Origin of the sequence: Natronorubrum sulfidifaciens JCM 14089, assembly GCF_000337735.1 — an archaeon.
Lineage (GTDB): Archaea > Halobacteriota > Halobacteria > Halobacteriales > Natrialbaceae > Natronorubrum > Natronorubrum sulfidifaciens.
Window position 1 is genome coordinate 1 of the sequence record NZ_AOHX01000051.1, and the last position, 57,671, is coordinate 57,671.

The 57,671-nt window shown below is 54.2% G+C and carries 52 protein-coding genes and 6 pseudogenes; 36 read left to right on the forward strand and 22 right to left on the reverse strand.

The window, feature by feature from the left end:
• Positions 1-85: 85 nt before the first annotated feature.
• The 3 genes and pseudogenes from C495_RS16080 to C495_RS16090 form a co-directional block, all read right to left on the reverse strand.
• Positions 86-934 (reverse strand): annotated as a pseudogene (locus tag C495_RS16080) (DEAD/DEAH box helicase family protein); the annotation flags it as partial.
• Positions 935-1,080: 146 nt separating this feature from the next.
• Positions 1,081-1,449: a calcium-binding protein gene (locus tag C495_RS16085; RefSeq protein ID WP_008164825.1), complete on the reverse strand. Its 369-nt coding sequence runs from the start codon at positions 1,447-1,449 to the stop codon at positions 1,081-1,083.
• A 902-nt stretch (positions 1,450-2,351) separates the two neighbouring features.
• Complete coding sequence (locus C495_RS16090) at positions 2,352-3,608, reverse strand: orc1/cdc6 family replication initiation protein (RefSeq protein ID WP_008164826.1); 1,257 nt, start codon at positions 3,606-3,608, stop codon at positions 2,352-2,354.
• 860 nt (positions 3,609-4,468) lie between these two features.
• On the opposite strand from C495_RS16090, the gene C495_RS16095 reads away from it, so the two are divergent.
• Positions 4,469-4,807, forward strand: coding sequence for a DUF6788 family protein (locus C495_RS16095; RefSeq protein ID WP_049890399.1), 339 nt, complete (start codon positions 4,469-4,471; stop codon positions 4,805-4,807).
• Positions 4,808-4,823: 16 nt separating this feature from the next.
• On the opposite strand, the gene C495_RS16100 is transcribed toward C495_RS16095, so the two are convergent.
• The 3 genes from C495_RS16100 to C495_RS16110 form a co-directional block, all read right to left on the reverse strand.
• Positions 4,824-5,273 carry a hypothetical protein gene (locus C495_RS16100; protein ID WP_008164830.1) on the reverse strand — a complete coding sequence of 150 codons (450 nt, stop codon included), beginning with the start codon at positions 5,271-5,273 and terminating at the stop codon, positions 4,824-4,826.
• Positions 5,270-6,121, reverse strand: a complete 852-nt coding sequence (locus tag C495_RS16105; RefSeq protein ID WP_008164832.1) for a ParA family protein — start codon at positions 6,119-6,121, stop codon at positions 5,270-5,272. Before C495_RS16105 ends, C495_RS16100 begins: the two co-directional genes overlap by 4 nt.
• Before the next feature lie 353 nt (positions 6,122-6,474).
• Positions 6,475-6,834 carry a hypothetical protein gene (locus C495_RS16110; RefSeq protein WP_008164834.1) on the reverse strand — a complete coding sequence of 120 codons (360 nt, stop codon included), beginning with the start codon at positions 6,832-6,834 and terminating at the stop codon, positions 6,475-6,477.
• 222 nt (positions 6,835-7,056) lie between these two features.
• Between C495_RS16110 and C495_RS16115 the strand changes: the two genes are divergently transcribed.
• From C495_RS16115 to C495_RS17730, 3 genes are all read left to right on the forward strand, one after another.
• The gene (locus C495_RS16115; RefSeq protein WP_008164836.1) at positions 7,057-7,941 is read left to right on the forward strand and encodes an IS1096 element passenger TnpR family protein; all 885 of its coding nucleotides are present in this window, start codon (positions 7,057-7,059) and stop codon (positions 7,939-7,941) included.
• 285 nt (positions 7,942-8,226) lie between these two features.
• Entirely contained in the window at positions 8,227-9,369 is a 1,143-nt protein-coding gene (locus C495_RS16120; RefSeq protein ID WP_008164838.1) for a tyrosine-type recombinase/integrase, read from the forward strand.
• A 249-nt stretch (positions 9,370-9,618) separates the two neighbouring features.
• On the forward strand, positions 9,619-9,924 hold the full coding sequence (locus tag C495_RS17730) for a hypothetical protein (RefSeq protein ID WP_152418920.1): 306 nt from the start codon (positions 9,619-9,621) through the stop codon (positions 9,922-9,924).
• Positions 9,925-10,026: 102 nt separating this feature from the next.
• On the opposite strand, the gene C495_RS16125 is transcribed toward C495_RS17730, so the two are convergent.
• The 3 genes and pseudogenes from C495_RS16125 to C495_RS16135 form a co-directional block, all read right to left on the reverse strand.
• On the reverse strand, positions 10,027-10,419 hold the full coding sequence (locus C495_RS16125) for an HVO_A0114 family putative DNA-binding protein (RefSeq protein ID WP_008164840.1): 393 nt from the start codon (positions 10,417-10,419) through the stop codon (positions 10,027-10,029).
• Between the two features lie 21 nt (positions 10,420-10,440).
• Positions 10,441-10,733: pseudogene (locus C495_RS18390) on the reverse strand (toxin-antitoxin system TumE family protein); the annotation flags it as partial.
• A gap of 214 nt (positions 10,734-10,947) precedes the next feature.
• Entirely contained in the window at positions 10,948-12,222 is a 1,275-nt protein-coding gene (locus C495_RS16135) for a DUF418 domain-containing protein (protein ID WP_008164843.1), read from the reverse strand.
• Positions 12,223-12,641: 419 nt separating this feature from the next.
• Here C495_RS16135 and C495_RS16140 point away from each other — a divergent pair, with 419 nt between their 5' ends.
• The 3 genes from C495_RS16140 to C495_RS18695 all read left to right on the forward strand — a co-directional run bounded on the left by C495_RS16140 (position 12,642) and on the right by C495_RS18695 (position 17,681).
• Positions 12,642-14,369, forward strand: coding sequence for a M48 family metallopeptidase (locus tag C495_RS16140; protein ID WP_008164844.1), 1,728 nt, complete (start codon positions 12,642-12,644; stop codon positions 14,367-14,369).
• 89 nt (positions 14,370-14,458) lie between these two features.
• Positions 14,459-15,448: a hypothetical protein gene (locus C495_RS16145; RefSeq protein ID WP_049890396.1), complete on the forward strand. Its 990-nt coding sequence runs from the start codon at positions 14,459-14,461 to the stop codon at positions 15,446-15,448.
• A gap of 1,630 nt (positions 15,449-17,078) precedes the next feature.
• A complete protein-coding gene (locus tag C495_RS18695; RefSeq protein WP_449406477.1) occupies positions 17,079-17,681 on the forward strand; it encodes a polymer-forming cytoskeletal protein in 603 nt (200 codons plus the stop codon).
• A 324-nt stretch (positions 17,682-18,005) separates the two neighbouring features.
• On the opposite strand, the gene C495_RS16155 is transcribed toward C495_RS18695, so the two are convergent.
• On the reverse strand, positions 18,006-18,296 hold the full coding sequence (locus C495_RS16155; protein WP_008164847.1) for a PadR family transcriptional regulator: 291 nt from the start codon (positions 18,294-18,296) through the stop codon (positions 18,006-18,008).
• Positions 18,297-18,949: 653 nt separating this feature from the next.
• Here C495_RS16155 and C495_RS16160 point away from each other — a divergent pair.
• The 8 genes from C495_RS16160 (at position 18,950) to C495_RS16195 (ending at position 31,929) form a co-directional block, all read left to right on the forward strand.
• Positions 18,950-19,270, forward strand: coding sequence for a hypothetical protein (locus tag C495_RS16160; protein WP_008164848.1), 321 nt, complete (start codon positions 18,950-18,952; stop codon positions 19,268-19,270).
• Positions 19,271-19,323: 53 nt separating this feature from the next.
• The gene (locus C495_RS16165) at positions 19,324-20,997 is read left to right on the forward strand and encodes a hypothetical protein (RefSeq protein ID WP_049890400.1); all 1,674 of its coding nucleotides are present in this window, start codon (positions 19,324-19,326) and stop codon (positions 20,995-20,997) included.
• A complete protein-coding gene (locus C495_RS16170) occupies positions 20,994-21,833 on the forward strand; it encodes a hypothetical protein (RefSeq protein WP_008164850.1) in 840 nt (279 codons plus the stop codon). The genes C495_RS16165 and C495_RS16170 overlap by 4 nt, the downstream gene beginning before the upstream one ends.
• Complete coding sequence (locus C495_RS16175; protein WP_008164851.1) at positions 21,830-22,978, forward strand: hypothetical protein; 1,149 nt, start codon at positions 21,830-21,832, stop codon at positions 22,976-22,978. Before C495_RS16170 ends, C495_RS16175 begins: the two co-directional genes overlap by 4 nt.
• A complete protein-coding gene (locus C495_RS16180) occupies positions 22,979-24,079 on the forward strand; it encodes a hypothetical protein (protein WP_008164852.1) in 1,101 nt (366 codons plus the stop codon).
• The gene (locus tag C495_RS16185) at positions 24,076-26,250 is read left to right on the forward strand and encodes a VirB4 family type IV secretion system protein (RefSeq protein WP_008164853.1); all 2,175 of its coding nucleotides are present in this window, start codon (positions 24,076-24,078) and stop codon (positions 26,248-26,250) included. The genes C495_RS16180 and C495_RS16185 overlap by 4 nt, the downstream gene beginning before the upstream one ends.
• Positions 26,243-30,400, forward strand: a complete 4,158-nt coding sequence (locus tag C495_RS16190; RefSeq protein ID WP_008164854.1) for a primase-like DNA-binding domain-containing protein — start codon at positions 26,243-26,245, stop codon at positions 30,398-30,400. The genes C495_RS16185 and C495_RS16190 overlap by 8 nt, the downstream gene beginning before the upstream one ends.
• Before the next feature lie 272 nt (positions 30,401-30,672).
• Positions 30,673-31,929, forward strand: coding sequence for a phage NrS-1 polymerase family protein (locus C495_RS16195; protein WP_008164855.1), 1,257 nt, complete (start codon positions 30,673-30,675; stop codon positions 31,927-31,929).
• A 236-nt stretch (positions 31,930-32,165) separates the two neighbouring features.
• Here C495_RS16195 and C495_RS16200 read toward each other — a convergent pair whose 3' ends face one another.
• Both C495_RS16200 and C495_RS16205 read right to left on the reverse strand, forming a co-directional pair.
• Positions 32,166-32,468 carry a hypothetical protein gene (locus C495_RS16200; protein WP_152418922.1) on the reverse strand — a complete coding sequence of 101 codons (303 nt, stop codon included), beginning with the start codon at positions 32,466-32,468 and terminating at the stop codon, positions 32,166-32,168.
• 125 nt (positions 32,469-32,593) lie between these two features.
• Complete coding sequence (locus tag C495_RS16205) at positions 32,594-33,280, reverse strand: helix-turn-helix domain-containing protein (protein WP_008164857.1); 687 nt, start codon at positions 33,278-33,280, stop codon at positions 32,594-32,596.
• 223 nt (positions 33,281-33,503) lie between these two features.
• On the opposite strand from C495_RS16205, the gene C495_RS16210 reads away from it, so the two are divergent.
• From C495_RS16210 to C495_RS16225, 3 genes are all read left to right on the forward strand, one after another.
• Positions 33,504-33,704 (forward strand): hypothetical protein, encoded by a 201-nt coding sequence (locus tag C495_RS16210; RefSeq protein ID WP_008164859.1) that lies wholly within the window; start codon positions 33,504-33,506, stop codon positions 33,702-33,704.
• A 36-nt stretch (positions 33,705-33,740) separates the two neighbouring features.
• Entirely contained in the window at positions 33,741-33,938 is a 198-nt protein-coding gene (locus tag C495_RS16215) for a HalOD1 output domain-containing protein (RefSeq protein ID WP_338036885.1), read from the forward strand.
• A gap of 930 nt (positions 33,939-34,868) precedes the next feature.
• On the forward strand, positions 34,869-35,141 hold the full coding sequence (locus C495_RS16225; RefSeq protein ID WP_008164865.1) for a PadR family transcriptional regulator: 273 nt from the start codon (positions 34,869-34,871) through the stop codon (positions 35,139-35,141).
• 648 nt (positions 35,142-35,789) lie between these two features.
• On the opposite strand, the pseudogene C495_RS16235 reads toward C495_RS16225, so the two are convergent.
• Positions 35,790-36,959, reverse strand: a pseudogene (locus C495_RS16235) (ISH3 family transposase).
• Between the two features lie 163 nt (positions 36,960-37,122).
• Between C495_RS16235 and C495_RS16240 the strand changes: the two are divergent.
• Genes C495_RS16240 through C495_RS18165 form a run of 3 tightly spaced genes read left to right on the forward strand, consistent with a single transcriptional unit; the run spans position 37,123 to position 38,259 of the window.
• The gene (locus tag C495_RS16240; protein ID WP_008164870.1) at positions 37,123-37,503 is read left to right on the forward strand and encodes a hypothetical protein; all 381 of its coding nucleotides are present in this window, start codon (positions 37,123-37,125) and stop codon (positions 37,501-37,503) included.
• The gene (locus C495_RS18560) at positions 37,500-38,072 is read left to right on the forward strand and encodes a hypothetical protein (protein ID WP_008164872.1); all 573 of its coding nucleotides are present in this window, start codon (positions 37,500-37,502) and stop codon (positions 38,070-38,072) included. The genes C495_RS16240 and C495_RS18560 overlap by 4 nt, the downstream gene beginning before the upstream one ends.
• A gap of 16 nt (positions 38,073-38,088) precedes the next feature.
• Complete coding sequence (locus C495_RS18165) at positions 38,089-38,259, forward strand: hypothetical protein (RefSeq protein WP_008164874.1); 171 nt, start codon at positions 38,089-38,091, stop codon at positions 38,257-38,259.
• Positions 38,260-38,495: 236 nt separating this feature from the next.
• Here the strand turns inward: C495_RS18165 and C495_RS17890 are convergent, their stop codons facing one another.
• Complete coding sequence (locus tag C495_RS17890; RefSeq protein ID WP_161605574.1) at positions 38,496-38,645, reverse strand: hypothetical protein; 150 nt, start codon at positions 38,643-38,645, stop codon at positions 38,496-38,498.
• A gap of 273 nt (positions 38,646-38,918) precedes the next feature.
• Between C495_RS17890 and C495_RS16250 the strand changes: the two genes are divergently transcribed.
• Positions 38,919-39,767 (forward strand): hypothetical protein, encoded by an 849-nt coding sequence (locus tag C495_RS16250; RefSeq protein WP_008164876.1) that lies wholly within the window; start codon positions 38,919-38,921, stop codon positions 39,765-39,767.
• A gap of 126 nt (positions 39,768-39,893) precedes the next feature.
• On the opposite strand, the gene C495_RS16255 is transcribed toward C495_RS16250, so the two are convergent.
• Positions 39,894-40,976, reverse strand: coding sequence for an AI-2E family transporter (locus C495_RS16255; protein WP_008164878.1), 1,083 nt, complete (start codon positions 40,974-40,976; stop codon positions 39,894-39,896).
• A 278-nt stretch (positions 40,977-41,254) separates the two neighbouring features.
• Here C495_RS16255 and C495_RS16260 point away from each other — a divergent pair, with 278 nt between their 5' ends.
• The 3 genes and pseudogenes from C495_RS16260 (at position 41,255) to C495_RS18395 (ending at position 42,322) form a co-directional block, all read left to right on the forward strand.
• Complete coding sequence (locus C495_RS16260) at positions 41,255-41,614, forward strand: MarR family transcriptional regulator (RefSeq protein ID WP_008164879.1); 360 nt, start codon at positions 41,255-41,257, stop codon at positions 41,612-41,614.
• Positions 41,611-41,953: pseudogene (locus C495_RS16265) on the forward strand (PemK-like protein). The gene C495_RS16260 and the pseudogene C495_RS16265 overlap by 4 nt, the downstream one beginning before the upstream one ends.
• Before the next feature lie 7 nt (positions 41,954-41,960).
• Positions 41,961-42,322, forward strand: a pseudogene (locus C495_RS18395) (DUF7558 family protein).
• 158 nt (positions 42,323-42,480) lie between these two features.
• Here C495_RS18395 and C495_RS17740 read toward each other — a convergent pair.
• Positions 42,481-42,684, reverse strand: a complete 204-nt coding sequence (locus C495_RS17740; protein ID WP_152418923.1) for a hypothetical protein — start codon at positions 42,682-42,684, stop codon at positions 42,481-42,483.
• A 555-nt stretch (positions 42,685-43,239) separates the two neighbouring features.
• On the opposite strand from C495_RS17740, the gene C495_RS18700 reads away from it, so the two are divergent.
• The 7 genes and pseudogenes from C495_RS18700 to C495_RS18640 form a co-directional block, all read left to right on the forward strand.
• Positions 43,240-43,377, forward strand: coding sequence for a DUF7563 family protein (locus tag C495_RS18700; RefSeq protein ID WP_449406476.1), 138 nt, complete (start codon positions 43,240-43,242; stop codon positions 43,375-43,377).
• Positions 43,378-43,463: 86 nt separating this feature from the next.
• Positions 43,464-44,345, forward strand: a complete 882-nt coding sequence (locus C495_RS16270) for a biosurfactant protein 1 (protein ID WP_008164885.1) — start codon at positions 43,464-43,466, stop codon at positions 44,343-44,345.
• Positions 44,346-44,700: 355 nt separating this feature from the next.
• Positions 44,701-44,952: a hypothetical protein gene (locus C495_RS16275; protein WP_008164888.1), complete on the forward strand. Its 252-nt coding sequence runs from the start codon at positions 44,701-44,703 to the stop codon at positions 44,950-44,952.
• Positions 44,949-45,422 carry a hypothetical protein gene (locus C495_RS16280; RefSeq protein WP_008164890.1) on the forward strand — a complete coding sequence of 158 codons (474 nt, stop codon included), beginning with the start codon at positions 44,949-44,951 and terminating at the stop codon, positions 45,420-45,422. The genes C495_RS16275 and C495_RS16280 overlap by 4 nt, the downstream gene beginning before the upstream one ends.
• 85 nt (positions 45,423-45,507) lie before the next feature.
• Positions 45,508-46,008, forward strand: coding sequence for a hypothetical protein (locus tag C495_RS16285; protein WP_008164892.1), 501 nt, complete (start codon positions 45,508-45,510; stop codon positions 46,006-46,008).
• 6 nt (positions 46,009-46,014) lie between these two features.
• Positions 46,015-46,380, forward strand: coding sequence for a DUF7568 family protein (locus C495_RS16290; protein WP_008164893.1), 366 nt, complete (start codon positions 46,015-46,017; stop codon positions 46,378-46,380).
• A gap of 154 nt (positions 46,381-46,534) precedes the next feature.
• Positions 46,535-46,666, forward strand: a pseudogene (locus C495_RS18640) (transcriptional regulator); the annotation flags it as partial.
• A 7-nt stretch (positions 46,667-46,673) separates the two neighbouring features.
• Here C495_RS18640 and C495_RS16295 read toward each other — a convergent pair.
• The 4 genes from C495_RS16295 to C495_RS16310 form a co-directional block, all read right to left on the reverse strand.
• Positions 46,674-47,660, reverse strand: a complete 987-nt coding sequence (locus C495_RS16295) for a M23 family metallopeptidase (protein WP_008164895.1) — start codon at positions 47,658-47,660, stop codon at positions 46,674-46,676.
• Positions 47,661-47,697: 37 nt separating this feature from the next.
• Positions 47,698-49,662: a serine hydrolase domain-containing protein gene (locus tag C495_RS16300; protein ID WP_083902504.1), complete on the reverse strand. Its 1,965-nt coding sequence runs from the start codon at positions 49,660-49,662 to the stop codon at positions 47,698-47,700.
• Between the two features lie 34 nt (positions 49,663-49,696).
• Complete coding sequence (locus tag C495_RS16305) at positions 49,697-50,152, reverse strand: ArsR/SmtB family transcription factor (RefSeq protein WP_008164899.1); 456 nt, start codon at positions 50,150-50,152, stop codon at positions 49,697-49,699.
• Between the two features lie 229 nt (positions 50,153-50,381).
• The gene (locus C495_RS16310) at positions 50,382-51,554 is read right to left on the reverse strand and encodes an ISH3 family transposase (RefSeq protein WP_008164900.1); all 1,173 of its coding nucleotides are present in this window, start codon (positions 51,552-51,554) and stop codon (positions 50,382-50,384) included.
• 238 nt (positions 51,555-51,792) lie between these two features.
• On the opposite strand from C495_RS16310, the gene C495_RS16315 reads away from it, so the two are divergent.
• The 3 genes from C495_RS16315 (at position 51,793) to C495_RS16325 (ending at position 54,336) form a co-directional block, all read left to right on the forward strand.
• The gene (locus C495_RS16315; RefSeq protein WP_008164902.1) at positions 51,793-52,512 is read left to right on the forward strand and encodes a hypothetical protein; all 720 of its coding nucleotides are present in this window, start codon (positions 51,793-51,795) and stop codon (positions 52,510-52,512) included.
• A 97-nt stretch (positions 52,513-52,609) separates the two neighbouring features.
• Entirely contained in the window at positions 52,610-53,542 is a 933-nt protein-coding gene (locus C495_RS16320; RefSeq protein ID WP_008164904.1) for an ABC transporter ATP-binding protein, read from the forward strand.
• Positions 53,539-54,336 carry an ABC transporter permease subunit gene (locus tag C495_RS16325; protein WP_008164906.1) on the forward strand — a complete coding sequence of 266 codons (798 nt, stop codon included), beginning with the start codon at positions 53,539-53,541 and terminating at the stop codon, positions 54,334-54,336. The genes C495_RS16320 and C495_RS16325 overlap by 4 nt, the downstream gene beginning before the upstream one ends.
• 297 nt (positions 54,337-54,633) lie before the next feature.
• On the opposite strand, the gene C495_RS16330 is transcribed toward C495_RS16325, so the two are convergent.
• The gene (locus tag C495_RS16330; RefSeq protein WP_008164908.1) at positions 54,634-54,924 is read right to left on the reverse strand and encodes a hypothetical protein; all 291 of its coding nucleotides are present in this window, start codon (positions 54,922-54,924) and stop codon (positions 54,634-54,636) included.
• 959 nt (positions 54,925-55,883) lie between these two features.
• Between C495_RS16330 and C495_RS16335 the strand changes: the two genes are divergently transcribed.
• The gene (locus C495_RS16335) at positions 55,884-56,108 is read left to right on the forward strand and encodes a hypothetical protein (RefSeq protein ID WP_008164909.1); all 225 of its coding nucleotides are present in this window, start codon (positions 55,884-55,886) and stop codon (positions 56,106-56,108) included.
• A gap of 52 nt (positions 56,109-56,160) precedes the next feature.
• On the opposite strand, the gene C495_RS16340 is transcribed toward C495_RS16335, so the two are convergent.
• Positions 56,161-57,132 carry a hypothetical protein gene (locus C495_RS16340; protein WP_008164911.1) on the reverse strand — a complete coding sequence of 324 codons (972 nt, stop codon included), beginning with the start codon at positions 57,130-57,132 and terminating at the stop codon, positions 56,161-56,163.
• Positions 57,133-57,671: the final 539 nt, after the last annotated feature.

Below are 57,671 nucleotides of genomic sequence, written 5' to 3' on the forward strand. Positions count from 1 at the left end.
GGAACAGCAGCTATCTCGGTATGATAGCGGTCAGATCCGACGCAATTTCGGCGTGATCACCGTCTCAGTCAGTCGCTAAGCTAGAACGGATGGTCTGGTACTCTTTGTCGTATGTATCCCGTTCTTCTGCCGTGAGGTCGACAGACATGTGGATAGTTTCGTACTCGCTGAGGTACTCGCCAGCGAGTTCGTCGACAGCCTCTTCATAGGCAACCGGACCAATGAGATCCTCGAGGAGTTCATGCTTTCCGTCAGGCCGTTCGTAGGTAGCGGTCAGTCCCAGCCGATACGGTGCGATCGTCATTTCGGGGATCTGCCGGTAGGTCGGCGCTGGCAGGTGATGTTCCTCGTCGACGATGAGTAAGCCGAACTGGTCGCCGTATTCGTTGATGTAGCGGTAGGCACTATCGTAGGTAGTGACGGTGATCGCGGTGACCTCGTGGCTACCGCCGCCGAGAACGCCGATCGGATCTGTGAGTTGATCGCCAAAGGCGTTGGTGAGTGTGGCGTGCCACTGATTCATCAGGTCAATCGTCGGTGTCACGACAAGCGCACTCACGCCGGCGTCAGCGATTGCCTGCAGTCCAAGAAACGTCTTTCCGCTTCCGGTCGGAAGAACGACACTCCCCTGGCGGCCGTGGTCAATCCAGGCGTTGAGGGCGGCCTGCTGGTAGTCACGCGGCTCGATGTGGAGCGCTGGCGTGAGATCGAGGGCAGGATAGGCCCGCGCGGTGTCTTCAAGAGCGTAAGCGAACCCGTCCTGAAGCGTTGCCTGCTCGTTTCCGTCCGACCAGGCGCCCACCCATTCGAGGAGGGACCGATATCGATATGCTTGCGTTCGGTACTCGTCGACGCGGTCGTCCCACTCCGCATAGGGGATATCGTCGGGGGCATCACGGAGCAAGAGCGTCCCGTCGTCGAATTCGACTCGCATTCAGTGTACAGACAGAGATCCTCGAACGGATTCAATATGTGGGTTCCTCGGGTTCCGGTGAGGCGTTCGTCCGTCTTGTCCTTCTACAAACAAGGCGAGTGCCTTGGTGCTGGACTCCGAGAGGGTCACGATTGTGGATAGCCCAGTCAGGAGCCACGGTAGCGGTCGAGCCAGTACTGCCAGTCTGCAATCGCTTGTTCTGTGTCACGACCGGCTTCGAGAGGTTCCAGTTGCTCTAGCGGCACGCCAAGTTCTCTGTCCATCCACTCTATCATCACGAACATCTGGCTGAGAGTCGGATCTGTCGGGGACATTCCAATCACGCGTATCGTTTCGCCTTCTTTGAGGGGAGACTCCTCTCGCTCGGTGACACAACGCGCTTCAAACGGGAAGTCCATCGTATCGTCCAGATAGGCGTACCATCCCCACGCCTGCTCTTCTGGACTGTGGGTGTCGACGATGATACGCATCTTGATGCGCTCTTCCCGCTCTTCGTCCTTCTCGGTCCATGTCATATCCACCAGTACTCATCCTAGCCTCAAGATGCTCGGGTAGGGGTGGCAGAAACCACTTGTCAACCAATCCAAGAGACGCTCAATCCGCCCGTAGAACAGATCTGAGTCACTGGACAAGGTTAACCAACGTGCACGCTATTGCCGAGTCGAACTGCTCGAACGACAGGCTCAGCGAGAGATCCGTGAACTCGAGCGTGCGAAGGCAGTCGCCGGAACAACTGGTACAGATACAGATGGAGAGGTACTCGAACGATAATATCGAGCATTCAGATCTGTAGACTGTATGGCTCTGGTGAATCACTAGACGGCGGCGACTTACGATGAAGAATCACGTCACTCGAAGCGTCACGCTGGAACGATCGTGACCGCACCCTCGAGGAATCCGGCGGTGACGAACCTAGTGACCGATCTCAGGAAGGCTGTGAGACACTACAGCCCGACGCTGTATGGCGATTCACCAAAGCCGACTGTATAGGAAAAAGAGAAAGCTCAGAGAATGGACTCAAAGCAATGGAAGGCGGTTCGTCAGCATAGTTTACGTCTGATGCTGGACAAATCATCAATCGGCTAGATTAGTGCTCATCACACCACTGCAAAGGGCTGCAGACGACCACGGTCAAGTTTCAGAACTGGTGACAAGGTTGAAACCTCTTCGTCCATAGCTTCGGAAACGGTGGAGGGTGGGTAGTCTAGAAATTTCCCGAGCAGAAATGCTACCAGGGTTGTTGATAGTAGCACACTTAGGTGCAGCACAAAAATATGCGAGCAACTTTCGCGAACCACCCTAATTCGTAACCGATCTCTTTCCGCGATCCCCAGAGTTCTCGAGTGAGTCCGGACCCTCCGCCGTTTCCGAAGCTTTCAGTTACCATCGAACTGTTCCAATCACCGAAGCACCAGACTCAATAGTCAGAAATATCGGACTGAAGGAGATTATTGTCATCAGCCGTCGATCGAATGATGTTTGCCACCTCTTCAAACCGGTTCGTCGAGAGAAGAACCTCAAGAACTGCGTTTAACGGGACATCAAGTTCGTACTCGTGATAACGGCCAGCGGAGAGCCCTTCGTTCCGTTCATAGACGCTGATGAGCCCAAGCATATTCATATCTGAAAGGTGATCGCGAACACGCCGTTCGCTCACACTATCAGCATCAAGTCTGTCACAGATCTTCACGTATCGTTCGTAAAGATCTCGAGATCGAACAGGGACTTTGTTGAGCGCTTGGCGATAAGCGAGCGCACAGAGGACTGCATGGCCCTGTGTCGTGAGTTCCTGCATTCCTTCATACAGTTGGTTCTTCTCGAGTTCGTCTTGAGCATCCCGGACATGCTCCTCAGTCACAGTATCGACATCTTCGGCCTGAGCCAGTTCTCCAGCTTCACGAAGCAGACGGATCGCCTGTCTGGCCGATCCAGTGTCCTGAGCGGCAAAGGCCGCACAAAGTGGAACCACGTCTCCGTCGAGGATACCATCGTAGAACGCTTTTTCAGCGCGTGGTTCAAGAATCGGGCGCAGTTGGTTCGCGTCGTATGGCGGAAAGAGAATTTCTTTTTCAGCGAGTGTGTCTTTGACCTTCGGAGAGAGATTATCCCGAAACTGGAAGTCATTACTGATACCAATTATTACAGGGCGCACATCGCCGACATAACCGTTCGACCGCGCTCGAGGTAGTCCATAGAGAATGTCATCGGAGTTTCCAATGTTGTCGATCTCGTCGAGAACAATCACAACGGTACCGCCGAGTGCATCGAGCTCTTCGTAGAGGATATCAAATACGCGTTGCTGGGAATAACCGGTAGTACTGATGCGGTCTCTGTTCTGGCTTTTACGAATTTCGTTTACGAGCGCGACTGCGACCTGGTAAGACGAGGAAAGGTTCTCACAGCTGACCCAGACAGTTGAGAGATCAACGTCGTCGTACTCGGCAGCATCGTTCTCCAAGTGCGACAGCATGAATTTCGTCGCAACGGTTTTTCCCGTCCCCGTCTTCCCGTATAGGAAGATGTTCGATGTCGGGCGATTATCGATGATCGGTTGGAGAGCCCGTTGGTATTTCTCGAGTTCCTCGTCTCGTTCACGAATATCCTCAGGCTCATACGAGTCGTCAAGCGGTTGGGCATCCGCGAACACTTGACGATCCCGCTGGAACATCCCCATGAGAGACGATAATACAGCCTGACATGATAAAACCACCGCTTCCTTAGCTTCCGGAGCGTCCTAAGCTCAGTGGCTTATAACCTCACACCACACCACCACTTCCTAAGCTCTCGTTTTTATAATACACCCTCACTCCACTGTTTCCGGAGCTTTTGTTTGAACGGGTCTCCCCTCTTTTCGGCAAGAGTCTAATAAAGAAGAAAGATTTAAATAACCATAACTAAAACAGTAACCGCACTGCAGTAGCAATGTTATTATAGATATATTATATGTTATTTTCTAGTGGTTTACGCTGTGTGGTTCATGAGATCTTCCGGTAATATAGACCTGTTTTCTAGTACCACCCTCTTCTTTGTTTGAGATAGCTTCGGAAACAGTGGAGTGAGGGTTCTCAGAAAGCATCATTAGCAAAAGCTCCGGAAACGGTGGAGGGTTGTCGTCTCTCTTTCGCCGAACCATTCGTCATCTCTCATGTTGAACCAGTGCTCGATCACCGAATCCAGATAATTCAGACAATGAATACTGTAGACAAGTTCCAGGCTTCTCAATGAGTATTCCCCGGGTGAACTACCTGCCCTACTCACCGCCACCGCTGACGTTCGACTCTGGTCTTACTGATTCTTACGACAACTTGTTCGAAGCTTCGGAAGTGGTGGAGGGGTTGAGGTTCCTTTGTCTATAGCTTCGGAAACAACGGTGTGTGTATTGTAGACGGAACCACAGTCTCCGGTGCAATCTGATTCTCCAATAACCCCGTCCTGAGGCAATCTAAGTGGTGATTGCTTCGGAAATGGCGGAGGGATAAAATGCGATCTTACCAAACATTTATTCTGATATTGGCTCTACTGTTTGGTAAGAAAATGCCAACTCGTCCCTCTGCTCCCGATCCACTTCCGCAGTACCTCGCCGAGGGTGTCCCGAAGCAAGACGACGAGAGTTTGCAGGCTCTCCAAGATTGGATCAACGAACTGCTCGCATACCGACGGGACATCGCCACCGAGGACATTGACGCCGGAGAGGACGAGTCGATCGAAACGATCAAAGAATCGAGCGAAGGGACCGTAGTGATCAAGAAGGTAAGCTGTGGCAAGGACAACTGCAAATGCCGGCGTGGCGAGCTGCATGGTCCGTACAAATATGTTGTCAGACGTAAGGGTGATAACCTCAAATGGGATTATAAGGGTTCGGTGCCCGAATGAAAGTTCCGTATAGGTCTCACTCGGTTTCAAAGCCCCAGCGTTCGAGTTCCTCAGCAACGATTTCTGGCCGCCGCATCGCAGCGACATACGCAGCCTCTCGAACGTCCGTCTTTGAGACGCTGGTCCCTAGTTCATTTTCTACCGCGTCAACGAGTTCTCCCTCGACATCTTGGACGCTGCTGCGAAGATAGAACTGGACCATATCTCGGTCATGTTTGACGTTATTCCGCGTATAGACCCAAGGGACACCGTCATCATCACGGCCTGATTGAGGGAGTTCTGGCACGACTTCGTCGTTAGCAGCCTCGACTACTTCTTCGACGTCGATATCATCAGAGGGAGCTTCGTCCTCAGGTTCCTCTTCGAGGGCATCATCGACAACGTCGTCGACGTCTTCCTCAACATTTTGGTCAGCCGTGTCGTCGATACCGTCGCTGAACGGATCGCTGCCAGCACCTTTCTTCATCGTTCACCGACCACCGTGATTTCTTCAGCCAGTTGCTCTAACTTCTCGAGCGTCTCCATCTCGTGGTCGCGTTTCCGATCACGGTGGTGCTCAACGTAGTAGCGAGGAGTACACTGCTCTTTCCAGCAGCCTTGGAACAGCGACTCCCGGGTACGAATCGCGACCGGTGCTGGATAGCCGCGGTTACGGATTTCTTCGAGATATTCCTGTTGGTCACTTGTTCGACCGATGCCGTTCGGGACTCCCGCGAGGACTCCGATCTCGACCTGTTCATCACCATTCGAGATGGTGCCTTCAAGGCCGTCGACGAGCTCTTCTAGGCCGTAGATACTTTGCATCCCTTTCCCCGTCGGCTCGATCGGGATCACTAGCGATCGCGTCGCGTTCACTGCGTTGTAGAGGTGTGGTCCCGCAGTCGCTGGCGGGTCGATGATGATTGTGTCGTACTCGTTGGGGACGCCAGCTTCGAGGAGGACACGTCGAAGCTGGTCGGTTGGATCAAAGTCCTCGTCGAGATCGTTGGCCATCTGCTCAGCTCGAGTTAGGAGATCACCGAGCCGTTCCATCATATTGTGGCTCGGAACGACGTCGAATCCGAAATCAGTCTCGAGGATGAGTTCGCTGAAGTCGCCTTTCGGCCGGTCGATCAGATGGCGAGCCAAGTTGTCTGCGTCGCCATCGTCGCGTGGAGCAGCGACGCCGAGTAAGTGAGTCAGCGATCCGTACTGTGGATCAAGGTCGACTGTCAGGACGTTGCGACCGACGCGGGTGTGTTCGTCAGCGAGTGATGCAGCAAGTGTTGTCTTTCCAACACCGCCAGCCTCCGAATAGGTGGCATAAGTAAGCATGTATTATCGGATGAACTGATTGATTATAGTTTTTCGCTAGTTCTCTTAGGTAGGTTTATTAGTTGGCCTAACCGATTAGCCTATCTAAATACACCTGTTTACTTAGATGCCGGCATTGATCGCTTCTGCTGCCTCTTTGAGCACTCATATGTAGAACAGACCGCACCTGAAACTGACTAACACGCCCTCATAAAAATGAAGTTTTATAGATGGTCTAATAAGTTGGCCTAACCGATCATCCTATCTGAATGGTTTGGTTCTATGGCGACATAATTCTAAATGAGAAAAACCATCTGGATGGTCTAATGAAATGGCCTAACCAACCAGTCTAATCGAATATCTTCCTAAGAATACTATGACTGGAGTTGCGTGACAGTCGAGGCGATTTCGCTTTTGGTCGGTTCGCCGGTAAACTCGACAACTCTATCGCCTACACCAAAGGCGTATCTCTGGTAGGAGACGTCGACGTGAATCCAGCATTCGATGTCAGCGTCTGTCGAGTCATACTCGCCCTCACTTGCGTTCTCTCCTTGCTTCAGCACATCAAGCAGGTATTCTTCGATACGCGACGCGCTCGAGATTCGCAAGAGATGATCGGCAGCGATGTTGTCCAGCACCTCTGCTGGGGTTCCATATCCCTCGCCTACGAGATAGAACTCGCCATAGTACTCGTGTGACTCAATCTGAACACAGAGTGTATATGTTTCAGCCATATCTGTAGTTGACAGAGGCCATCCATTAGAATGCCTATTCATAAACCACTACCCAATAGTATCTGTACCGATGGCTCCGTGAGCAAGGTTTAGTCCGGATACTGTGCAACTACGTCATATGTCTTCCACTGCCAGTTGGCACACGATCCGTGACGAAATCGAAGACTTAGAACAGCGTATCGATGATCCCACCAGTTTCCACATAGGAACAGAGTTCCAAGGATGACTGCCTACCGCTTTCGCATCAAATTCGATCCGGATCCTACATCTCTGTGGCGGGATATCGTCGTCGGCGCAGACAGAACGATCACCGAGTTGCAGTCGGCAATCAACCCCGCAGTCGGACTTGATCAGGGCCATCTCTGGTTCGTTGGAGAGGATGAGGACTACTGGGACAGTGCTGTCAAATACCAGTGTCCGCAGGAATACGAGGAGTCACTCAATGGCGACCCACTGTTGCGTACCGAGCGGATCGAGAACGCTGGAGACGTGACGATCGGCGAGATGACCCGCCAACTCGGGCTCGAACAGTACGATCGCATATGCTATCTGTATGACTACGGTGATGAATGGCGGTTCTACGCTATTTTGAAAGATGTCCTCAGCGACGAGCCGAGTGACAAAGGGCCAGACATCGTGAAAGAGAAAGGCGATCCGATCAATGACCAGTACGATCCGCCGGAAACCGGTGAGAGTGGACCTCCCCTTCCTGAACCCCTCTATTCAGTGCTCCCTGAAACCGCTGTTCCTGTTGCGGATCTTCGTGAACTGGAAGAGCGCGATCGTGTCGTCCACGTTATGCCACTACTCAGTCTCGAAACTGGGTTTGGGGCAGTCTGCGAGCGGTTCGCAATTCAGTTTGAGAACACAGGGTACGTCATCGAAAACTTTCAGCCGGGATGGCAGATCGTCGAGAAAGTTGATGGAGTAGACAAGACTGAGGAAGAACTTCTAGCAGCCCTTGCGGATGCAGTGCGTGAGTGGCACTCTGAAATCGCGGAGATCTCTGGTGCAGTGACGGGACAGCATTTCGACGAGGAGACTGTCGAAGCGATGCATGTCGAACTGGAAGCAGAACTCGAACGCAAGGGGTATGGACATCTTTAAAAATCATTTTGTGTGAGAATTAGGTACGGAATCTGATTCTGCTCTAGAGCCCGTACGCGCGCGTGCGCGAGAAACACGGGCCATTCAGAATTTGAGATCTGAAACCGTGGTCGCCGCCGAGAAAAAAATCTATACAGCCGTATTCGGTTTATAGGGTATGGTTTTGTACGCTCGAGTACCCGAGACTACCGAAATCGCCCGCGAGAGGCGTTTCAGATTGCACTTGGTTAAATAAGAGTTTAACCAAGGGACTTTACTAGGGTCGACACTGTACCCCGCATACGAATGTCTGGATCAACGGAGCGACGGGCTACACGCGGGGGGACGACCGTCCACGAAGCCATCGAGAGCTACCTGCGGTACAAGATCAATGCCGACGGGTCGAAGACGACCATGCGCTCACCACTGTGTGAGTTCGCCGATCACTGTCGAGACGAACGCGGTCTCGAGCTTGTGGAAGACCTCTCCCCCCATGACGTCCGTAGTTACAGCGAGCACCTCTACGACCGCGTCGTGATCGACGAGGATCTGGCGGCTTCAACCGCCCACAACTACTTCGCGTACGTGAGGGCCTTTCTCTCCTGGTCTGTCCGAGAGCAACACCTCGAGTCAAACCCGGCGAACACGAACACCGCGATGGACCCGCTACCAGAAGACGACGGGAAACGCAAGCGTCAGTATTGGTCTCAAGAAGACCGCGAGACGTTACTTGAGTACGTGACCAAGCGCGTCGACATGGCTCTGGAGGGAACCATTCGAACCGACGTCGAAACAGCCTTCCGTGACCGGGCGATTGTCGTTATGCTCGACGGGACAGGGGCGCGTGGTGCGGAACTGTTCGCCGACTCGAAAGACGACAAACGCAACGGCCTTCGCTGGAGCGACGTCGACTTCGACGAGCGGTTGATCGAAGTCTACGGCAAATCGCGTGAGTACGAACAGGCCCCGTTCCCCGCAAGCGTCCATGACGTCCTCAAGCGATGGTACCGGGTACAAGAGCCACCGACCGAGGCGTGGCCTGTCTTCCCGACCGGCCACTACGGCTCGAAAAAGCGTGCACTCGAGGATGTACTTGTCGCAGATCGGGTTGATGCAACCCTCAAGGAAAGAGGTGACCAAGGCAAGACAGCTGTCCTTGATCGTCTGCATCGCGAGCACGAGGTGCCGCCGCCATCAATCTCGAAAGAGGGTGTTCGCCAACTTTTGAAACGACTCACCGACGAGGCTGGGATCGATCCCGATGGCGAGTACGATTATTTGACCTTGCACGGGGCACGGCGGGCACTCGGGCGTGATCTCTATACCAGCGGGATGTCCGAAAAGGCTCAGGAAGCGTTACGACACAACTCGATTGAGACCACCCACGAGGCCTACGCCGACGTCAAGATGAAGGACGTCTCCGATTCGATTGACGACGTTCGTGGGTGAGAACGGACTCGGGGTACTCCTTACTCTTCGATTCTGGAATGACTTCGTGGTGTTCGCTGGCAAACTACTTGAACAGTCAGTCAAAACAGCCATTACACTGCTGATATTCGTTGGCTTACCAGATGCGCGCGTAGACAACTCTATAACGGGATCAAACTTTCGACGACTTTACAACACGACAAAAACATTATGCTGCATAAATTGGATCAGGACATATAATACGGTAAAAACTATTTTGTAACTATACCAATGGCCGACTTAGATATACATGCATATGATGCTGCGAGATCAATAGGATTGGTTCTATCAGTTATTTTATCATCACTATTGGTTGATTCATTGAATCCTTTACCAGTCTACATCGCTATAATACTAATAGCTATTTTATTCCCAGTTAGAAGGGTAGACTCAAAGTACCTATACTGGATTATGGGGATTGGTGTATTTAGCACCGGACTATGTTTTTATTTATTCGATGATTCAATGTTATCCATCATAGTATTTAGTGCGGTTTCAACAGTGCTGTTTGTAATCCCGAAAACAATTAATAAATAATTGGTCTCGTCACAAACTCGTACAGAGTTCGCCTCTGGTAGCGCCAACTGACACTTCCATTGTGGTGGCTGCATCCGTCTTTAGCGAAAAGTGAGGAAGATATCACGCTGGTGCAACATCGGGAGAGTGCTGACCGATGGGAAGGTCGATATCGATCTCATCGTACCACACAACCGGACGCTTTGCGCGACCGTTTTGTTCGAGTTCGACGAGTCCGTAGTCGGCAAGTTCGGTCACGTTCTCAGTGACTTCTGGCGGATGACGGCCGACGATCCGCGCGAGTTCACGAATACTGTCTGGCTCATGGTCAGCAATTGCCTCGAGGAGTTCGAGATTCGTCGGCCGAAAGATTCGACCGAACGTCTCGAGGTCCTCCACCGAGAGCGTCGATGGCTTGGGGTCGACACTCTCGCCAGCATCGAGAGCAGCAAGCGTGTCTTCGAGATCGTTACGGTCGGACGACGAGTTGATACGGACGTGAAGTGTTTGGGTCATGGGTGTGGGATCGGTGTATTGCCAGTCAGTTCGTTTGGCGAACGGGAGTGCCGAACGCCAAGCACGATACAGCGTCTGCAGTCCCGGATAGTCGGTCTCGTAGACCTCCGAACAAGATGCAGTTCGTGAATTCCGTGGTGGTTATCGAATCGGATGATTGGATCATCAGCGCCGGCGGCGCTGTAGTGGAAGGCGTACTTGATGACGTCTGGAAACTTCTCGGACTCGGGCACCGAAAGCACGCGGACACGGGCGACAGTACCGTCGGCATAGGCTTCAATCTCGTCACGAACAACTGTGACATAATTACTCACCCCTGTTTGTTAGTATGAGACCTAACACGATGAGTGTTAGGGTTCACCCTAACATAGCATGAGGAATGTGCAACAATCACTTTTACTGTTCGAATCGACTCGTACGATTTTGCTGGAGAGAAGCGCGTCATAGAAACAGGAAGTCCCACCCTCAACGAAGCCGCACCAGCGGCTGAGTAGGGTGGGGTAGTTCACTCAGCGGTTCTGTTCCTGATTACGGTTCGCGGCGAATCGGCTGGCGCTGGCCGTAGGTAAGGGTCCGCCAGACCCATTCGACCGGGCCGTACCGGAAGCGGCCCAGCCACCACATCGACAGTGGGATCTGGATCGCCCAGATTAGCACGACCACCCCCAGTAACTCTAAGAGGCTCAATTGGCCGAACAAACCGAGTCCATGCCCGTAGAAGATCGACGTGGCAATAACGGTTTGGAGCAGATAGTTGGTGAACGCGGTTCGGCCAACAGCGGTGAATGCTTGGACGACGAGTCCGTCCTGAAGCCACCGACAGAGCAGCATAATCCCCGCGAGATAGCCAGTTGCAAGGAGCAACGAGCCCCAGTAATTGAACTGAAACGCGAGCGTAAGGACTGGGACAGTCTCCCAGGCAAACACCTCACGGAGCCAGACGCCGACGAGGACGAGCGCCAGTCCGACGCCACCCGCACCGACGAGGACGCGTTTGTAAAAACGTGTACTCCGCTGGTTGGAGAGAACACCCCACTTGTAGAGCGACATTCCGACGATCATCAGTCCGCCGAGCATCCAGAACAATTCGAAGAGGAATCCGAGCGTGTGATACTCAAAGAGGACGGGGGTGCGGTGGGCTACCTGGTCGAGCCACTCACCTTGATAGATCTCGATCTCTTGTTCGGGCGAGAACTCCGCACCGAACGCGGCGAGCAACTCGGCTTCTATCTCTGCCCGTCCTTCTGCTGGGAGGAAGAGGTAGCCCATGCCCATCAGGAGATAGAGAACCGACGGAATTGAGAACAGTACGATGCCGAGGATGAATTGGCGGACGGGACGCCACCGCCACACCCAAACCACGATGAAGCCACAGAGCGCGTAGAAGACGAGGATGTCGCCGTACCAGAGCAGATACGCGTGTCCGAGCCCGATAACGAGCAGCCAGAAGGTCCGAGAGAGGTGTAACTTCCGTCCCGGCTGGCCCTTCCGTGCTTTCGATTCCAGAAACAGCACCATCCCGCCACCGAACATGAACGTAAACAGGGTCACAAACTTTCGTTCGAAGAAGACGTGACTGATGAGCCACGCGACATAATTCCCGCCTGTGAAGTCGCCATAGAGGGTCGGATTGAACGTCGCCACGGTCGGCAGCGCGAATAGCCAGATATTGATGACCAAAATGCCGAGCAGAGCAAATCCACGGAGGGCGTCGAGAGCGACAATCCGGTCAGACGGGTCAGTTGGCTTGGCCCGTTCTACATTCGGTGCGGCCGGCGGTTTCTCCGCCGGTTCGTTTGACATAGTGCCAATATACTAAAGAAGTTGTATAATACATTTTGGTTAGTGAAGGGGGCTCACATCGGAACTGTTCGTTACAACGGTGATATGCCAATTAATTTTCGGGCGTTCTCTCTCGTAAACTCGTGGTGATCTACAGGCGGAGCAGGCCGAGTGCTTCGGGGTCGTTCGAGAGACTCCGTCTCTCGTGATGACGAGACGCGGAGCGTCTCGAACCACTTGACCTCGAGGCGGTTCACAAGAGCTGGTGCCTGACCTCCAGTGCACAACAGTAGCTGGGTCATGATCGGTGGTGCGACGCGTCACATTCTGTGATCAGTCAGGCATCTATTTCCCACTCGAGATAAATTCTCAAAACCATATGTGTCCCCCCAGTTCCCCGCTACTTCGTTCGATACACAATCACCCGAGGTGAACATGTCGTGACGTCAATACCCACTCGTGTCAATCTCCTCATCCGGACGGTTATCGCCGCTGGCAGCTGTCTTGCCCTCTCGAGCGCCGTCGTCGTTGCTGCCCTCCTATTGATCGGCGTCCCAATCTACGCCGGCCTTCAATACGGCGTCGAGGCCCTTTCATCACTGCCGGATCTCTCCAGTTCCGGCTCTAGTCTCATCGTCGAGTCGCTCGCCACCGCGCTCGTGGTTGCAGTCGCGATCATCTGCTTGGCGGCCATTGAACTGTCGTTGCGGACCGTCCGTACCGCTCGCGAGCGCTCCGTACCGGCGGGTGCACTCGCTCAGGGGACTGTCGAACTCGCCTCGTATGTGCTGTTGCTCTCGTCATTACTGATCGTGCTGGCTACCCTGCCATTCTTTCGTTCGGCACTTCCGGATCCGCTCTTCGGATTCTTGGTCCTGCTTGGCTTCTTCTACCTGCTGATGGCCGGGTACCTCTGGGCCGCCCACGAGTGGGTCCGTTCGAAAGACGAGGTGAACGACGAGCGCACGACCGGCGGCAATTGGCTCGTTATCGGCGTTTTTATCATCGGTTACCTCAGCGTGGCCTACTGGACCGGGTTCGCTCTGCTCGTCGTCGCTGCACTCATCTGGCTCGTCTTCGGATCCATCCTCGTTCCCAACCATGTAGACAAGATACGAGACGCTATTGAGCGTCGCGCCGCTGAGAGTGCCGAAGAGGAACCTGTCAATCCAGCGGCTGTCTACGGCCTCACCGACGAGATCAGATCGGTCCGTACCAGAGTCAAACAAGTAACAGGTCTGCGGCCGGCCATTCCGATGACCGTCGCTGGAATCGTCACGATCGGAGCCAGCTACTGGGCAGCGGCTCTCGTGTCAGTCGAAACTGTTGCCATTGTATTGGCTGCCGTGAGTGCCTTCGCGTTCGTCAGCGTCCACGTCGGCGCGACGATCCGCGCGGAGTTCACTGGCAACAGCGCTGTTCTCCGAGATCTCGAAGATCGATTTGACCTCGAGAAACTTACGGCCGACGAGTCGACAGGTCAGGTCGCTATTGGGTTGGAATCTGCCGCCGATCGAGAGGCCGGCGTAGACGGTTCTCTCGAGTCTACCGTCACCCGACTCGCCAGGCAGGCTGACCTGCCGACCCCTAAGATCCGAGTGCTTGAGCACAGCACGCCTGTCGCACTAACAGTGGGCTACCGCCCCGCTGTATCAACCCTCATCCTCTCTAGGGGGTTGATTAAGACGCTCGAGGACGACGAACTCGAGGCCGTCATCGCCCACGAACTCTCCCATCTCGTCAATCGGGATGCCGCGGTGCTCACCGCACTGTCAGCACCCGGTGCCGTCGCACGGCTCGCTCGCAGCCGGTATGGCTACAATCCGGTCATCGAACCGCTTGCGATGCTGGTTCGAATCATCAGCCGCTGGTACGTCGCTCTTGTCTCTCGGGGTAGGGAGTACGCTGCCGACGACGGTGCAGTCGCGATCACCGGTGATCCGGCTTCCCTCGCGAGCGCGCTCGAGTCGCTCGACACAGATCTTGACCGTCGCCCGTCGACGGATCTTCGCGAGTGGGACACGGCTACTGCGTTCGCTATTGTCCCACCGACATGGGAGGAACACCCCTTCTTCGATCGGACACGGCGATTCGTCGCGCGAACGATCTTTGGAACGCATCCACCGACCGAGAAGCGTGTCGACCGGCTTCGAACTCAGCTGTACTAATAATTTCCGAAGCCAGTACACGACCTGAAATTTTATGATAACTTCAGTAATCCCAAAACGTTGAAACGCCCGGTTTTCGTAGCAGTAGTATGGTCTCCGACAGAGACAACACTCTCCAGGCGAGTGATACTAACCGAACCGCCGAGAGCACAGTTTCTCGACGTCGTTTGCTTCAATCCGGGCTTGTCACCACTGTCTTGATTGCGGGATGCCTTGATGATGACCCATCAAGCGATCCAAGCGACGAAAGTGGCAGTGACGACGAATTAGGGGAGCAAACAACCGACGACGAGGCGGAAAACGATGGAGATACGGAAGAAGATGATTCAGACTCGGATGATAATCCGTTGTCCGTAGTGTACGCGTTCTTGGAAGCAGCCGTTGAAGAAGATGTCGACCAGATGAGTGAGCTCTCCCACTCACATAATCCACTAGATCCCGCTGCTTGGGTCGAGGATGGCTGGGAATTTCGTGGAGGCGGTGATGAGGAAGAAATTGAGGAAATCGAGGCCGAGGTCATCGACAGCGACGCCACGGTTACAGATCTGTTCGAACTTGAGGGCGCAGAGTTCTGGTTTGAGAAGGAAGAGCTCGCCGAAACTCTTGACGACGCCGATATGGCAATGGTTGAGATTACTGCCGAGGATCCAACAGAGGATGATATGGTGTGGATGCTCGCTACTGAAGATGGTGAATGGCGGTACCTGTTTGCAGCCTCAGTTGACGATACTCCGGACGATCCTGAAGAGGCTTTTGAGGAACCGATTGAGGACGAAGACGATGATGTAGTCGTCGAAATTGATTGGGAGTACGACAGCCCGACAAGCGACGTTCCACAGGCCGCTGTCGTGCTCACCGATGAACGAGGCATTGACGCCAACCGGATCGAGATTGAATCTACTATCGAAGGTGCAAGCAGTGGAGCGTTTGACCGTGACGATGACGAGTTTACTGCCACATGGGAGGATATTACCCTCTTTGTTCCCTACCACACTGATGGCGATCAAATCGTCGTCACCGCAATCGATGAAGAAGAAAACGAATCCACAGTTGTCCATCGAGAGCACTACGTACCGTAAGTCGGCAGCGGCGATCTGGTGACAGAGACCTCGTGGTTAGCAAGAATCCAGCTCTTGCAATCGGGTGAAGGAAGTAGTGAATTTCTGTTGTGTCTGACTGTTATGCTAGAAGTCCGTGAACAGTCGATTCCGAATACTCCCCCCTAGTTACACGTTGATGATTTGTGTTAGTCAAATACGGTACACAAGAGTTCGGAGACGTGTGTGTCAGTGTACGGCCAGTACTGTTAATTATCCTTACTCGAATTGTCTATTTGGCGGGGGAACTGTGGTTCTGTCTTGACCCATAGAACCCAACAAATGAGGACATTTGTGAACACCCCGCTACTGATCGAGATCAAACGTCAATAGCCAGCAGATCTCGATCGCCCGTCCGACAAACACTCCAGCGTTGGATTGGGGCTTCGACGTCGGTCCACCACCGACGTCTTCTAAGTAGATTTGAATCCATATGTATGCGAAAATGTCTCAGACAACTGTTTAGATCATTGATGGGTAAGTATATGCTAGCCATAAATCGAATCATAGTTGCCCCCCAATAGAGGAGATCCAGATCCAGAACAAGACCCTCAAACTCGGTATCCTGTTTGTTATCGTCGGGGCTGCACTCGTTATTGGCCCGTCATATAGCTTCGCGTCTCTCACTGCCGATCGTGGTGTCCAAGTCCAAACAGCATCCGGTGAAAACGCTTTGTTAGGCGTAACCTCAGCTGACAGCACGCTTGATGGGCCAGACGATGAAGCGGAGATTGTGACGTTAACAAATAATCTCGAGTCAGACATCACCAACCCAACTATCGATGTGAGCTTCTCGAGCGGTGCCGATGACCTCCAAGTAGAAGTCCCTGACCGGATTACGACTGACTCACCTTCCTCGGTTGTTGTGACATGTAACGGCCAAGGTGGAAGCCGAGGTGACGAAACGACAACTGTTAATGTAATCGTTCAAGAGGCAACTGCCGACGGTATCACCATCTCAGACATCTCCGCTGAGATCACACTTACCTACGAGTGTAATCCTAGTGGATCTGGTCCACCAAGCGGTCCACCAGATGGGACGCCAGGAGGACCGCCAGGCGATTCAGATGGAGAGACAGTTGTTGTTGGTGGCGGAGAGACCAAGGAAGACGATATCGACACTGATGGGGATGTCACCACGGACTGGCAATCCAGTGTTGAGGGTGACGTGACTGCTGGTGGTAGCGTCACGACTGGTGGTTCAAGCACGGTCGATGGAGAAATTGAAGCAGGAGGAGACGTCTCAACAGGCGATTCCAGCGCGGTCGGCGACGATATCGATGCCGACGGAGATATTTGGACTGGGTGGGCTTCAACAGTCGAAGGAGATGTTACTGCTGGTGGAGACGTAGTGGCGGGTGACTCGAGTACAATTGATGGCGAGATTGACGCCAGCGGTGATGTCTCGACCGGATTGGACTCGAGCGTCGATGGGGATGTTACCAGCGGTGGAGACGTAGTGACGGGNGTCTCGACCGGATTGGACTCGAGCGTCGATGGGGATGTTACCAGCGGTGGAGACGTAGTGACGGGTGACTCGAGTACAATTGATGGCGAGATTGACGTCAGCGGTGATGTTTCGACCGGATGGGACTCGAGTGTCGATGGAGATGTGACCAGCGGTGGTGACACCACAATTGGTGACTCGAGCACAGTCAACGGCGATGTTGATTCAGAGGGAGAGATTTCCGTCGGTGACTCGAGTACGGTTGATGGTGATCTCACGGCGACTGGAGATGTCACAGTCGCGGGTTCAAGTACAATCGCAGGCGAAATATCTACCGATGGTGACGTGTTTATCGGATATTCGAGCGAAGTTGAGGGAGATATCGACGCAGGGGGAGAGGTCGTCATCAGCAACTCGGCAACGGTTGACGGCGATATCACCACTGATGGTCCTGTCACTGTGGGCGATTCAGCGGTGGTTAAAGGCGAACTCGAGGCCAGAGATGAGGTCGTCATCAGTGGCTCAGTAATAATCGAGGGAAGTGTTACGACCACTGGAGACATAACGGTGAGATGGGGAGCCGAGATTTACGGTGATGTGGATGGTGACGGTGATGTCGTTGTTGAGGGTGCCTTGATTGAGGGTAATCTCACAGCCGGAGGTGCTGTCGAGTTAGAGTGGGGAACGACTATCACCGGTGACGTCTCTGCAGGTCGAGAGGCCACGATTCATTCCGGTGTAACAATCGAAGGAGAGGAACCATCGTGAATACTCAGTGACGATCGACCAAACGATCCGGGGCCTTGGTTGCTTGCGACCTCGGTCACGGGAGAACATCGTTCCAAACCGGGGGACTGAGGATGGGGCTATGCATGTACAAATCCCCAACCTGTCAGGTGTTGCCAAGATGACAGTACAAAAATCACAGTGTCCCATTTCCGTACAGCAAATCTCCAATTGAAGCACGCGAAATGGGGATAATTTGTCTTCGGTACGGCCTTGTTTAGGCCAGAGAGAACGACTCACTTCGGTAAAATAGCTCTTTCACATCGAATGCACGGGATTAGTTCGAAGCAACAGATCGTCGGTGAACTATGAGTCTGAAAGGGGATCGTCGACGTACTGTTGTTCCCACTCTCGGCGCGCTTCGAGTTCACGCTGTCCACGACGTGTGATGGAGTAATAATTTGTCCGCCGATCTTTGGTCCCCTTTTCAACAAGACCCTTGTCAACAAGTGTATCAAGATTTGGATAGAGTCGACCGTGGTGAATGTCTTTCTCGTAGTACTGCTCAAGTTCGGTTTTGATTGCAAGCCCGTGTGGCTGCTCTTGGCCAGCAATTGCATAGAGCAGATCTCGCTGAAAGCCAGTCAAATCGTACATTGCTGTCTTTTTTCTGTTCTATCACTATATAAGAACATCGTGATCAGATCGAAAGAGAGGGAGTTGGAAGATAATTATGACTTTATGATCTGTAGCTCTTTGTGGATCGTCTCAAGGTTAAGCCCCGTGGCACTCGGCCTGCTTTTTTGTAGAGATGATCAAACTCATTCTTGACACTCGCGTCTACGACATGCTTTTTTCGAGTTCGTGATCACGCTTCGCTTGTTTCCACGCTACAGGATCCAATTGGATCAGTCTGGGGAACTCGAGTAGATACTCTGTCTCAAAACATCTAAAAATATGAATTTCATTACTACTTTTAATTTTCTGATTGCTAGTAAAAGTAAGCAGCTAATTCACTAGTTTCACAATACATTTAAGAAATACAGAAGATATTTACTCGGTCTCAATAGATCAACTCTCGGTAATCAAATGCGAAATACACTGAATAGAGAGAAATTCTTTTCTCCGACACAGCCCAGCGAAAGTATTTCCAGAGATAGCACCGCCTTCGCTGGCCCATGTCACGATTCTGATCGACATTACTTCAGGCGTATCTGTCCATGACAACGGAGAATCAAAGCCCAGACGAGCAGAGTGACTCGAGTGCCCTCAGACAGCGAGTTCTGCGTAGTGGGGTTGCAGCCTTCGTTATGCTCTCGATCGTTGCCGTTGACCCTGTTCTTGCACAGGACAGTGTCGTCTGTGATGCAGAAGGATTGCCAGATATGATCTCTGGGTTCTTCCAAATCACGACCGCTCTCGGTATCATGGGATTGGTCGTCGTGTGGCAAGCTGATTCGCTCGTTGAGATGTTCACGATGAATATCGAGCAAAAAAAGAGCCTCAAACAGCACAAGCGAACAGCGTTGAAGTCTGCGGTTATTCTCGTCATCCTTGGGCCGCTGTATACGGTTGCTGGCGCTGCGATGGGGCTTCCACTCGCGGAGTGTGTCAACCTCGTGCCGTGGTAATCTCAGAACACTTGCAGCGATAATCACAGTCCGTGCATCAGAAGATCCCCGTCGTGGTAACCGTCGTCGCTCTTGCTGTCGCTACGCTCGCGTTCGCTGGTGTGGCTGTGAGTGCTGAAAATCCACCGCGACCAGGAACCGACGAGAGTGATTTGGACGTCAATGAGACGGCGACGCTGTGGTCGAAGGCTCCAAACGAATGCCTCAGCGAGGCCGAGTACGCAGAGCGCTATGACGAGTCGCGAACAGCCATGCAGGAACTCGGAGACTGCACGGATCTGACGTTCAAAGAGCCGCCAGACACGGCTGAACGTTGGACAGCATACGATTACGAATCACTCGAGGGCGGTGACACGGAGACATCGGTCTATCCCACGCATGCAGATCTCACAGACTCAGTACTCATCGCCGATGCCCATGCAACGACGTTCGCAATTCAGCCATCGACGCGAACACATCTCGACGCCAACGAAACGGTTCACTACATCGCCCCAGAAGGCACACTGCGAGGATTCATCGATTATCGAGTCCGTCTCGATAGTAACTCGTCAGTCCAAAGCCACGGTATCGACGAAGTTCGCCTCCTGCGCGATGATGACATCATCGAGACTGTTGGAGGTACGCAGACACCCACCTTCGAGTATGCGTTCGACCACGGTGGGTCGGCAACGCTCACACTCGAGGCAGATATCAGTGCTCGAGTCGAGCAAGACCTTGGAAACGAGACAGAAGTAGTCACTGATCAAGTAACCGTTTCTCAGGATCTCGACGTCGAAGTCTACGATCTGCAGGCCACGGTCTATCATGCATCGTATCCGAACGGCGACAGCGGAGTCGCGATCTACCAGGACCAACCGTGGCACGGCTACACGCTTTCAGACGATAGTGAAGCTAGGGTCCGTGGTGTGTGGCGATACTACACCGCTCGCGACACCGGCTGGGACGAACTCACTCACTCGACTCGAGCGAGCAGAGAGACGGTCACCTCTGATACCCTCCCAGTGTATGTGCATGCATACCCGTCCGAATTAGGTCCGCGGACAGAACCAATCCGAGATGGGCCGAATATCCTCGAGGTCTGGGGAACAGAGAGTTCCTCGCCTGAGCCAGCGATTCACGAGAACGTCGATATCGAGGTTGTTTCTGAGGCCTACACGCGATCGGACGGACTCGCCCTTCGCTACGAGGACATCGATCGGGATGCGGTCGCTGTTGATGGGATCGTTCGCGGTGTCTCCGCAGATATCGTCGAACCCGACGGTGGCTCAGAACGAGAGATCCGTGAGAGCGATCTCTCCGTTGAGATCATCGAATCGAATGCTACCGCTGTGACACTCCAGGTCGAACTTCGTGACGCAGAGTCGGGAACGCCGATCATGCTCGAGAGTCCGTTTGATCTCCCACGATTCTCACTTATCGGCCACGAGTCACGCCAAGGCTACATCACGATTGCTGATCAGCAGGTCCGAACGGACATCACCGGCACTGCTGAGGTGACCGTCACCCAGCCCGGAATCTACACCGCAGAGTATCACCCCGGATCGTGGCGGTCACACAGCCCAGCATACCTCGGTGATACTGCTACAGAGACGTGGCATCCGTTAGCGACGCCGACAGGCTGGTTCACGCTCTTAGTCGACGTCGTTCGTTATGCACTCCCGTTTGCAGTCGCGCTGTACGCTGCCAAGCGAATTGGCACCTTTCTACAAATGAGAGATACGTTATGACAAATAAACAGAAAACAATACACAGACGCACAGCTCTTGGAAGTATTCTTGCCGGGATCATCGCCGGGCTTGCTGGCTGCACCAGTTCGGGCGATGGCGGTGACGACAGGTCAGCTGACGGTGCTGGAGATGTTATCCAGAGCGTCGATGTTGATGGACTCGAGTTGGTGATCGAACTCGAGCGAGACACGATCGACCAATTCAACGTCGTTGACCCCTCTGGCGAGCTATTTGCCAAGAGAGCGATTGAATCAGGGGTGTCTCACACGACCATCGAGGTTGGGACGGATTATCCACCAGGTGAGTACGAACTCCTCGGTCTCAACGATGACGAACCAGTCGAGACAACAACGGTTACGCTCGAGCCCGACCTCGAGTTAACGGAGCTCCGGTTGGCCAGAGAATATCCCGAGGAGATGTACGAGGGTGCGAGTGACTCTCAGATCGATGCCGAAGCGATCCTTTCTGTGACGAATCAAGGAACAGGCCCGACTGCAGTTACCGCTCTTCGATTCGAAGGTGATGTCCCGTTTCCGACCCATGAAAGCTACGACGAGAATAATGAGAGTGGTATCTATGACCCAGAGAACGATTTTGGAGCGGACGCTGACTCGATAACAATCCCTGCTGATGAAACAGTTCTGGTCTACAGTAATTCACTGCCATTTCTACCAGTCAATGTCCAAACGAAGTGTAATTCAATTGGCAGAGACGGACGATTCACTGTCCATCTTTCTACAACCCACAATATAGCAAACATCACTCTCGAGTACCTGATACACTACCTCAGTGCAGATTCGGAGGACTGCGTAATCGAAATTGAGGAGACTGCATGAAACCGGCATGGTCTCTCTCAGATATCGGGATTAAATGGTTCGAAGACGCGATTGACAAACTTATCGAATGGTTTCAAGAGGGACTGACAGATGGCTACAATGCGGTCACAGCCCAAGTTTTTGGGACGCCAACACCGGAAACTGACGGCGGATTCGTCTTCGGTGTTCCATCAAACACCCCTTGGGCAGAGATCCATAGCAGCCTCGTTGCTGGTGAGATGATGCTCGTTGCATTGTTGCTACTCGTAATGTGTGTCCAAGGTCGTCACACCGTCCGAATCTTCAATATCGGTAGTGCATACGAGACTCGAAAGACGAAGCGGAGTGCTTGGACGGGTGCGTTCCTGATAGTGACTTGGTATTGGATTGCTGTTCTAGCTCTCTATCTTGTTGATGGCTTCACGATCGCACTAATTCCAGATATCTCAGCGGTCACTGGTGCAATGACTGGACTTCTATCGCTGACTGTTTCTAACCCAGCCCTTGCGCTCTTGCTCACCGGGGTCGGTGCTGTTGCGATGTGGATCTTGCAGGCGCTGTTCTTCCTTCGGGAGATTCTGTTGTACATCTTGATCTACGCGATGCCGGTTGGTATCGCTCTGACCTACGGAAACCTTCCCGTCGTATCGCACATCGCCCGCACGGTCTGCATGAAGTTCGTACCACTCGCAATCATGCCGCTCCCAGTAGCACTGCTGTTCAAGGGCTACGAACTGCTCTTCAGTGAAGGAACTGATTCAGCGCTCATTCCAGATAGTTCGTTCCTGAGCTACCTTATCGCGGTCACACTGCCACTGCTATCGATTCTCATCGTCTGGAAGCTGTTCAAGTATGCCAGTCCGATGACGACGAAGATCATCGGGGCAACGACCAAGGGTGCAGTAACAGCTGGCGCAGCCGTTGGGGCCGGTGTTGTTGCAGGCCCTGCTGCAGCAGCCACGACTGCGGCGTGGGGACCGAAAGCGGCTGCTGGCTATACGGCTGCGTCAAAGATGCGCCAAGGCGGTGGCTCATCCCAACAGTCTGGAAACTCGAGCGGCGGCAGCGGAGGACGAACTGACCACGACAACGTTGCGACAGACGCGTACGGCCAGGAAGGCGTCCCGGCGTACCGTCGCACCGAGAACGATCCGGGGTACTACTGAATGACACAAGATCACGATGCAGCTGGCCGTCGAATCATGGATGAACTGGGTGAAGAGAGTCGGATTCCGATCTTGAATATCGAGGAAGGGGACGTCTATGTGCTCCTTGGCTTCCCGATCGGTGGCCTCCTCTTTGGTGGCCTCACGGGACTCGATGACGCGATCTTACCGTTCGTCTTACTCGGTGTCGTCCTTGGTGGGTCGATCGTCTACGCGTCACCCAACCATCTCCCGGCGTCGACGTGGCTGGGGGACGTCTACCGCCACTACTGCAAGCGGCCTCAGTTCACCTACAGCACGGAGGCCACGACAGAGCCCACCGAAGCGAGTACCGAGGGCGGGCTCGTGAGCTACACGCCGTTCAAACCGGACGAGCGAACACAGGACCTCACAAACATCAGGCGAGCGTGGCCTGGTGCCGGTGCAATCGAGCGCTCAGATGGCGCGATGGAGGCCTACCTCGAGATCGACCCTGGGAACATGGACTTCGCAATGTCCGGTGACTGGGCACAGATCCAGCAACTCGGCGAGGAGTTCGCGAACAAGGAACTCGACTTCACACTCAAATTCCACGCAACGACTCGCTCGTTCCCGGTCGAGAAACTGATCGAGCGAATCGACGGACGGCTTACCGACAGTGACGTCAAGCAGAACCCGATTTTCAAAGAACTACTCGAGGAGTATCGCGAGCAACGTCCGCGAGACCTCGAGGGGACCCAACAAGTACGGTATTTCATCGGCGTCGAAGTTGATCCCTTCGAGGTCTACGACCGGTATCAGGACGAACAATCACCTGCGGAAAAACTCACCTCGTTTCCGGTGGTTGGCTTCCTGTTCAACCCGTTCGTGACCCGTCGCAACGACATGACCGACGCGGAGATCCGGGCGGCCATGTTCGAGAAACTCGAGAACCGCTGCCACGGTCTCCAGACGGAGTTCATCCAGAAGGCAGCAGGCTGGTCAGCTCATCGACTGACGACGGTCGAACTCTTTGTCCTCTCGATGGACTTCTGGAACGGCGAGGAACACGAGTACGATGACGGTTCGGATGCAATCCGTGATCATCCAACGGTTGACCACCAACGGAGGGTCGATCAATGATCGATATGCTCCCGCTTTCGATTGTTGAGCAGGCCCAGGGGTCACTTCCTGACCCAGCAACTCAGTCCGGACTCGCCGTCTACATTGGGGTGACAGCATTGGTCACGCTACTTGTGAAGATCGCATGGGACCGCTGGCGAGCCGAGGACGTCGAAGAAGTCGAACTCGCGGATCTCCTCGAGGAAACGACCGTGGAAGACGGTCTCGAGGAAGGTCAGGTCCTCGACGACATCGCCGAACACCACCAACACGTCGTCGCACCGGCGGCGATCGAGTGGGATACGCGTACTGCTCGAGTTGGTGATCAGTGGACGTCGACGCTCTACATCGCCGACTATCCGGACTATCCGAAAGACGGCTATCTGACCGAACTCTTCGAACTCACGGATGTCGAGTTCGATCTGACGGTTCACGTCACACCAAAGAGCCAGCAACAGGCTCGAGACGAACTTCAGCGAGTTGCCGACGATCTCCAGGCCGACGCCGATCTCGAGCGTACTGTCCGTGGCAGCTATCTTCAGGAACGAGCGAACGAGGCGCTTTCGACGTACAAAAGCGTCGAGAACGGAAGCCGTGTGTTCGATCAGGGCATGTTCATTACGGTGCGAGCAGAGTCGCGTGACCAGTTGCGTGACGCCGTCCGGACGGTCCGTAGCCGGCTTCGTGAACAGCCTGCTGGTCTCTCGCCAAAAACAGCGATCTGTAAGCAGGACCTCGCAATTCAGGCCGCTGCACCAGTCGGACCCAATCCGTTCGGCCGAGAGGCCACAGCACTCGGTGGTGCGGTCGGCGCACTTCTCGCCTCACCGCACAACGCCACGATCCTCGAGGACGGTGGCGTCGAGTTCGGCGTGCACTGGAAGAATCAGAGCCCGGTCGTCATCGATCCGTTCGCTCGAGAGAACGGCTATGCGATGTTCACGATCGGCGACCCAGGTTCTGGGAAATCGTTCGGCTCGAAGCAGAACTTCATCCGTTCGATCGAGCAAAGCGAGGATCGAATTGGGATCATCCTCGAGCCATTGAACAACTGGGCAGGCGTGGCCGAAGCTCTCGGTGGTGAGCGAATCACGATCGGTGGGGAGATGGGTCTGAACCCGCTCGAGATCAAGCCCACCCCCGAACGGGTGCAACGGGCGATGGGCAAGGACGCCAGCCCGTATCGCGAAAAGCTCGACAGCGTGATGAGCTTCCTCTCGAACTACTTCGCACTCCGGGGAATCACACTCGGTGACCGCCGCACGACGTTGGAGACTGCGATCGAGCGTGCCTATTCACGCAACGGGATCACCGACGATATCGCGACTCATCATAACGAGAGCCCGACGATGCGGGACGTCCTCGATATCCTCGAGGAGATGGTCGAAACGCCGACGGAGTACGTCGTGCGGACGGACGAGGAAGCGACGAAGATTGGCGAAGACGCGACGTGGCTCATCGATCAGCTTCGCCCGTTCGCAGAAGACGGCCGGTACGAAAACCTGGGTCGAGAGACAGAGTTCGACATCCGCGACGAGAAGGTAATCTATCTCGACCTCGCCCAGCAGGAAGGAAGTCTCGGTGGGAGCACGAGTCTCGTCATGCAGTTGCTGATCTCGCTGGTCTACGAGCGAGCGAAGGAGACGGACAAAGAGGTCGTCTTCGTCATTGACGAAGCTCGGTACATCATGCAGGACGCGGCGAGTCTCGAGTACCTCGAGATCGTCTTCCGTCACCACCGACATCACAACCTTTCGATCCGACTCGTGACCCAGACTGTCGACGAGTTCTTCCAGCATCCAGAGTCCGAGGCGATCATCGACCAGTGTGCGATCAAGCAGTTCCACCACCTCGACGGGATGGACCGCGAGTGGGCCAACGAGTTCGGCCTCAACTCGGCACAGATGCGGTTCGTCCAGGAAGCCGTTCCCGGCAACGACCGGACGGGCTATTCGGAGGCGCTCGTCGGCGTCGACGGTGAGTGGCGGGGAATCGAAGTTCGAGCAATGGACGACGAGACGGCTGTGATCGACTTCGATCCGAAAGCCCAGTCTCAGACTGAATTACCAGGTCGTTCAGCAGACACACCTACAGAGCTATCTATGAATACTGATCCAGCAACCTCACACCACGTATCAACTCCACCACAGACCGATGGCGGTAAGCACGGAGGTGAATCGGACCATGAGTAATACCGAGTATCTGAAGATCACACCGTCGTCCGAACCCATTCACCGAACGGACGTTCCAGCTACGTTGGAGAGCCTTCACAAACTCTCGAATCCAGCGTCGACGAGCTTTTGGAACCGGGCGGATCCACGGGTAGACACTGCACCACCGACGTTCGAGTTCCTCGTCGTCTCTACGGGACCTGACGAGCCAGTCGAATTCTACTATGGGGTTGACCAGGAGGCACACGTCAAGACACTCGAGAAACGCCTCACGTCGATCTTTCCGCACAGTTTCACTATCACGAAGACAGAACTCGATCTCGAGGAAGCGCTTGTACCCGAGAGAGACATCTCACAAGAGGGGCACTCCGACCTCGAGTTAGACGAACAGCAGCCTTCGAGCGAGGATGAACCCATCGACGACTCAAAGGGAGACCATGAGTATGTCGAGCCTTCTCCGCTCGGGGTCGAGTGGATGGGCAAGACCGGTCGCAAAGAAGACTGGATGACGACGATCACGCCGTTCGTGATCGACGAGCCGGACGAAGAATACGATGCAGAGCGCCCGCCACTATCGGCGATCGTTGATGCACTGCACGAGATGACGGTTCCGACCGCATATCAAGTCGTCTGGCAACGCAAGCCGGACTGGCGAGACGACGCCGAAATCCGCAAATCGAATCTTCGCAACGGGCGAGACACGTGGTCAGAAGAACTCATCGGTTCGTGGATCGAACCCGTCGACGCCGATCCCAAAGAGCGTGAACTGTCTCAGGAGACCCAAAATCGGATTCGCCGGATCGAGAGTAAACATCCCCGGAGGACGTTCACTGTGAATGTGCGGGCAGTCGCGATGGGTGATCCAGACGATACCGATCTTCACACAGAACTCGAGCAACTGAAGTCGTCGTTAGACCCACTCGAGGGACCGTTCTACGAACTTGTCGGTCGTCGTATTCGTGAGAAAGGTATCCTGTCGAGACGAAAAGCGAAGCGAGCACAACGGCACCTCGAGCGAGTACTCGACGCGGAGATCGTCACTGGTGGCAGAAAGACGAAGCCTGATTTCGTATTCAATGCTGACGAGCTTGCGAACCTGATCGTCGTTCCTGGTGGTGAAGATCTGACTGTCGAAGGCTCTCGTGGGGCACGTTCAGAACAACGCTCTCGGAATCCGCTTCCACGGCCACATCCCGATTTAATGGAAGAGTTCCGGGAGGGGATGGCGATTGGATATGCACTCGACGAAAACGGTGGAGTTGAGGACGAACCTGTTCGGATACCACCATCATTGCTACCGACACACTACGTTCGTGCTGCGACGACAGGTGGTGGGAAATCGAAGTCGTTGACCAACGACAAACTCTCGCTCTACGAAGACACGGATGGACCAATCGTCCTGATCGACGCGAAAGGTGATGGGCTCTGCCCAGACTATATGCGAGCCCATGCACACCGATTCGGGATGGATGACCTCGAGGAGAACGTTATTCACTTCCCGATTCCTGATGTGCTTCCCGGATTCGCGTTTTTCAATCTCGAGTCGACGCTTGAGAATGGTGTCAATCGAGTCGATGCAGTCCAGAGAAAAGCCGATCATTATGAAGAGATCCTAAAGATGGTGATGGGTGAGGAACGCTACGAACGAGCGGTTGTTGCACCCAATCTTATCAAGTACCTGATAAAGACGCTCTATGACGCCGAGTATGGCCGAGAAAACGGTCGATATCGTGAGAGTGAAAACTACTTTGCTCACGATCAACTCGAGCACGTCGTCGACCAGTTGTGGCAAGCTGGGCCACCTGATCCAGAGGGTTCTGCTCCTCGCTCAAGCAATGCACAGGTTCGCAGTCGAATCGAACGCCAGCTCCAACTCGATCAGAACAGTTTCTCGACGGTGATGGGCGGGGTAAGTAATCGTCTCGACTATATCTCGCAAGACGAGCACCTCCGTCGTCTGTTCAACAACACTGATCCGCAGTTCGACTTTCGAGAAATTCTCGATGAGCGGAAGGTGATCCTGTTCGATCTGAGCGGACTTCGAGATGACTCTGCGAAAGCGATGACCGGTGTAATCTTGACCCAACTTTACGACGCGCTGAAAGAGCGTGGTGATGAGTTGCAGGAGAAGCCGGACGATTACGTGGTCAACCTGATTATCGACGAAGCCTCGAGTCTGGCAATTTCAGATGTGATGAGTACGCTTCTGGAAAAAGGGCGTGGCTTCCGCTTGTCGGTCGGCCTTTCGCTACAGTTTCCGGAGCAACTGGACGTCAAGGGGGGACGTGAGGTCTATCTAAACGTCCTGAACGACGTTGGGAGCCCAATTATTGGGAAGATTGCTGTAGATAAGGAAATCGCGAGGGTGATGGCTCACGAAGAGATGGATCCGATCGAGTTCGCAAACCGGATTCGATCACTTCCACGTGGCGAGTGGATTGTTCGATTACCGAGTCCGACATTCGGTAAGACAGGTCCGGAACCATTCAGCCTTACCCCACTCCCAATTCCTGCAGGCCATTCAGAGAGTGATGATCCCCTCACAGTTCTCGAGGAGCAGGAATTTCAGCGAACACTTGATCGGATCCACGAGCGAGCGAACGCTGAGTACGGCACAGTTACGGATGCACCACCCAGCAGCCAGACTCCTGAGACTGTTCGATCGGAGTTCGAACTTCCAACGGATGAGTTGGACGTTGCACTCTCGAGGGCAGTTCGAACGGTTCAACTTCGCCACGGTGTTCAGGATGAGAATGGATGGGTTCCGGTTCAATCCGTAGATAAGACGGTGCGAACACAGTACGAGGCCGCTACCGAGTCTCCTCCATCAATTGCGGAACTCAGCGACATTCGAGAGCGCTCACGGCTGCTTCAGGTAACACTCCACGAGGAGACTTCCGAAGTCGTTGTCCGACTCACTGACGACGGGAAAGCAGTTACCGAACCAGATACTGGTGACGTACGCTCGGCTGGTGGTGAGACACACGATGCGTTGTTGTTCGCGGTTGAGGACTTGTTCTCCCAACAGGGATTTGACGTTACGATCTTTACCCAAGACGGAAGCGAGAAACCTGACGGACGAGCAATTCACCCAGACTGTGAGGATGTCTTTGATATCGAAGTTGAATCGGCGACAGTCGAAAAGCCCGTGAAGATTCTTCGAAACTTCCAGCGAGCTCGCAATGCTGGAAACATCCCGATTTTCGTCGTCGCTAACTCTGTTGACTCCAGCGACGATGGGACACAGACTGCTGCTCGCATCGAAAGTATTCTCTCCTCACCGGTCAATAAACTCGATTCTGGAGAGAGACGTCTGTATACAACCGATCTACATATCACGTTCGAGGGAGGGGCGAACGCTCGAGAGGGAGTTACAGCAGTTCGCCCCACGGTTAGTGACTCGAGACGTTCCGTTTGGACAGAGACTGACCGCGGGTATGTTCTGAGTGATGCCCAAGGAACCGAATTTGTAGCTGTCTCGTCGTTTGAGTCACTGTCACGCAGCGACGTTCCTGGCGTGTACAGCTACGACCGGGCCGCTGGTGAATACGTTGTCTACGAGCACAACAAACGACATGTGTATAACAGTAAGTCGGACTTCGAGCAGGACTGGGTTCAGATTAGGCGGCCGTTCATCCCTGAATCTGCGTTCACTGATGTAGCGGCTTCCAAGACGTATGAAATCGTAGTGATTGATGCAAATAGGAACTCTGCCCGTCGCTATCGTGATGGCGAGTCCCTGCCTCTCGAGACGCTGGTCAATCGGGCGGACCTAACTGATTCAGCGACAGATCTGCCTGTATCTGTCGACTCATCACCTGCTGTTCGCGATTGCGACGATAATGATGTGACAGCAGATGATAGTCGCTCCTCCGAGACAACGTGTGAGAATGAATCCTCCAGTGACACGACAGAAACCGACTTCAGCAGCTTCGTCGCGGAGTGCATCATCGAACATGAAGGGGCCGACATCCCAAAAGATGAACTCTACGAGGCGTACCAAGTGTGGGCTGCTACCTATAAACAAAAAGAGTACTCGAAATCCTGGTTCTCTCGGAAACTCAGTGAGCACGTTACGTATGGTGAAAGTCGTCCAACACGTGACGGCCAGCGCGTAAACTGTTACACCGGAATCACGCTTTCAAGCCAAGGCCGAGAGTTTGCCGACTGACATTATGATGGTCTATAGAAAATATCTGACACAACTTACCCGCAAACGAGCGTGTCAGTGTATACTATTTGATGTAAATATGCCCCGACAGCCTTGTCAGGGCAAAAATCGCAAGACGGCACCGGATGTCAGGGCAATGTCGGGGCAAAAACCGACTAGTATAGAGGGGGGTTACCCCGTCGGTCAGGGCATCTGTATGGGCAGTTGTGTCGGTATCTCGAGTTTATTAGACTCCTCCAGAATCGGAGAGCCATCACCAATGGTGTTCAAAGATGAGTAATAAGTTAGAGAGTGAAACCGATGTCGAAGCGATACCTGAAGCGCTCACTGAGCGAGCACAGTGGATCTGCTGGCGAGAAGAGAACCGAAACGGTGACCCGACGAAGATTCCAGTTGATCCGGAGACCGGCGACTTTGCATCGTCGACGGACGATCGTACGTGGAGTGACCTCGAGACCGCACTCGAGTATGCATCTACTGGTAAAGCAGATGGACTTGGATTCGTCTTTACGAGTACAGACCCGATCGTTGGGATCGACTTAGACAAGTGCCGAGATCCAGAGACTGGGAGACCAGATCCGGAAGCAAAGAGGATCGTCCAGCAACTCGAGTCCTATACGGAAGTCTCTCCATCTGGTACGGGCTATCACGTCATCATTCATGGCGACTTCCCCGGCGGGCGAAACCGGCGTGGCGGTGTCGAGATGTACGATCAGTCTCGCTTTTTCACTGTGACCGCAGACCACGTCGACGGGACGCCGACGTCGATCAATGAACGCCAGGACGCCCTCGAGGCAGTTCACGAGGAGTTCGTCGCTGAAGACGATACCAACGACGTCGACGCCACTGACAGTCGACGTGATGAGTTGGGTCAGAGTCAGACGCTTGATCTCGAGGACGAGGAACTGCTCGAGAAAGCTCGCTCGGCGGGCAACGGAGAGAAGTTCGACCGGCTATGGCGAGGCAACATCAGTGGATACGACAGCCAGTCGGAAGCCGATATGGCACTGTGCTGCCTGCTGGCGTTCTGGACTGGTGGAAATCGGATGCAGATGGATCGGCTGTTTCGACAATCAGGACTTATCCGAGGCAAATGGGACGACATCCACCACGCCGATGGATCGACATACGGAGAGAAGACCCTCGAGCGCGCGATCGCTGCGACGGGTGACTTCTACGAGCCGACGACGCCTACTGTAGAGACGTCAGTGGATACTGCTGCTGAGACTGATACTGACACGGCTTGGACTCTCGAGGGTGGTATCGCGGAACCGGGCTCTGTAGGGGGTGATCGAGTGTACCTCGAGGAGAAGAACGACCTTCTCGAGGCTCGTATCGACGAACTGGAGCAGCTCGTTGCAGATCAACGTGACCAGATCGAACAACTCACAGCAGAGCGCCAGCAGTTGCGATCGATCGTTGAACAGCAAGAGAGCGACCTCGAGGATACTACTGAGCCATCCTCCGAGAAAGATGAGGAGACATCATCACTCCGAACACGGATGCAGCGATTGTGGCGGCGAAGCTGATCTGCCAGGTAGTTACCCCACAAGTGAAATCGATAGTCGACTCGTGGGGTAACTCCAAAGGAGAACGTGGCTGTCATAGAATAGCTCACAGATTCTCTTTGCAACTCCCGGTGAACGGTAAGTACAGGTGATACAATTATCGGTCCAGCAATTTGCATCCCCGATTGCTGTCAAAAACGGCGGTTTTGAATATGGAGATTAGTGCAGCAGAAGGCACATGATCACCTTTGAGAGCGTCAGAACGTGTTGTTAGGGATCCGTTCTCTGTTGTCACTAAGTAATCGAACTACCGGTTCGATCTCTTCCCAATTTGACCCCTTCAAAATATTATCGTAGTCTCTCTCCCATACGATGTAGTCCATGTCGTCAAGTTTTGGAAGATGCGTGTGAACCAGTTCCACCTTGTATTCTTCTGTTTCTCGTGCATCGTTTTCTTCGAAGGCCTCTGGTCCGTCCACTGGATTGTGATCCAGTAGTTCCAAAAGAATCTGCCGCCGCGCTTGATCTCCGAGTGCTTCTGCAATTTGGTCAAATCCCATCCTCATTCTCACGCTCTGTATAAGAGTCCCCGAAGGTTTCCGTTCGCTGCATGGTGGACAAGGTTGGTATCAAGTAGCACCCAGCACAGAAGGTCTCTTCCGCGGTCGAGATGGGGTTGACGCAATCAGGATTCCTGGGCCGGCTCGAACTCCTCGTCGAGTTCCTCTTCCATTGCAATGAGCGTGTTTGTGGTGAGCGTCTCGATTGCACGCCGGAGTCGCTCTGTGACGGCCTGGTCGGAGATCCCAAGCTCATCCGCCAGATCCTGTGTAGACATTTGTCGTGGGATCGAGTAGTATCCACCCTGCACAGCGCGCACCAGTGTTTCACGCTGAGCTTGTGTCACTCCATACCATATCCCGGTCCCCGGGCGGACGGGATTGTAAATCCGTCCGACTTCAAGGGGAATGTGCGCGTTCGAACAGTATTCCTGAAACTCACTGAGTGTCTCATGAGTGGGAAACCGAATCTCGAACTCCCAGGTTCTGACCGTTCCGGTGGCACTCAGGAGCTGTCCCTGTAGATCGACAATCCCCTGTAAGAATACGTCCCGACCGACGTTCCATTCCAACGAATACAGGCGCTCGGCGTCGTGGCGCGTCACTTCGATAATGCGTTCGACCGACGGATGGTTCTCGACGTTTTCTTCAAACGATTCTCGAACCTCATCGCTCACCGAAAAGAACGGAACGGCCTTCTCACCTAGCGGCACCATATTTTCGAGTTCGACTGTTCCGCTGGCTTCCAGTTCGAGGATCCGGCCAAGTTCGAATGAGGCGGCTGGAATCCGGAGGTGAGCGATGACTGCCATTCTTTGCTAGATGGTGAGGTTCGAGACGTGTAAATATGGGCAGCATGGTGTATCATACCTCAAAAAATGGCATGGTGTGCCATGCAGAACGGCAGACCTATGCGAGTGGCGTCCCTTCGAGACGGTGGACCAAACGCCCTGCACGAAGTGTAACCTTGATGGTGTGGATGTGGTTGTGGCTTCCCACTCCTCACTTCGGGTCGAGGATCATGGCCCACTCTCCATGACACGTAACCAACTCGATGATGTTTTGATTACCAGTGACGACGAATTCGAGGCCATCCTTACCGAGGCGGTCGAGAAGGCCATCAAGGCTGACGTGGACGTGCGCGGTGCCTGGGAGTTTCGAACGCGAGGTTCGACCCATGACTGGGAGGTACAAATCACCGAACTGGCCAGATACGACGATCACGAAGAGGAATAACCGATGTGTACAGTCCCAGGGGAGTCCGTTGAATCTGTGAGCGTTGCAATTGTGATGGCTGTCGCAGAACGAGAAGGGATCACTCCCGAGGAGTTGCGACCGCTGCATGACGTTGTTGATCCAGACGCGCTTGACGCATTGTGTACCACTTCTGAAATTTCGGTTGCGTTTCCGTACGAAGGGTATGTCGTCACAGTCACCGCCGATGAGCCGATCCATCTCGAAAAGCACTGATGAATAATTATCTATTCTGACAGACCGTTCAGCGTTCAATACGCATACCTACTCATCGGTCAGTTCACCGAAGTATGGGTTGTAATTAATATCCTGGGAAGCGTTCTATGACACCGTCAGAGAACAGTTGCTCGAGTAATTTCGCTGCTCACCAGAACGGTTTCTCATCCCCGAAGGGGTGAGGGGAATCATAGACTCTCCTCACTGACTATGAGTTCAGAACCACCAATACCGAAACTGGGAGTCGGCTACAAGACGCCTCGAGAGATAACGACCACGTCACGGGAGACTAGCCAACACCTTTCTGTTCCAAACGACCGTAGCAGAGTCTCGATCGTCTCGTATGTGGAGTGGGTTCTCATCGAACTCACACATGAAAACCTCGCTGCCGAGTACCGGTCGTCACATCTCTGGGGCACCAGACGCACACAGTATACCGCAGAGAACCCTCGAGGAGAGGTCTTCTCAAAGCATCACTACGATGCTCGGCTTGGTTGGCAGACCGAGACACTCGTTCGGGAGGAACTCCGAACAGAGCTCGTGAACCGGTTATCGAGATCTCGTCCAGAGACATCGGATCCAGATCTCGATGCACTGTGTCGATGTGACCGTTTCGTGCTTAAACCGATCAGAAAACCTCGCTAACGGCAGAATACGAATTGACATCCAAGAGTAGAGAGAACTCGAGGCCCATCGGGAGTGGGAAGATCAGTATGTCGGTGAGCTACTCTCGAGTTCGGAGTGAGAAAGTCGCAACCGCTGAGCGTGCGCGCTAGGTCAGATCCCTCGAGTACTCTATCACAACCACAGTCTCAGGATGTCGTGACAGATAGAAGAGTCAGCTAGCGTATAAAGAAACGACTAGTTGGATCAGCTTACATCCACGTACGTGTGGTATAACAAATATCATCTCACCTGAATGGCTGGGCTATGGACGACCTCACAGGATTCCAACGAGATCTGCTGTACGTGATTGCGGGCGCTGACCAGCCATCTGGACAGGACGTCAAAGACGAGATCGAGCAGTACTACAGTTCAGAGATCAATCATGGTCGGCTGTACCCGAATCTCGATACGGTCGTCAACAAGGAACTCGTCGAGAAAGGGCAACTCGACAGACGCACGAACTATTACGCGATTACAGACGAGGGAGAGCAAGCGATTGAGGACCGCCGTGAGTGGAAATCCCAGTACATCGACTAAACCGAGATCAGAAGCGGTCTGGATCACTGCTTTGCTCCCCGAACCGGTAAATACAGGACAGGTACTGTTCGGTACTTTCGACTATAGGAGAGTGAAAAGAACAGACTGATCACAACTTCTCGGCGATTTCCTCAGCAGTAGTCACCAGTCGATAGAGTAGATAAATGACAACCAAACCACTGAGAATAATAAGTGCAGGAACAAGTTCAAGCTCTAACAGAGAGACTATAACAACCCCAACAAGCAACGAGAGGAAAAGTTCGGCCAACGTTCTGTGGGGATGATCGGTATGAGAGGGGGCCATATTTCGATTTCAGATTCTTGATTAAAATTCTTTGTGGAAATGGGTGGTCTAAGGTGCTGGTTGAGACGGCTCAGCGTTAGGTACGCAGCTGTAGTATGCGGATGAGTTGCTGAAACAACTGTGTTGGAGTAGATCTCAGTGAGTGGCTTGCAATTGCCGCCTTCGATAATCAGTACCTCACAAAGCATCACCAGTTAGCCTGACCTGAGTCACCTGTTCTGTCGTGATGAGTCGTCGATAGCGGTTGAACAACACTAATCGAAGACGGAGCTGTCGCTGTCGGCGGCGGTCAGCCGCCGACGCGACAGCGTAGCCACTCACAAGGCGGCGATCCCGTTCAGTGACTATCGGTGGAATCGGTCGTCAGGTGGCCGGTTTGCGGGGACGGCCCGACGCACCGCGAGGGCCGTCCACGCAGCCCGGCGAACCATGTTGACGAACTCCTTGTATGGCCACCACCAGAGGCGACGCCCGCCTCGGCGGGGCGTCGCCACGTATTCGTAGTGCAGATACCGCCAAACGTTCTGTAGCAGCAGACTCACTACGACGTACAGCAGTCTGACCGTCGCGTCTCGCGTCGTTGTTGTCGCTATCGCTTGCTCGGACAAGCGATAGCTCGACTCGATACCGAAGCGTTTCTAGTAGTGGTATCGAGCGTCGCGTGGAGTCTCAATGAACGGCGCGTCAGCGGCGTAGCCGTGACGCGCCACCCCGTGTTCGTCGTACCGTCCATTCAGGTACGTACAGTCAATGTAGACGGGAAACTCGACGGTCCAACTGTGACCGTCGAGTTTCCCTGTCAAGTCATGTTGGATGACGCGACTCCACCCTTCCGAGAGTTCCTGCTGAATCGCCTCACCCCACCGGATGACCGGGACGATGTAAGCGTAGTTGTGCGCCTGAAGCAGCGTGAGACACTTGCTGTCGTAGAATCCGCGATCAAGGTAGACGGCCTTGACCTCGGTGTCAAGGCCGTCAAGCACACCGAGGAACTCAGCGAGGACACTGCTGGCGGTGTCGCCGTCTTCGAGACGGCGCACCGACAGCGTGTAGCGTTTGTTCCGCACGCGTGCGTAGAGCGTGGCGTAGGCGTGGAACGAAGTGGTTCCTCGCTTTGCTTCCGAGTGGTAGAGGCCGTCTGTGTCGTCTTCGTCACCGTAGTAGGGTCGCAGGTGGAGGTCTGCACAGACCTCCACCTGCTCGGGGAGCAGTTCGACGACATCCTGCCGAAGGAGTGTGTTAGCGACTCGTTCGAGCCGTTTCGGCTCGAACTTCGTCCGCAGGTGATAGAGGATCGTGTTTGCAGATGGCGAGTTTTCACTGGAGTTGCATAGCGTTGAGATCGAGGTCCCGTCGGCGGTTGCGCCGACGAGGACCTCGTAGATGTCCTCTGGGTCGATTTCAGCGTTGTTGGCGAGGTTCAGAGAAACTTCCTCGTCGAGTCGGTTGACGAGGAAGTTAAGGAACTGGTCTTCGTGTATTTCACTGTCTGCTTGCTGCTGGTGTTTGGACACATCTTCAGCAAGCAGACGTTCTAACTAACCGGCTTTGTGAAGTACTGATAATAGAGAGAAAGCCCCTGACGCGCTCGAGTCCCGCGACTCGCCCCCATCGGTGCACAAGCTATGTGCATGAGGCGAAAACGTTATTGGCCTGTGTGCAAAACTTGCACATACAATGAGCGCAAGTGACAAACCTCGACGTGTCCATTTCCAGTCTCCGGAGTATCTCGTTGAGCGACTAGATGCTGTCGCTGGCCTCTTCGATAAGGACCGAACAGATCTACTCGTAGAAGCCATCCGCGAGTATCTGGAGGACACAGCGGAGAGTGAAACATTCCAGGACTTGGTTGCTGAACGGTACTACGACGACCAACTCGAGTTCGAGACGGTCAAACAGCTCGTCGGCGCAGAAACTGCACAGCGACTTCGCCTCCTCAAAGCAGATCTGGAGAGTGAGTCATTCGATCTTGCGCCTCCGGATGACGTCGACATCTATACTGGTGAGACCACAACGGTCGATTCTACGAACGCGTCTGATACGTCTGGCGAGCAATGAACGGCGAGTTACAGCTTCGAACAGTAGTTGCCGATACGAGCGCACTTGTGAGTCTCGCCGTACCTCGTGCCGATGAACGATACGACACAGAGACGTCACCGGATCCACTCCAGTACTTGCTTACATCGTGTGAGGTCTTCGTTCCACCAGAAGTCGTTTCAGAACTCCGTGATCTCGCTCAGTATCACGATATACATGGGGCGGCGGCGACGAACGTTCTCGCTGCTCGAGACTATTACGCTGTCGAGGATCCGTACGAACGATCGAACACACCAGAATCGCGTCCGACGTTTGGACTCGACGATGGCGAAACCGACGGTATTGTCCTTGCGAACGCGCTCGAAGTCGATGGCTTCCTGACCGACGAGTTTGGCGGGACGAACTTCGCACTCGTACACGCCGTACTCACCGGCCCACGGATCATCCCAACACCGAGACTCATCTGCGACTATGCCCGTAATGGCCACATGAGCCACGAAGAGGCGCGAACGCTTATCGAGTCGATTAGTCCGCATCGGAGCTGGGAAAACAGTCCCTATGTGACCCAACTTCTCACTCTGTTAGAATGAACTGCTCAACACGTCGATGACGTCCAATAGTGGTTTTCCGGAAAAAGTCGACGAAGAGGTTCGCCAGCTGTATGAGCGATATCTGTCCGCCAAGAGTGATGAAAAACGTCACGAGATTGCCCTCGAGATGGGGAAACTTGACGGGCGCCGGCACGCTGAGATCTACGAGGTTCTCGAGGACGAGTGACTCTCTCTGGACAATCCTTTACATAGAAATTAAAAGCCCCTGACGCGCTCGAGTCCCGCGCCTAGCGAGCCGTACGCGTCTCACTGGCCTTCGCTCGTTTCACTCGCGAAGGTCTCGCTGTCGTTCGAGAGAGCAAAGCCCTCTCGTGATGACGAAAGACGGAGTCTTTCGAACCACGCGCCTCACAGACTACGGTGCTTGCTCTGCGAGACACAAGTGTCTCGCCGATCCCTCGCTCACCTGTTCGCGAGGACGTCGTCGGGGTTCCCCGAGTACGTCAGCCCCTTTCGATCCCACCCACGTGGACTAATCAACTGGCCGTCGAAGACAGTTGTTCCCTCCTCAGAGACGGCACGTCCCGCTCGCCGCTTCTGCTCTTCGCTCACTCTCGCTCTTCGGTTGCCAGTATTAAGCGCGCTTTCGGTCTTCGCTGCCGCTCAGACACGTAAACGGCTTAAAACTGGCCGCTCGCTCCGGTTGAAGCGCCGCGCGTTACTGGTTGGATCTGTTATCAGCGCGTCTCGCTCGCGCCCTGACGGGCGCTTACGAAGGCGCGAGCGAGACGCGTGTGATGGATGAGTTGGACAGCGAGAGAGCCAGGGCTGGAGAGTCGTGGTGTCGGAAAGACGCCGAGTGAGCGCCTTTGGAGTTAAAGTCCAATGTCTAGTAAGAAGTCGGTTAGTAAGGTCGTTTCGGTCGATGAACAAGCATACGAGCAGGAAGCGGGTCGAGCGGAGCACGAGGACGTCATTGACGAGACTCCGGAGTTCCGGGCCACGGTGGAGATGGAGATTCAGGCGAAGGTCGATGCAAACCACCCAGACGGGATCGTCGACACGAGTGAGAATCGGATCTACGGCGTGACCTTGGCTCAGGAAGAGCGTATTCAGGCCAGAGAGGAGGAACTCGAGCGAATCAGTGCACAGGCAGCGTTCGGTCGACAGGAGGGACGAGCGGAGCGAACGAGAGCGGTGGTTGAACAGGCACGTCGTAGCCAGCGGACGGTCAAGGAAGTCGATCCTCGAGAGAAACTTGGACAAGAGAAGTTAGGCCAGGTCAATCGGCAGGCACAGCGGTTGGCCGAAGACGTCAACGGTGGGTACACGCGAGCGGTCATCGCGAAGCGGATCGCCAGTCGGGTGCTCGAGGGTGAAGCGATGTTCGAGGCAGTGATGGATACGAAAGAAGAGATGCAGCATGAGGCAGGGACGATTGTGCCGATTGGAAGACTCGAGTCAATTAGGAGAGGCGAGGTCAGCGTGGAAGGGCGCGTGATCGAACTGTGGGAGCCCTTGAGCACAAGCATGCAGCAGGTTGGACTAATTGAAGACGAGACTGGACGTACGAAATTCACGATCTGGACGAAGAGCAGACAGACGAAGGTGCGAGAAGGTGAGCTGGTGCGGTTCAGGGCGGCGGCGAAGAACTGGTACAATGGGCGATGTTCGATCGCGTTGACTCGATGGTCGGAAATCGTGTTCCCAGAGCGCAGTCAGTGGTGGGAGTAGCCGGGAAACCTCTCTTTTTTGCTGATTCCCGATCACCCACTACCCACCTCCCCACCCGCCTCCACGTTCCGGGCTGCTCACGGCCAAGGGCCGTTTTGCTGCCGGGCTTTCGCTGATCCCGGACGGTCATTTTGGTTCGCCGTGGAGCAGTCGGGGTAATTCCATTTGCACGAATAGTGTCGCAGCGACCATCAAAAGCGGTCCAAGAAAGATACCATACCAGCCGAAAGCGACTGGCCCGAGGATGTATGCGAAGAGGATGAGGCCTGTCGGAAACATTCGGCCTGAGAGTGATGGTCGGATGTAGGTTCGGATGACTCCATCGAAGAGGACACCCATAACAACGTAAAACACGACAGGAAACCACAATGCGACAAGATCGGTCTGAATAGCCAGTACCGCGAGATAGACAACGATCGCTGCGTACACAATGTTCCGACCAATAAGTGGGATAACTGAAGCAAGGCCGGTGATGATGGCTAGCAATAGCACTTGTGGGATCGCAAGCCCAGCTGGTGCAATCGCATTGAGGAGCGTGTAGAGAATCGCAGCGAGTACCATGATTGCGAGAATCGTCAGGGTGTAGCCGAAAAAGATAGAACTGAGTCCCTTGTCAATCGCTTGGGCGAACTCGTCAACACGGGTTCTCTCACCGATCATCTCGAGTCGAAACCACTCAGCAAGTCGCTGCTCATCACGAACGAGGAAGAACACAAAAATAAGAGTGATGAACATGTTGTATGCTGCTGCTACGAACGCGCTCAGTACGTCACCGCCCCACTCGATTACCGATCCGAAAGAAGGGTCGGTCGCAAGGTCCTCCACAAAGGGGTAAACCTCCTCCTCCGCTGTGGGCACCGTGTCCGGGATTCCGTCAGGAAACAACGTTTCGACGATCAGTTCGAAATCAGTTGCGTCGAGGGTTGCAAGTTGTACAATAGCGATGGAAGCGAGGATAATGAGGATACCGACAAACGGTAAAATAACAAGTCCAAGAGTGATGATTGCAGCCGTACTTTCTGAAAACCAGCGTTGGCGGAGCTGTCGTGCCACCGGCCGAGCCACATAATAGAGAAACACACCGAAGACGATCCAGCCGAGATACCCACGAAGTGTATACACCAGGATGATTGCAAGAACGAGCCCGAAAACCCACCAGCTAAGTTGTGAGCGAAGTCGTTTATCGCCAAAACCATCGTTTGAATCCATGGATACGGAACGAACACCCCTTGAGAACAAGCGTCTTGGGGGGACGAACTCATAGACTAGGGATTACAACACTGGGAAGAGCAGTATATCGAAGACACTCTACGATCTCGACGGAGACTGCTCCACAACACAGTTTCTTGGACACGTACCCTCGAGGACCACATCATCACGACGTCGACAGAGTGAATGACAGCATCAGACCGGCCTTCAGACATGAGTGGGTAACTCCTTAATAAACACCCAAAGCAGCTATTCACCCACGGCACCAACACTAATTTATGTCGAGCGGCACCATCGATATCGACGAGTTCGAGAACGTCGACGACGATGAATTCGAGGAACGAAACGACACCGAGCGGATCGTGCTATTCCTCGATGAGAACGACGACCGGGCGTGGAAGGCGGCGACGATTGCTGAACAACTCGAACTGGATACGGACGCCGTCAGTGCGATCCTCTCGCGACTGAAGGAACGAGGTCTTGTGCGGCACAAGCGCCCGTACTGGGCGATCACAGACAACGAGGACCGGCTCCGAGCCGCCTACCGGCTTCACCAGCACCACCAGACTGCAGACGAGCAGTACGGCGAGGAGGATCTCGAGGAGTTGAAAACTAACGAGATGGAGGAAGTGCAGTGACCACGTTCGATGAACTGGGAGTCGGCGACATCATTTGGGGGGACCGATCCGCTCTCGGACAAAGGTCGTCCGATGCTTGTTCTAGGAACACCTCGGTTCCCGAACAACGGCGTACAGCTGATCACCGTCCTGATCTCCACGAAGACCTACCACGAGGAGTCACTCACGCTCCGCGACGACGACTACGAAGGCGAGCCACTCGGGGGACGAAGTCACGGCCTTCCGTGGTCGCTCGCGACCCTCAACAGTGCGACAGAGGTGGAATTCCATATAACTGCTCTTGCTGACGAACGGACCGAGGACGTGGCCACACAGTTAATCAGCTACATTTCTTCTTGAACGAACCGTGCTGTCGTCAACGGCGACACCGGGAAGTAGGAGTGATATCGGAGCAGGTAACACGTATACGTGGTGGCAGAACAAGCGAGTCTCCCACCCGATCTGTGACAACTTCCAGACGCGGCTGGATCCGGACGAGCGTGACCATCATGCTTGCGACGGGTGTGGATTGGCCGTCGACACGATTGTGGCGCCGCCGGCGTTTCGCGCCGGCTTTCAGCGTGACCTTCGGTCCCGCCTGGCTCACGCGGTTCCGCGTTGAACTCGGCCATCTCGAGAGCTCTACAGTTGTGTGCGAGGTGTAGCCCCGGAGGCCCGGCGACGTACTGGACACACACCATCAAGGAGCACGTTGTAGCGGTTGAGTAGAGTACGAGATTGGCATGGCATTTCTTTTTTCTTCCAATCGAACTGAACTATCCGTTCACTACAGCTGCTTAGTGACCATCGGATGCATCTCCTGACGGCGGAACGAAGGAGTAGATGATAAGAACTACACTTCCCAGAGCGAGAAACAAACCAANTGCTTAGTGACCATCGGATGCATCTCCTGACGGCGGAACGAAGGAGTAGATGATAAGAACTACACTTCCCAGAGCGAGAAACAAACCAATTCCGTCATCTCCTCCAAAAACGAACAGAAAGGCTAAAACAGCAAGTGCTAAGGCTGCTATAGCAGAACGGATTGCACTGAGATATGATACCACCAGTCTCGAATGTTCGTCAGCCATGATACAAATCCCCATTTGAGATTAATAAGTACAGAGGCTTTCGTCCGTACGAAGCGATATGTGTGTATCCTGTANCGAATGTTCGTCAGCCATGATACAAATCCCCATTTGAGATTAATAAGTACAGAGGCTTTCGTCCGTACGAAGCGATATGTGTGTATCCTGTATTTGTCGCGAGTTTCACAGAGAGCCCCGAACAAAGGAACCGTGTTACTGTCTACTTCGAGATGAGTTTCTGTGCCCCACGAGTGGGTGAGGGGCAGTCGGAGCTGCTCATTGCCTCTCGTGAACACCATGACTCTCAGAGAAATTTATGAGACGGCGTTCGACGAAGACGTCCAGCCTGACTCGAGTGCCAGTTCGTGTCCGAAGTGCAACGGACGGGTTACCACTAACGTAGTCGAAACCATGTGTGAAGACTGTGGGTATCTCGTGGAAACGCAACACAACCAGATGCGGAGACGAGTCAATTACGCGTAGATCGCATGCTATTAGCCAAAATCATACAAGTATTGGAGCAAGACATTTACCGAAGGGATAACAAGAGTTTGGACAATGCCAGAATGTGATGGCTGTGGCTCTCATGTCACTGAGAGCTATTACCGGGTTTTCGCTGTTGATGGGAAGCTCTCAGCGTGTATCCATTGTTCCACCAACCGTGACGCTCGAGAAGCAGGACTCCGCGACCAGTAGCTTCTAAGTAATTCTATTGCTAGCTCTTCTCTATCGAACTGGAACCTGCATCGAGACGCAAGATAACACAATCCACTATCCAATCAATGACTGATCGATATTCTGATTTTGAGGAACTTCGTCCGACCGGCGAAGCGTCGGATGTTCCAGATGAGACACTCAGCGAGTGTGAGGGTGATCCTGATCGACAGCGGGTTGCGACGGCGACGACTGGATATCCAGACACTCCAGCGGAAACGGATACCGAGTGTCGATCCTGTGGCGCACCGATCCCAGCTGACCAGACGAGATGCCTGTTCTGTCTCACCAACCATCTCGAGAACTCCTCTTCTGAGACAGACGCACCAGCACCAGAGTGGACACTCCTCGGCGTCGTCCACATGCTGGTCGAGTCGTCGACGTTCTACGGCGCTGTCGCGAAAGGCGGGGCCGCTGCGACGCTCCTTGCCTCGAGTGTGGCGGAATCAACCGTCAACGACTGCACGATCATCTATGATCTCGAGGACGAACCTGCAGCCCAATTGACCGATCAGTGGCCTGTACTACCCGCTGCAGTACGGATCTCGTCCGCTGATGGTGAGCAGCTTTTCGCAGCGGCCCATGATCGAACAGGGTGGACTGACCAATCAGCGGTGGATGGCAACTACGAACCAACAACGTATCTCTACGACGAAGGTGGGACTGGTATTCGCGACGAGCAACGACTTGCGACGCTGCTCGCCAACGCCGGCGATGATGCGTGGCTAGTTCCTGCAATTGCTCTCCAGCAGGCACCTCAAGAACGTGAACCTGAGAACCAAGACAGTACCATTCCAACCAAAGAACGCCTCGAGTGTCTCCAGTGCGGACGTACAACCGATCATCGATTCGGCGATCATGAATCGGTTCCCGACGAAACCTGGACCGGCCACGCAATCTGGGAGTGCCAGGTCTGCGGGGCGCCACGCTACGGGCCGAACCCAGAGTAAATTGCCACGCGTCATGTCTTAACCAACAGACGGCAATGGAGCCGCGTGGATGTTGGTTAATCGAAGCGGTCGTCCGTGCGATCGTGTTCTGTTCGTCTGCGCCGCAATCGGCTGGGGCGCATCGAATGGATCCACGCAACACACCAGATCCAGACTGTATCATGCACTCACCCAACTCAATGATCTCGAAGTCGATCAGCTGAGTGACGCAGACAGAGAACGAATCGAGACAGCAACGGCGCTCTTGGAGGAAGTGAGTCTTCTCACTCGACCAAAGAGTGAATAGTTCACCCGCTCTCCGTCATCGCAGGCTTCTCCATAGACGCTTAAGTAATCCCGAACCGATTGTGTATACATGGCCACCGATCTCACCGAACGTGTCCAAGAGATCGCAGAAGCACGAGATGTCGCCGAGTCGGAGATCCTTGAACAGGCTCTGGAACGCGGTGTCGAAGATCTCTGGATCGATCTGGTTCTCTCGCGGTATGTCAACGATGAAATCGACCGGGAAACGGCAATTGACCTCGTTGGGCGAGATCGCGTCAAGCGTGCAGAACGCGAACTCAAGCTAGTTGAAGACGATGTTCAGTGGGGTCTGAGTGCGTGATCGTCGCGGTCGCTGATACAGGCCCACTCATTCATCTCGACGAAATCGGTGCAATTGACGTGCTGTCAGCAGTCGATGGATTGCTCATCCCTCAGACCGTGTACGAGGAACTCGAGGCAGGTACAGTTCCTCCTGCACTCAGCAATCTCGAGTACGAACTCGTTGAGGCTGATCCAACTGAACTCACAGTGGATCTGAACCTCGATCCTGGTGAAACCGCCGCCCTCGCGGTCGCATCCGACCGCTCAGCTGTTCTGTTGACTGATGATCTCGAAGCTCGAGATACTGCTAACGATCTCAGTATTGAAGTGCACGGTTCAATCGGTGTTATCGTTCTCGCGTATCATCGTGACCAACTTACGAGATCAAAGGCAGCCGAGCTAATGCGGGCACTGCAAACAGAAACAAGCCTATTTATTACAGATTCGGTGGTTGAAAAAGGAATTTCGCTGCTTGAAAGTTCATCTTGATTTTGTGCGCCGGTCATGGGTGCCGGCGCACTGGGTAAGACCAAGCGAACACTGACCAGAGCGTCGGCGCAGCGAGGTACTCAAGATGCATATGATCATTTATTCGTTGGTGGAGGCATCGACAGCAGAAGAGGCACTGTCAACAGGGAAGACAGTGTTCGATCGACTGGTTGGCGCGGAGCCACAGTCCTGTGCCGTATTCGACTACTACGTCACCTTCGACGACGAGGACACGACAGTGGCTGGAAAAGCACGGTGGGGTGACCTGCCGACGGCTGCGCCCATCACATCAGAGGAAGGCGAAGAACTCCTCGAGCGGGCCTGGGAGACCACCAAGAAAGAGTTCCAGCGCAATCTGACTCGGGTGAAGCAAGCACTCGAGGAGCACAGCGACGACGAAATCATGCGTGATGCGGGCCTTGCCCGTCATGCCTTCAAGCGGGTCGGTGCTTCTCGTGGCCCGTCGATCTGCTTGTACGATCAACATGCGACTGGCATTCGTCACCGTGGACACCTCGATCGACTCCTCGAGGAAAAGGTTGAGAACAAGACGTGCTGGATCGTGCCGGCAGACGTCCATTTTTGAGTGACCATGCCCCGAATCACCAACTGGACACGAGAGAGTCGAACACCCACGCTAGCATATCGAAACACAGAGACTGGAGCTCGAGCCGTTCTGCATCGTGCACCGGACTCTTACGCCTACAAGTGGCGGGCAGCGATCCTCGTCGACGGCTATCCCATCTGGTCTCGAGGCTTCGAGACCAAAGACGCGACCAGCGTTCGGGATGCACTTCGAGACCGACCAGCCCCCGAACTCTCGTGTTCAGAGTGTCCAAACGACGATGTCATCGTCGGCCAGAAATCTGCCGCTGGTGCGAAGCTCCAACGATGGTTCGACTGTCCTGACTGTGGCTACGAAGCGCCCTCGCAGATCGTCTACGGCGCAGAACACTAGCAGAGCAGATAGGGAGTAGCAACGCAACTCATATTTTATATCATTTCTCTCGAGTAGTTGAGAGATCGGAACTGATGAATACAAAGCGCGAGTCTTGCACAAGTGATTAGTCTGATTGAATATTCTGCTTTCCGCCAACCTGAGAAATCTTCGTTATTTCGTTGACTCCACACGGCGGGGCTCGATTGAGGGCACTGTACTCATCGAACGCGAGAAAGCAGAACGCCTGTGCGACGCCGATGAGCTTCGTGATCTCATCCGCGAGCGCGGTGGCAGCCCTGTCTGAACACCTGTCATGACTGGTCTGTCGGCTTTCTTGTTTTCACTCCCTGGCCGCAGTGGACTATTGCTTGCTTGTCGTTCATAAAGTCTCCGTCCGGATGCCGTGTGTCGGTGGCATCGAACCTGGCGGGGAGTCCGATACCGATAGAGAGTCGAGAACGGTCCTGAACGTGCATGTGCAACTGTGGCTCGCTGGCGTTGCCCGAGTACCCGCAGGAAGCGATCTGTTCACCCTGCTCAATAGTGTCTCCCACTTGGACTGTGAGGCTTCCCTGCTGGAGATGTGCAAGCACGGTGACCATATCGCCGTGGTCGATCACAACGTAGTTGCCGTAGATTGAACGGTAGGTTGGGGCTGGTGCACCGTTTGCACGACTGCTGTCGTTCCGACTATCTGTAGCGTTGACAACGGTCCCGTCAGCCGGCGCGAGCACGGGTTCCCCATAACAGTAGTGTGTGGCAGGATCGGTGCCTGAGGCGGCCTTGTCGTAGGTCGATCCCTTGTCATCAGTGATGACAAAGTCGTAGGCGTACCGATGCTGTGGAACGCCGGTATCGTGGGCGAACGTCTTGTCCGGGCTCCCCGAAAGGATGGTCCACTCGTCGTCAAAGGGTAGCCAAAGCGGTTGCTCTTGATCGAACTCGTCAGGGTCGGGGGTGAGCTTGCGCCCACGAACCACAGCCATGTTGCATCGGTGGATAATCGATTGCACGAGTGGAACCGGATGGATGGTCGCCCAGCCAGCTCCCAGATGGCCACGAACGCCAGTCGGCTCTCGGTCTTCAATCCACTCAGTCGGATCTCCCTCGTCTGTCAGCCATTCAAGCGCGATTGCAACAGGGATGAACAGAAAACAAAGGTAAAATAGGCCAAAGACAGGGTGGACCCATTCCCAAAAGCCCAGAAAGCCGAGCCACCAGTATTCGCTGGTGAAGTTCTGGATGCTGTCGAGTCGAGTACCGTCCGTCGAAAGCGGGTGGGTTTCGGTGACTGTCATTGTTGGTTTGGGTTTTGATTCATCGTAGCAGGAGAGTTCATAGTAGCAGGAGGTTCCAGTACCACAGGAAGGTGGCCGTTCCAAGCAGTACGAGTGCTGTCAGGGTGTACAGCAACTGGCGTCGCGGGCTCCAGCACCGGGTGAGCAGGGTGTACAGTGCAAGCGCAACCGTACCAACCGTTGTTGCGACGCCGATGACTGGCAGCGCATACGCCAGCAGAAACGCAGAAGATGGGTCGGTGAGGTAGCCGACGAGATACTGCGTCTGTCCGACAGTCATGTAGCCGAGCAACAATAGTAAAAACGCAAGGAAGGTGCCGCTTCCGAGGTGTGCCATAAGCGACGACAGCCGATCCGGATCAGAGCGCGTTGACGCAAGCCACTCACGACGGGACTCTTCCCGGTTGCGGTCCGGTTTGTATTCGTTGTATGCCCAGCCCAGGCCGAACAGGCTTCCGATGAGCGCACCGCCGTGCAGCGTTGTCGACTGATACCAACTTGTCTCCACGAATGCACTGGGGGTGCCGCCCAGGAACAGCTGAGAGAGCTCACCATCGTCGTCTTCTCCGAATGCAAGCCGGTCGCTGCCGTCCTCGCGCTCGAACACAAGCGGTTCGATTTCGACCCATCGGGTTGCGCCGCCGCCATCGTCAACGAGAAGTGCCCCATCGTCTGCGAGGGCAACGTCGATTGAGGGGGCGTTTAACGTCGTTGTAAAGAGGCTATCGTGTGCTTGTGTCCCGTGTCGAATCGACCGATAGCTTCCAGGGAGCTCCTCCGCACGATGTGGGTCGCTTGGATTGGGAGACTCGTGTGAGGGGTCGGGAAGCAGCGCTTCGACGACCGTATCGGCGAGGTCGAGTTCCAGACCGTTGTCGTTGTACGCGGTGAACACGCCGATATCATGCTCCGGAGCGAGGCGGAGTTCACTGGTGAACCCACTGGCTGGACTGGCGCCGTCGTGACGGAGCACCCGTGTGTCGCCGTGTCTGCTTTCAGCGAACCCAAACGCCATCCCCGAAATCGCCTCGTGGTGGGTGAACCACTGCTGATGAGAGTGGTCGATCGCAGCAGGATCGAGCACCTGCTCGCCATCGAGGCGCCCTTCGTTCAGATGGAGCAGCATGAACCGGGCCATATCAGTGGCACTGGCCGACATCGCGCCTGCTGGGCTGATGCCCAATCCACCGAACCTTCCGGCCGCTCCAATTCCGCCTTCTCCAGTTGCGTGGACTTCGTCTATCGCGCTGGGAAGTGGCTGTGCGAAGCTCGATGTCTCCATCCCTGCAGGTTCGAACAGTACAGCTGCCATCGCTTCGGCAAAGGGATCGCCAGCCGCTTCGGCGAGTGACTGTCCGGCCAGTGCAATCCCGTGGTTCGAGTAGGAACCCAGTGTTCCTGGCGACCGTACCTGTGCAGGCATCGGATCGAGATGCTCGGGGAGTGGCCCCACGTCTTCGGGCGATGGGAACCACATATTGTGGTTCGTTGCTTCGAATCCCCCAGTATGGGCCGCAAGGTTGGCAAGCGTGACTGGCTCATCCCAGTTGACGAGCCCGTTGTCAATGTACTCCTGAACTGGCGTTTCTGGGTCGAGATTGCCGCGTGCGATCAGTTCCGCGATTGCAGTACAGACGACGGGCTTTGAGACGGAGGCGATCCGAAATGGCGTCGTCGGTTCGGCAGGAAGGCCAGTCTCCGAATCGGCGAGACCGTACCCTTCCGAGAGGACAACCTCATCATCGACAACGACTGCGACCGCCGCGCCCGGAACGTCCGCGTCTTCGAGAAGGTCCTCGACGATCGACGCTATCTCGCGTTGGTGGTCGTCGCCCTCCGCTGCGGCGCTGTCGCGCTGCTGTTGACCTGCATCGTCGGCTGATCGGGGGCGGGCAATGCCTGCTACGGTGCCAGACAGCGTGATGCCGGCTGTAACCCCGCCAACGCCAGTGAGCACCTCGCGTCGTGTCTTTGACCGTCTGCATTGATGTTCATCAGACATGTGTTTGACTGTCCGACTGTCGTACAGCTATCTTTCACTCACTGTCTGAAGTCAGTCGTGCGAACACTTGGCCGATTGCAACGGGCACAGCGATGGGGCCGAGCGCATGTGCGAACTGCTTGAATGATTCGAGCATTCCTGGCTTATCATCAGACGGTCCCAGATACAGCAGCAGCGGAGTTTCCGGTGGGCCGTACACGTCCATCTCCATACCCTTCTCAGAATAACACGTATCAAGCACCGTTATCAGACCAGTCTCCTGTAAGTTGTCGAGATGATACGAGACCTGCTGGAGTGAGAGGTCAAGTTCGTCAGCAATGTCCTGTGCTGCCATTGGCTCTTCGTTGAGTGCAGTGAAAATCTCTTGACTCGTTTCCGATGAGAGCGTTTTGAACACGTCTGCGGTGTGCTCGTCATCGATACACAGCAGGTCTGGGTCGTCGCTCCGCTTGATCGAAGCGTCCGATGAGGTTGGAAGGAGCGTCCCCATTATACTGGTGCCATTCGAATCGAATCCTGATATAGATTCGGTACTTCCCGAAGGTCGCTTCGTGAGCTGTGCTGAGTCATGGGAAACTGGAGCAAACGCTGGTGTGGTAGCTGAGTGAAGGACGAAATAGAGTTCACAGGTGAAGGAACCCGCGGTAAGAAGGCTGAGATCCGCTGTTCTAGGCGAATGCTGTTGCTCACCAGACCTTGCCCAAGGCCGCGGGCTGGCGTCAGCCCGCGGCCGATGCGTACGCTTCTGGCACACCGACGCCGTTCATCTCAATCTCCCATGTTCGCTCTAACTCTTCCTCTAACGCGTGTCTGATCCAGTCAGAGAAGGTCTTGAACGTGAATTCCTCGGGCAGGTCGCGCCCGCCCCGCCGTGGGCGGGCGACGACCGCCCATCGAAGCACAAGCCAGAGGTTCTCCAACAGGAATCCAACCAAGACGAACGCAAAGCGGATGATTGGGCCTTGTGTCGTCGTTACCACGCGTGCTTGGCGGAATACACGGTAGCTTGTCTCGATTGCTGACCGTTTCCGGTAGAGTCGTTCGACTTGTTTCGGCGTGCGATCGGCCAGATCGCACGCCACATAGCCTCGAACGACTTCGCCGCTTTTCCCGCGGTCTCCGGCGTGATAGGAGACAGCGACCGCGAGCGGGAATTCCAGTTCCCGCTCGCGGCCTTTGTACATCCGATAGGTCGTCATGTACGAGCAGTGCGTATCCAGCTTCTTCCTCATGCGCTTGCCCTTCTTTTGGACGGGTACGACAGTCGCAGCAATCTCCCGCGAACGGCGCAGAATACGTTCGTTGTAGAAGCCACGATCAGCCAAGAGAAGGTCTATCTCGAAGGGATAGGCTTCGACGCGGTCGAGAACGCGCTCGACCGCGTCGGCTTCCTTCTCATCGCTCCGGACGTACGTCATGGCCAACGTCACCGGCTTCCCGTTCGAGACGAGATACGTGGTACAGTACCGGTGACATGTCGTTGTTCCGTCTTTCGCGTGCATGCGACAGAGTTCACCTTCTTCATCGGCGTACGCTCCGTGATAGGGGTTATCGACGAAGTCGATGGAGACGATCCTCGACCGGTCAGGGTCGAGGATCGTCATCGCTAACTGCATGAGAAGGCGGTTACCAACCCGCTCAAGCCACTCCCGGTTGAGCGTATGGAGCCAGTCCATGACAGTGTCATCACAGGGGGCGTTGTCGTTGTCCTTGCACGTCTCCCAGATGGACGTCTGGTTGACCGCTGCAAGAATGACGACAGCCCAGATCTCGCCGGGATCGAGGGGCGAGCCCTCGATTCCCGGCAGCGGGAGCTGACAGATGACGTCTTTCGCTAAGTCTTTGACGTCCGAATCCGAAAGAACACCGTCTGGTTGAGGTATGGTGAACACATTCTCTCAACCGGACATTCTCCCAATCAGAGCAACGCTTTAGCTTCGGCTCTTACACCGGTCGGGAAGTACCGAGATTCATTTCGATGAAAACTGATTTTGACCGTTATGGCGTACTACTCTTACAGTGGAGCCGGTTCGCCGCGCCGACGACACCGACGGTTGTACGTGTCTCAGATGTCGCACTGTCGATAGTGCACTCAGACGACGCTCAGTCGCGGGGGATGTTCTCTGGGCAGTGAACCTGTTCCAGCGCTCTCCCTCAGTACTCTGGGTCGTGCTGTTGGTTGTGGGCCTGAGCCTTGTACTCTGGCCAGTGGCGGAATCACTGCCACAGACCTGGCCTGTTGAAACCGGTGTCGCCGTTTTTATTGTACTCAGTGCGACCGTCCTGCGGACCTACGCTGTTTCGCTCACCACCGCGAACCTCCAGAACTCGACCCGGTCTGCTTGGGAGCTCTTTGTTGCAAGCCAACGACACATTCCGACGGTCGTTGTAATACTTCTTGCAGTACTCGGTGCTGCCGGGGGCGCTATTCTGATCGGTTCGATCTTGAGTTGGGGAGTCGTTGTGACGGTTCCATTCGTGACCGAGCAGATCTATGATGGTGCCTCTGCAACACTCATTTTCGGCTCGCTCTCGGCACTTGTTGTGTTCAAGTTCTGGCTTGCACCCGAAATCTGCATTGCGGGGAACTACGGGCCAGTGGCGGCGCTCAAACTGAGCTGGTCGGTGACGAGCCTGTACTGGGTCCGCGTGCTCGTTGTCATCGTTGGCTTTGCACTCACAGTGTACCTTCCCGAACTCGGGGGACGGGCAATTGTAGCGGCCGGCGGGGACTGGCTACTTTGGCCACCGCTGACTGGGCTTGTGCAACTTTTGTTCTACAGCGTCGGATATGTAGTCTGGTTTGCCGTGGGAACACAGATCTATCTCCGATCAGTGCTCGATCAGTAAACTGTCGTCACTACATGTGTGAGCGCCTCAGAACGGTGAAAATCAATTTTAACCGTAGACAGCGACTTTTTGCTCACCAGTAGTATGTCCTGTAGCGATGACTGAAAGTGAACCAGTACTGCAAACAGCAGATCTGACAAAGCAGTTCGGTGGGATTGACGCCGTACAGGAACTTGATCTCACAGTACGACAGGGCGAGATTTACGGGTTTCTCGGCCCAAACGGCGCTGGAAAAACCACGACGATCCACATGATCTTGTCGCTTGTCCGACCAACGTCCGGACAGATCTGGCTGTTCGGCGATGAGGTCGATCCAGCAGCGTCGACTCCTCGTGAGCGAATTGGCGTCCTGCCCGGCCACGGTGGGCTCTACGACAACCTCACCGCACGCGAACATCTTGAGTTCGTGGCTCGAATCAAGCAGGTTGATGTCAATCCTGAACATCTCTGTGAGCGGGTTGGACTGGCGTCGGCGATTGACCAGCAGGCTGGCGGGTTTTCGACCGGTATGTGTCAACGACTCAAACTTGCGATAGCGCTTGTTGGCGACCCCGAACTGCTCATGCTGGACGAGCCGACTCGTGGACTGGACCCGAACGGAGCACGACAGATGCGACAGCTCATTGAGGCCGAAAACGAGCAGGGAACGACGGTCTTCTTCTCAAGTCATATCCTCGGGCAGGTCGAACAGGCCTGCGACCGGGTTGGTATCCTCGAAAACGGCTCGCTCGTTGCAGAAGACGCCATCTCGGAGCTTCGAACACAGCTTTCCGAGCCGAACACGCTTCAGGTCACGTTTGAGACGCCCCTCAACGGCGCGTGCAGTCACGTCGACACGTGGGACGGTGTTGTGAGTAGCGGTGTCGATGGCAACACCGTTGAACTGGTACTCGAAGAGCGCCGTGTCACCAACGAGGTGCTTGCGGAGCTCTGTACAACGGCTGAACCAAGCGTGCAGTCGGTCTCGACGGGAGGCCAATCGCTTGAGGATCTGTTTGCTGCCTACACGGAGACGGAGGTGGAAGCATGACGTGGCAAGCGATTGCTCGCAAGGATGTTGCGGACTCGATCCGCTCGCAGACGTTTGTGTTGCTTATGAGTGGGTTCGTCATACTGACCTTCGCACTGAGTCTGATGCAATATATTTTCAGTGATCCGTCGTTCGAGGACGGTGTTGGTGCGGCGTTCGGGACGATGAGTTTCCTTGTTCCGATCGTTGCAATACTGCTTAGCTATTCGGCAATCGTCGGTGAGCGCCAGTCGGGGAGTCTGCACGTGCTTCTCAGTCTTCCAGTCAACCGGAAAGAGCTACTGCTTGGGAAGATTGTCGGTCGCACGCTTTCGCTGTTTGTGCCAATTCTGATCGGATATCTGCTGGTGATTCCGTTTCTGTACCTGCTGTATGGGGGTTTCGCACCGTCGGAGTACGCGCAGTTTCTCACGACGAATCTCGGAAACGGCATCCTCTATACAGTGCTTGGAGTGTCCGTTTCCGCGGCGCTCACCTCCTCTCGTCGCGTTCTCACAGCGCTTGCTGGGATGTTCCTGACTGTCTACTTTGCACTGTACGTCCTCGGGGACCTCATCTACTGGACGATCCACAGGACCGTTCCCGAAACACCGCCGACATGGGTAGAGTTCATCGCAACGCTACCGCCGCATGAGGCTTTGGCAAACGTCGTGGATGCACTGTGGACACAGGAGATATCGATGGAAGCACCGTTGTTGCTACAGGAATGGGTAAGCGCGCTTGTCTTCTTCCTGTGGCTCATCATCCCTGTTGTTATTGGTTACGTCCGCTTCCGGAATAGCGACATCATCTGAGCTGTCTGTTGGCTCATAGTGCCTTCCAAAGGGAGTGAGGGGGTCGTTGAAGCAGCAGTAGTTTTGCGGCTCACATATTCTTCATCATATTTGCTGCACTCATCCTCTAAGTCTTGCATGTCAATTTCAACACATTCGTGATCTTTCACACAGGGACGTATGAGAATCGACGCTCATTTCTATGAAAAAGAGAGGTGTTCACACAGAACGGAGTTTACATCTGGAACATCTAATTCGATTAGTGAACACTCAAAAGAAAATAATCCTCTACTACCAGTCTTGAGGTGAAAACACACCTCAACCAGTAGATCTCGTATCGTCTTCGATCAACTGTTCGAAATCGACCACCTCATCGTACTCGTCTCTGTGAGCGAGTGCCGCTTCCCCCTTTGATGTGATTTCGTAGAGTCCGGACTGTTCCTTGGGTCCGATTTTGCGTACGAGACCGTAGTCTGTAAGCATCGGCAGCCGAGTGTTGATGTTCTTTCGCCCCTTCCCCGTATGCGCCTTAAGATTCGTCGCAACGTTTCGGCCCGTTTCCTCGAGTGCCTCGAGAATCAAGAAGTCGGTTGGTTGTCGGAGTTTCATTCTCACCGTCCACTGTCAATTGGGTGTAGATACTATTGTGGGATTATATTAATAACATGATTTACTGACAGTGATCAATGCAGTTGTTTTCTCGACTGACATAGCCTTCAAAAGGCTTTTTAATTCCAAACCTGCGTGAAATATACAGCTACTACACATACGAACTGAACGATTGATGCATAGATAGTAAAAGACAATATGTTTGATTTCATACAATCACTTACAACGCGTGTCCGCAACTGAACAGTTAATTGAAGAAACCTTTTCGCTTTTATTGATTTTCGATGAGCCAGCGTTATTTCTCCTATTCCTCTTAAAAGGGGCTATAATTGGAAAAGTATTCCCAACATCTCTTTTTTTGCCAGGCTATCTTCTTGCTATCAAAGCGTCCTCAGAACAGGTTGTTATCGGTATTACCGTTGCTTCATTTGGATATGTNCTTTTTTTGCCAGGCTATCTTCTTGCTATCAAAGCGTCCTCAGAACAGGTTGTTATCGGTATTACCGTTGCTTCATTTGGATATGTTACGGGTCAGTTACTAATCTACTGGATATCAAGCAATTATGGAATTAGCGCCGTTGACTCTCTTCCTGCTGTCTCTGTTTCAAATGAGCAGGTAATACGGGCTGAAAACCTGTTTCAACGGTATAGCGGTATAGGGATCTTCGTTACGAATCTCGTTCCGTTTGTCGGGTCCTTCATCATGATTCCTGCCGGAATGACCTCATATTCAATTTTTCAGACGATTTTGTACGCGCTCTCATCAACAGTTCTGAATTATGTACTTATCGTTTTGATAGCTTTTGAGTCACTCGAATTTGTTGGTCTATTATGATTTTTACATTTGATTCACCTCATATCTGTACTTGCCGCAGAGAGTGACATCTTCTCACTCACGACGGATCTCGATAGCACCGGCACAGTTTGTTGTGCCTCAACAGGAGCAGAGGCACCATCCAATGAGTAACACTCCAGAGCATTCCCACGACTCGAGCGATCTCTCACCAGCACAGCGCCTCGAGCCACCGAATCCGCGACTCATCGACGCCAGTATCGAGACGATCTACGATATGGATACGTTGCGTGCCTGTGTCGCCTACGAAAACCAGCACCAACAACGTGTCCCGATTCTCCGCCAACTCGAGGAGAGAGCCATCGAACTCCGCACACAGGACGATGACTGACCTGGCACGCTCGCTGACAAATTGCAGGACTCCAAGAGGGATTCAATGGTCGTCATTGTATCTCCGTCCCCGCACGGAAGCTTGTGAGGTCGTCAATACGGTCTTCGAGTGCTTCGATTTCCTGTTGCAGTTCCTCGGCTTCTGTTTCCTCACTGGTAGCAAGTCGATCCTTCAATCCTTGGAGGCGTGACTCTTTGACGTCGTCGTCGACTTCTGCCTTACGAACGTACTCGCTTTCGTTGATCTCGTAGACATCGGATTCGGTGAGCGTCGTCACCTCGAGTGCTTCGTCGACTTTCTGGCGATCAACGCTCATGACGCGCTCCCGGTCGATCCCTTCCGCCTCGAGCATCGAGAGGACGTCCTCGTCGTCTTTGAGCGAGCGATTTCGGCGACTCGTACGCTGGACCGAGCCATACTGACCGGCAACAGGACGGTCGTGATGAAGCCGGGAGAGAAGCACATCGGCGACTTCCTGGCGAAAGTCGTTGGCGTCACGCTGGACATCCGACAGCAGCGTATAGAGATTTACGAGGGTGGCTGTCTCCAAGTCGGGTAGGTCGGTTACGTTGTGGCGCTCGAGTGCATCGATCAGCAGCAGGCCATCCGAGTAGACATCGAGTCCCTCTGGTTCGGTGCGGTCGTCGTCGTCGTCAGGTTCGTGTGCCGTGTCGGCCAGTTGGGTCGTCGTCGGCCCGTCTGTCTCGGCGATCACACCCGCGTCTTCGTCAATCTCGAACCGAGGATGGACACTCAACACCGCTGGATACGGGTCGGCATCTGGCGGGAGCCGGTCGAGATTGAACCCATCGTGGGCGGTCTGTATCTGATGGTAGAGTGTCTCGAACTGCTCACGTTGGAGCGGACGCTTCTCGTTGGACTCGTCAAACTGGACAATAACGCGGTGTTCCTGGACATCTGTGATGTGGATACGAGAGTGCGACAACGGTGTGATTAGTGTCGCGTCCGCCGGCAGCTCATCCAGATGCTCGAGAAGCGTGTGCCAACTGACGCTGAATGGCATACGGGGAAGTTACGCGCCGTCCCGACTAAACCTTGTTCTCGACGGACAGCAGAGAATTCCTCTATCGGTTTAGTCCACTAAGACAGTGAATGGCCTGGTAAGTAGATCTGCGTACTGGGTACGATAGTTTCAGAAGGCATATTATAGAGTCAGAATAACCTGAGTGTGAAAATGTTAAAGAGATGGCAATACCCGTGGATGATTTTAGCGTTACTGCTATTTACTCTTGCTATTATTGGACACCTTTCTTACGAGGTCGGTATTGTCAGCTTGTATCCGGTACTCGGTGGTATTGGATTGCTTGTCATTGCTGCACGTCCGAAGAAGTTTGGATATGTTATGACAGGTCTTGGAGCAGTATCTCTCGCTATCGCGGTGCTTCCTGCTGATTGGAGTCCTGTCACCAGAGGTGTTCTTATTATCGTTGGAGTAGGTGCCTTAATTGGTGGAATTCGGTCGCACAAGAGTGTTAAACGCGAACAATAAGATATCTGTACTGAACACTCATTACGCATTGAAATAGGCGTGTTACCGCTTGT

Excerpts from the sequence above, each read along its gene's own strand:
- C495_RS16085 (WP_008164825.1), bottom strand. The coding sequence starts at position 1,449 with ATGACATGGACCGAGAAGGACGAAGAGCGGGAAGAGCGCATCAAGATG.
- C495_RS16090 (WP_008164826.1), bottom strand. The coding sequence starts at position 3,608 with ATGGGGATGTTCCAGCGGGATCGTCAAGTGTTCGCGGATGCCCAACCG.
- C495_RS16095 (WP_049890399.1), top strand. The coding sequence starts at position 4,469 with ATGCCAACTCGTCCCTCTGCTCCCGATCCACTTCCGCAGTACCTCGCC.
- C495_RS16100 (WP_008164830.1), bottom strand. The coding sequence starts at position 5,273 with ATGAAGAAAGGTGCTGGCAGCGATCCGTTCAGCGACGGTATCGACGAC.
- C495_RS16105 (WP_008164832.1), bottom strand. The coding sequence starts at position 6,121 with ATGCTTACTTATGCCACCTATTCGGAGGCTGGCGGTGTTGGAAAGACA.
- C495_RS16110 (WP_008164834.1), bottom strand. The coding sequence starts at position 6,834 with ATGGCTGAAACATATACACTCTGTGTTCAGATTGAGTCACACGAGTAC.
- C495_RS16115 (WP_008164836.1), top strand. The coding sequence starts at position 7,057 with ATGACTGCCTACCGCTTTCGCATCAAATTCGATCCGGATCCTACATCT.
- C495_RS16120 (WP_008164838.1), top strand. The coding sequence starts at position 8,227 with ATGTCTGGATCAACGGAGCGACGGGCTACACGCGGGGGGACGACCGTC.
- C495_RS17730 (WP_152418920.1), top strand. The coding sequence starts at position 9,619 with ATGGCCGACTTAGATATACATGCATATGATGCTGCGAGATCAATAGGA.
- C495_RS16125 (WP_008164840.1), bottom strand. The coding sequence starts at position 10,419 with ATGACCCAAACACTTCACGTCCGTATCAACTCGTCGTCCGACCGTAAC.
- C495_RS16135 (WP_008164843.1), bottom strand. The coding sequence starts at position 12,222 with ATGTCAAACGAACCGGCGGAGAAACCGCCGGCCGCACCGAATGTAGAA.
- C495_RS16145 (WP_049890396.1), top strand. The coding sequence starts at position 14,459 with ATGGTCTCCGACAGAGACAACACTCTCCAGGCGAGTGATACTAACCGA.
- C495_RS16155 (WP_008164847.1), bottom strand. The coding sequence starts at position 18,296 with ATGTACGATTTGACTGGCTTTCAGCGAGATCTGCTCTATGCAATTGCT.
- C495_RS16160 (WP_008164848.1), top strand. The coding sequence starts at position 18,950 with ATGCTCTCGATCGTTGCCGTTGACCCTGTTCTTGCACAGGACAGTGTC.
- C495_RS16170 (WP_008164850.1), top strand. The coding sequence starts at position 20,994 with ATGACAAATAAACAGAAAACAATACACAGACGCACAGCTCTTGGAAGT.
- C495_RS16175 (WP_008164851.1), top strand. The coding sequence starts at position 21,830 with ATGAAACCGGCATGGTCTCTCTCAGATATCGGGATTAAATGGTTCGAA.
- C495_RS16180 (WP_008164852.1), top strand. The coding sequence starts at position 22,979 with ATGACACAAGATCACGATGCAGCTGGCCGTCGAATCATGGATGAACTG.
- C495_RS16185 (WP_008164853.1), top strand. The coding sequence starts at position 24,076 with ATGATCGATATGCTCCCGCTTTCGATTGTTGAGCAGGCCCAGGGGTCA.
- C495_RS16190 (WP_008164854.1), top strand. The coding sequence starts at position 26,243 with ATGAGTAATACCGAGTATCTGAAGATCACACCGTCGTCCGAACCCATT.
- C495_RS16195 (WP_008164855.1), top strand. The coding sequence starts at position 30,673 with ATGAGTAATAAGTTAGAGAGTGAAACCGATGTCGAAGCGATACCTGAA.
- C495_RS16200 (WP_152418922.1), bottom strand. The coding sequence starts at position 32,468 with ATGGGATTTGACCAAATTGCAGAAGCACTCGGAGATCAAGCGCGGCGG.
- C495_RS16205 (WP_008164857.1), bottom strand. The coding sequence starts at position 33,280 with ATGGCAGTCATCGCTCACCTCCGGATTCCAGCCGCCTCATTCGAACTT.
- C495_RS16210 (WP_008164859.1), top strand. The coding sequence starts at position 33,504 with ATGACACGTAACCAACTCGATGATGTTTTGATTACCAGTGACGACGAA.
- C495_RS16225 (WP_008164865.1), top strand. The coding sequence starts at position 34,869 with ATGGACGACCTCACAGGATTCCAACGAGATCTGCTGTACGTGATTGCG.
- C495_RS16240 (WP_008164870.1), top strand. The coding sequence starts at position 37,123 with ATGAGCGCAAGTGACAAACCTCGACGTGTCCATTTCCAGTCTCCGGAG.
- C495_RS18560 (WP_008164872.1), top strand. The coding sequence starts at position 37,500 with ATGAACGGCGAGTTACAGCTTCGAACAGTAGTTGCCGATACGAGCGCA.
- C495_RS18165 (WP_008164874.1), top strand. The coding sequence starts at position 38,089 with ATGACGTCCAATAGTGGTTTTCCGGAAAAAGTCGACGAAGAGGTTCGC.
- C495_RS16250 (WP_008164876.1), top strand. The coding sequence starts at position 38,919 with ATGTCTAGTAAGAAGTCGGTTAGTAAGGTCGTTTCGGTCGATGAACAA.
- C495_RS16255 (WP_008164878.1), bottom strand. The coding sequence starts at position 40,976 with ATGGATTCAAACGATGGTTTTGGCGATAAACGACTTCGCTCACAACTT.
- C495_RS16260 (WP_008164879.1), top strand. The coding sequence starts at position 41,255 with ATGTCGAGCGGCACCATCGATATCGACGAGTTCGAGAACGTCGACGAC.
- C495_RS17740 (WP_152418923.1), bottom strand. The coding sequence starts at position 42,684 with ATGGCTGACGAACATTCGAGACTGGTGGTATCATATCTCAGTGCAATC.
- C495_RS18700 (WP_449406476.1), top strand. The coding sequence starts at position 43,240 with ATGCCAGAATGTGATGGCTGTGGCTCTCATGTCACTGAGAGCTATTAC.
- C495_RS16270 (WP_008164885.1), top strand. The coding sequence starts at position 43,464 with ATGACTGATCGATATTCTGATTTTGAGGAACTTCGTCCGACCGGCGAA.
- C495_RS16275 (WP_008164888.1), top strand. The coding sequence starts at position 44,701 with ATGGCCACCGATCTCACCGAACGTGTCCAAGAGATCGCAGAAGCACGA.
- C495_RS16285 (WP_008164892.1), top strand. The coding sequence starts at position 45,508 with ATGCATATGATCATTTATTCGTTGGTGGAGGCATCGACAGCAGAAGAG.
- C495_RS16290 (WP_008164893.1), top strand. The coding sequence starts at position 46,015 with ATGCCCCGAATCACCAACTGGACACGAGAGAGTCGAACACCCACGCTA.
- C495_RS16295 (WP_008164895.1), bottom strand. The coding sequence starts at position 47,660 with ATGACAGTCACCGAAACCCACCCGCTTTCGACGGACGGTACTCGACTC.
- C495_RS16300 (WP_083902504.1), bottom strand. The coding sequence starts at position 49,662 with ATGTCTGATGAACATCAATGCAGACGGTCAAAGACACGACGCGAGGTG.
- C495_RS16305 (WP_008164899.1), bottom strand. The coding sequence starts at position 50,152 with ATGGGGACGCTCCTTCCAACCTCATCGGACGCTTCGATCAAGCGGAGC.
- C495_RS16320 (WP_008164904.1), top strand. The coding sequence starts at position 52,610 with ATGACTGAAAGTGAACCAGTACTGCAAACAGCAGATCTGACAAAGCAG.
- C495_RS16325 (WP_008164906.1), top strand. The coding sequence starts at position 53,539 with ATGACGTGGCAAGCGATTGCTCGCAAGGATGTTGCGGACTCGATCCGC.
- C495_RS16330 (WP_008164908.1), bottom strand. The coding sequence starts at position 54,924 with ATGAAACTCCGACAACCAACCGACTTCTTGATTCTCGAGGCACTCGAG.
- C495_RS16335 (WP_008164909.1), top strand. The coding sequence starts at position 55,884 with ATGAGTAACACTCCAGAGCATTCCCACGACTCGAGCGATCTCTCACCA.
- C495_RS16340 (WP_008164911.1), bottom strand. The coding sequence starts at position 57,132 with ATGCCATTCAGCGTCAGTTGGCACACGCTTCTCGAGCATCTGGATGAG.